At 59.6% G+C, this 57671-nt stretch carries 52 protein-coding genes and 1 pseudogene (1 of these 53 running past the window's edge); 24 read left to right on the top strand and 29 right to left on the bottom strand.

The window, feature by feature from the left end:
- The first annotated feature begins 462 nt into the window (after window positions 1-462).
- The 4 genes from LB577_RS02675 (at window position 463) to istB (ending at window position 2772) form a co-directional block, all read left to right on the top strand.
- Complete coding sequence (locus LB577_RS02675; RefSeq protein ID WP_224685454.1) at window positions 463-648, top strand: hypothetical protein; 186 nt, start codon at window positions 463-465, stop codon at window positions 646-648.
- A gap of 185 nt (window positions 649-833) precedes the next feature.
- The gene (locus tag LB577_RS33375; RefSeq protein WP_411969188.1) at window positions 834-1079 is read left to right on the top strand and encodes a hypothetical protein; all 246 of its coding nucleotides are present in this window, start codon (window positions 834-836) and stop codon (window positions 1077-1079) included.
- A gap of 148 nt (window positions 1080-1227) precedes the next feature.
- Complete coding sequence (locus tag LB577_RS33380) at window positions 1228-1626, top strand: hypothetical protein (RefSeq protein WP_224685456.1); 399 nt, start codon at window positions 1228-1230, stop codon at window positions 1624-1626.
- Window positions 1627-1968: 342 nt separating this feature from the next.
- A complete protein-coding gene (istB, locus tag LB577_RS02690) occupies window positions 1969-2772 on the top strand; it encodes an IS21-like element helper ATPase IstB (RefSeq protein ID WP_224685457.1) in 804 nt (267 codons plus the stop codon).
- Between the two features lie 18 nt (window positions 2773-2790).
- Here istB and LB577_RS02695 read toward each other — a convergent pair whose 3' ends face one another.
- Complete coding sequence (locus tag LB577_RS02695) at window positions 2791-3009, bottom strand: hypothetical protein (protein WP_224685458.1); 219 nt, start codon at window positions 3007-3009, stop codon at window positions 2791-2793.
- A gap of 125 nt (window positions 3010-3134) precedes the next feature.
- Between LB577_RS02695 and LB577_RS02700 the strand changes: the two genes are divergently transcribed.
- The 4 genes from LB577_RS02700 to LB577_RS02715 all read left to right on the top strand — a co-directional run bounded on the left by LB577_RS02700 (window position 3135) and on the right by LB577_RS02715 (window position 5050).
- A complete protein-coding gene (locus LB577_RS02700) occupies window positions 3135-3698 on the top strand; it encodes a hypothetical protein (protein WP_224685459.1) in 564 nt (187 codons plus the stop codon).
- A complete protein-coding gene (locus LB577_RS02705; RefSeq protein ID WP_224685604.1) occupies window positions 3634-3870 on the top strand; it encodes a hypothetical protein in 237 nt (78 codons plus the stop codon). The genes LB577_RS02700 and LB577_RS02705 overlap by 65 nt, the downstream gene beginning before the upstream one ends.
- A gap of 851 nt (window positions 3871-4721) precedes the next feature.
- The gene (locus LB577_RS33385; protein WP_224685460.1) at window positions 4722-4865 is read left to right on the top strand and encodes a transposase; all 144 of its coding nucleotides are present in this window, start codon (window positions 4722-4724) and stop codon (window positions 4863-4865) included.
- Window positions 4862-5050: a transposase gene (locus LB577_RS02715; RefSeq protein WP_224685461.1), complete on the top strand. Its 189-nt coding sequence runs from the start codon at window positions 4862-4864 to the stop codon at window positions 5048-5050. Before LB577_RS33385 ends, LB577_RS02715 begins: the two co-directional genes overlap by 4 nt.
- 414 nt (window positions 5051-5464) lie before the next feature.
- Here LB577_RS02715 and LB577_RS02720 read toward each other — a convergent pair whose 3' ends face one another.
- The 11 genes from LB577_RS02720 to LB577_RS02770 all read right to left on the bottom strand — a co-directional run bounded on the left by LB577_RS02720 (window position 5465) and on the right by LB577_RS02770 (window position 17937).
- On the bottom strand, window positions 5465-5884 hold the full coding sequence (locus LB577_RS02720; RefSeq protein WP_224685462.1) for a DUF2267 domain-containing protein: 420 nt from the start codon (window positions 5882-5884) through the stop codon (window positions 5465-5467).
- A 187-nt stretch (window positions 5885-6071) separates the two neighbouring features.
- On the bottom strand, window positions 6072-7001 hold the full coding sequence (locus LB577_RS02725) for a 2-oxoglutarate and iron-dependent oxygenase domain-containing protein (protein ID WP_224685463.1): 930 nt from the start codon (window positions 6999-7001) through the stop codon (window positions 6072-6074).
- 961 nt (window positions 7002-7962) lie between these two features.
- Window positions 7963-8802, bottom strand: a complete 840-nt coding sequence (locus LB577_RS02730) for a hypothetical protein (protein WP_224685464.1) — start codon at window positions 8800-8802, stop codon at window positions 7963-7965.
- The gene (ectB, locus tag LB577_RS02735) at window positions 8795-10051 is read right to left on the bottom strand and encodes a diaminobutyrate--2-oxoglutarate transaminase (protein ID WP_224685465.1); all 1257 of its coding nucleotides are present in this window, start codon (window positions 10049-10051) and stop codon (window positions 8795-8797) included. Before ectB ends, LB577_RS02730 begins: the two co-directional genes overlap by 8 nt.
- A gap of 670 nt (window positions 10052-10721) precedes the next feature.
- Window positions 10722-11465, bottom strand: a complete 744-nt coding sequence (locus LB577_RS02740) for a LuxR family transcriptional regulator (RefSeq protein WP_224685466.1) — start codon at window positions 11463-11465, stop codon at window positions 10722-10724.
- 433 nt (window positions 11466-11898) lie between these two features.
- Entirely contained in the window at window positions 11899-12912 is a 1014-nt protein-coding gene (locus tag LB577_RS02745; RefSeq protein WP_224685467.1) for a 1-aminocyclopropane-1-carboxylate deaminase, read from the bottom strand.
- A gap of 411 nt (window positions 12913-13323) precedes the next feature.
- Window positions 13324-13437: an exopolysaccharide production repressor protein gene (locus tag LB577_RS33245; RefSeq protein ID WP_224685605.1), complete on the bottom strand. Its 114-nt coding sequence runs from the start codon at window positions 13435-13437 to the stop codon at window positions 13324-13326.
- 112 nt (window positions 13438-13549) lie between these two features.
- Window positions 13550-13861 (bottom strand): ferredoxin III, nif-specific, encoded by a 312-nt coding sequence (fdxB, locus tag LB577_RS02755; RefSeq protein ID WP_013533478.1) that lies wholly within the window; start codon window positions 13859-13861, stop codon window positions 13550-13552.
- Window positions 13858-14061, bottom strand: coding sequence for a CCE_0567 family metalloprotein (locus LB577_RS02760; RefSeq protein ID WP_013533479.1), 204 nt, complete (start codon window positions 14059-14061; stop codon window positions 13858-13860). Before LB577_RS02760 ends, fdxB begins: the two co-directional genes overlap by 4 nt.
- A gap of 792 nt (window positions 14062-14853) precedes the next feature.
- Complete coding sequence (locus LB577_RS02765; protein ID WP_224685606.1) at window positions 14854-16029, bottom strand: TlpA disulfide reductase family protein; 1176 nt, start codon at window positions 16027-16029, stop codon at window positions 14854-14856.
- Between the two features lie 603 nt (window positions 16030-16632).
- Window positions 16633-17937 (bottom strand): lysine N(6)-hydroxylase/L-ornithine N(5)-oxygenase family protein, encoded by a 1305-nt coding sequence (locus LB577_RS02770; protein WP_224685468.1) that lies wholly within the window; start codon window positions 17935-17937, stop codon window positions 16633-16635.
- A 2477-nt stretch (window positions 17938-20414) separates the two neighbouring features.
- Here LB577_RS02770 and LB577_RS02775 point away from each other — a divergent pair.
- Window positions 20415-22382: an acyltransferase family protein gene (locus LB577_RS02775; RefSeq protein WP_224685469.1), complete on the top strand. Its 1968-nt coding sequence runs from the start codon at window positions 20415-20417 to the stop codon at window positions 22380-22382.
- A 514-nt stretch (window positions 22383-22896) separates the two neighbouring features.
- Here the strand turns inward: LB577_RS02775 and LB577_RS02780 are convergent.
- The 10 genes from LB577_RS02780 to LB577_RS02825 form a co-directional block, all read right to left on the bottom strand.
- Window positions 22897-23589 carry a universal stress protein gene (locus LB577_RS02780; protein WP_224685470.1) on the bottom strand — a complete coding sequence of 231 codons (693 nt, stop codon included), beginning with the start codon at window positions 23587-23589 and terminating at the stop codon, window positions 22897-22899.
- A gap of 292 nt (window positions 23590-23881) precedes the next feature.
- The gene (locus LB577_RS02785; RefSeq protein WP_224685471.1) at window positions 23882-24700 is read right to left on the bottom strand and encodes a response regulator transcription factor; all 819 of its coding nucleotides are present in this window, start codon (window positions 24698-24700) and stop codon (window positions 23882-23884) included.
- Window positions 24693-25172 carry a NifX-associated nitrogen fixation protein gene (locus tag LB577_RS02790; protein WP_224685472.1) on the bottom strand — a complete coding sequence of 160 codons (480 nt, stop codon included), beginning with the start codon at window positions 25170-25172 and terminating at the stop codon, window positions 24693-24695. The genes LB577_RS02785 and LB577_RS02790 overlap by 8 nt, the downstream gene beginning before the upstream one ends.
- A gap of 14 nt (window positions 25173-25186) precedes the next feature.
- Entirely contained in the window at window positions 25187-25675 is a 489-nt protein-coding gene (nifX, locus tag LB577_RS02795) for a nitrogen fixation protein NifX (RefSeq protein WP_084015734.1), read from the bottom strand.
- Complete coding sequence (gene nifN, locus LB577_RS02800) at window positions 25650-27032, bottom strand: nitrogenase iron-molybdenum cofactor biosynthesis protein NifN (RefSeq protein ID WP_224685473.1); 1383 nt, start codon at window positions 27030-27032, stop codon at window positions 25650-25652. The genes nifX and nifN overlap by 26 nt, the downstream gene beginning before the upstream one ends.
- On the bottom strand, window positions 27029-28531 hold the full coding sequence (gene nifE, locus LB577_RS02805; RefSeq protein WP_224685474.1) for a nitrogenase iron-molybdenum cofactor biosynthesis protein NifE: 1503 nt from the start codon (window positions 28529-28531) through the stop codon (window positions 27029-27031). Before nifE ends, nifN begins: the two co-directional genes overlap by 4 nt.
- A gap of 62 nt (window positions 28532-28593) precedes the next feature.
- On the bottom strand, window positions 28594-30135 hold the full coding sequence (gene nifK, locus LB577_RS02810) for a nitrogenase molybdenum-iron protein subunit beta (RefSeq protein WP_224685475.1): 1542 nt from the start codon (window positions 30133-30135) through the stop codon (window positions 28594-28596).
- Window positions 30136-30269: 134 nt separating this feature from the next.
- Window positions 30270-31772 (bottom strand): nitrogenase molybdenum-iron protein alpha chain, encoded by a 1503-nt coding sequence (nifD, locus tag LB577_RS02815; protein WP_013533490.1) that lies wholly within the window; start codon window positions 31770-31772, stop codon window positions 30270-30272.
- Window positions 31773-31863: 91 nt separating this feature from the next.
- Entirely contained in the window at window positions 31864-32757 is an 894-nt protein-coding gene (gene nifH / locus LB577_RS02820; protein WP_013533491.1) for a nitrogenase iron protein, read from the bottom strand.
- Window positions 32758-33056: 299 nt separating this feature from the next.
- Window positions 33057-33221 (bottom strand): hypothetical protein, encoded by a 165-nt coding sequence (locus LB577_RS02825; protein WP_224685476.1) that lies wholly within the window; start codon window positions 33219-33221, stop codon window positions 33057-33059.
- A gap of 115 nt (window positions 33222-33336) precedes the next feature.
- Between LB577_RS02825 and LB577_RS02830 the strand changes: the two genes are divergently transcribed.
- From LB577_RS02830 to rpoN, 3 genes are all read left to right on the top strand, one after another.
- On the top strand, window positions 33337-34557 hold the full coding sequence (locus LB577_RS02830) for an MFS transporter (protein ID WP_224685477.1): 1221 nt from the start codon (window positions 33337-33339) through the stop codon (window positions 34555-34557).
- 1881 nt (window positions 34558-36438) lie between these two features.
- Window positions 36439-36972 carry a peroxiredoxin gene (locus LB577_RS02835; RefSeq protein ID WP_013533494.1) on the top strand — a complete coding sequence of 178 codons (534 nt, stop codon included), beginning with the start codon at window positions 36439-36441 and terminating at the stop codon, window positions 36970-36972.
- A gap of 169 nt (window positions 36973-37141) precedes the next feature.
- Entirely contained in the window at window positions 37142-38488 is a 1347-nt protein-coding gene (rpoN, locus tag LB577_RS02840; protein ID WP_224685478.1) for an RNA polymerase factor sigma-54, read from the top strand.
- Window positions 38489-38501: 13 nt separating this feature from the next.
- Here rpoN and LB577_RS02845 read toward each other — a convergent pair whose 3' ends face one another.
- From LB577_RS02845 to LB577_RS02875, 7 genes and pseudogenes are all read right to left on the bottom strand, one after another.
- Window positions 38502-39104 (bottom strand): nitrogen fixation protein NifQ, encoded by a 603-nt coding sequence (locus tag LB577_RS02845; protein ID WP_224685479.1) that lies wholly within the window; start codon window positions 39102-39104, stop codon window positions 38502-38504.
- A gap of 422 nt (window positions 39105-39526) precedes the next feature.
- A complete protein-coding gene (locus LB577_RS02850) occupies window positions 39527-40579 on the bottom strand; it encodes an LLM class flavin-dependent oxidoreductase (protein WP_224685480.1) in 1053 nt (350 codons plus the stop codon).
- Between the two features lie 267 nt (window positions 40580-40846).
- Window positions 40847-42448, bottom strand: a complete 1602-nt coding sequence (locus tag LB577_RS02855) for an SDR family oxidoreductase (RefSeq protein ID WP_224685481.1) — start codon at window positions 42446-42448, stop codon at window positions 40847-40849.
- A 376-nt stretch (window positions 42449-42824) separates the two neighbouring features.
- Window positions 42825-43409 carry a nuclear transport factor 2 family protein gene (locus tag LB577_RS02860; RefSeq protein ID WP_318013403.1) on the bottom strand — a complete coding sequence of 195 codons (585 nt, stop codon included), beginning with the start codon at window positions 43407-43409 and terminating at the stop codon, window positions 42825-42827.
- Window positions 43410-43562: 153 nt separating this feature from the next.
- A pseudogene (locus tag LB577_RS02865) lies at window positions 43563-43685 on the bottom strand (ferredoxin); the annotation flags it as partial.
- A 2-nt stretch (window positions 43686-43687) separates the two neighbouring features.
- A complete protein-coding gene (locus LB577_RS02870; RefSeq protein ID WP_224685482.1) occupies window positions 43688-44944 on the bottom strand; it encodes a cytochrome P450 in 1257 nt (418 codons plus the stop codon).
- 1255 nt (window positions 44945-46199) lie between these two features.
- On the bottom strand, window positions 46200-47261 hold the full coding sequence (locus LB577_RS02875) for a hemin-degrading factor (RefSeq protein WP_224685483.1): 1062 nt from the start codon (window positions 47259-47261) through the stop codon (window positions 46200-46202).
- A 318-nt stretch (window positions 47262-47579) separates the two neighbouring features.
- Between LB577_RS02875 and LB577_RS02880 the strand changes: the two genes are divergently transcribed.
- The 12 genes from LB577_RS02880 to nifT all read left to right on the top strand — a co-directional run.
- Window positions 47580-47900, top strand: coding sequence for a HesB/IscA family protein (locus LB577_RS02880; RefSeq protein WP_064993574.1), 321 nt, complete (start codon window positions 47580-47582; stop codon window positions 47898-47900).
- Between the two features lie 176 nt (window positions 47901-48076).
- Window positions 48077-49294: a cysteine desulfurase NifS gene (gene nifS / locus LB577_RS02885; RefSeq protein ID WP_224685484.1), complete on the top strand. Its 1218-nt coding sequence runs from the start codon at window positions 48077-48079 to the stop codon at window positions 49292-49294.
- Window positions 49291-50406, top strand: a complete 1116-nt coding sequence (locus LB577_RS02890) for a pyruvate carboxyltransferase (protein WP_224685485.1) — start codon at window positions 49291-49293, stop codon at window positions 50404-50406. Before nifS ends, LB577_RS02890 begins: the two co-directional genes overlap by 4 nt.
- Before the next feature lie 51 nt (window positions 50407-50457).
- On the top strand, window positions 50458-50841 hold the full coding sequence (gene nifW / locus LB577_RS02895) for a nitrogenase stabilizing/protective protein NifW (RefSeq protein WP_224685486.1): 384 nt from the start codon (window positions 50458-50460) through the stop codon (window positions 50839-50841).
- Between the two features lie 181 nt (window positions 50842-51022).
- Window positions 51023-51871: an electron transfer flavoprotein subunit beta/FixA family protein gene (locus LB577_RS02900; protein WP_224685487.1), complete on the top strand. Its 849-nt coding sequence runs from the start codon at window positions 51023-51025 to the stop codon at window positions 51869-51871.
- An 18-nt stretch (window positions 51872-51889) separates the two neighbouring features.
- Window positions 51890-52999: an electron transfer flavoprotein subunit alpha/FixB family protein gene (locus LB577_RS02905; RefSeq protein WP_224685488.1), complete on the top strand. Its 1110-nt coding sequence runs from the start codon at window positions 51890-51892 to the stop codon at window positions 52997-52999.
- An 11-nt stretch (window positions 53000-53010) separates the two neighbouring features.
- Window positions 53011-54318, top strand: coding sequence for an FAD-binding protein (locus tag LB577_RS02910; RefSeq protein ID WP_224685489.1), 1308 nt, complete (start codon window positions 53011-53013; stop codon window positions 54316-54318).
- A gap of 12 nt (window positions 54319-54330) precedes the next feature.
- Window positions 54331-54630: a ferredoxin family protein gene (locus tag LB577_RS02915; RefSeq protein WP_224685490.1), complete on the top strand. Its 300-nt coding sequence runs from the start codon at window positions 54331-54333 to the stop codon at window positions 54628-54630.
- 759 nt (window positions 54631-55389) lie between these two features.
- Window positions 55390-56871 carry a nitrogenase cofactor biosynthesis protein NifB gene (nifB, locus tag LB577_RS02920; RefSeq protein WP_224685491.1) on the top strand — a complete coding sequence of 494 codons (1482 nt, stop codon included), beginning with the start codon at window positions 55390-55392 and terminating at the stop codon, window positions 56869-56871.
- A 31-nt stretch (window positions 56872-56902) separates the two neighbouring features.
- Entirely contained in the window at window positions 56903-57097 is a 195-nt protein-coding gene (locus LB577_RS02925; protein WP_013533512.1) for a 4Fe-4S dicluster domain-containing protein, read from the top strand.
- A gap of 76 nt (window positions 57098-57173) precedes the next feature.
- Complete coding sequence (locus LB577_RS02930) at window positions 57174-57491, top strand: nitrogen fixation protein NifZ (protein WP_064993543.1); 318 nt, start codon at window positions 57174-57176, stop codon at window positions 57489-57491.
- Window positions 57491-57671: the 5' portion of a putative nitrogen fixation protein NifT gene (nifT, locus tag LB577_RS02935; RefSeq protein WP_224685492.1), read on the top strand. The gene runs 26 nt beyond the window's last position; the window shows 181 of its 207 coding nt (coding positions 1-181); the start codon lies at window positions 57491-57493; its stop codon lies off the right edge, out of view. The genes LB577_RS02930 and nifT overlap by 1 nt, the downstream gene beginning before the upstream one ends.

Genomic DNA, 57671 nt, shown 5'->3' on the forward strand with positions numbered 1-57671 from the left:
GCCCCCAAGCACCCCAAGCACCCCAAGCACCCCAAGCACCCCCGAAAACTGCGCAACTCCCGCGCTAAAACCAGCACATCATCGTTAAATCGGCAGTGTCCAGTAAAAAAGCACCAATTTCATTTTAGAAAAGTAGCTCGAATACCATTGTCTTTCCAGCATCCTAGCTCGTCTTCCACATTCTGAAACCTACCAACACGGGTGGGTGCGTTATACCTCCTTTCAGATTGTTAGCCAGACGAGCATTCTTGGAGGTTTCCCAGCAGGAGCCTTCGGTGCTTCATAGGAGGCCGGCTTTGTTCGGAGTATTCCCATGGATTGACACTGGCAAACTGATTTGGAGCGTAGAGCGAATTGGCGCACACCGCGGTCGTGGCCTCGCTGCGTAGATGCTATAGGGCGAGCGGCGAGGGTGTGGCATCCTTCGGCGCTGTCAAAACCACCATCAGAAGGAGGCGTCCCATGTCGCAATCTTTTGACGCGAGCCGGTCCCTTGCCCGTCTCGAACAGAATAACACGATCATCGCCGTCATCGAAATGAGCAAGGCGAAGTGGCTCGTCACCGCCCTTGTTCCGGGTCTCAAGCGCCAGCTGTCGATGCCGGCTCAATACTCCCCAGAAGTGCCGTTTGAATCTCCCCCAGTTTAGCGCTGTCGCCGGTCTCCCGGAGCGCGCTCCGGGAGACCGCGGCGCGTGATCGTTGATGCTTCTCCTGATGGTCGGGGGAGGGATTTCGGTGATCAGGTCGGGGAGATGATGATGATACTGGATTTGCATCGGCAGGCCTGTCGGTGTCGGCGATCGCCAGGGAGAGCGGGATCGACCGCAAGACGGTGCGCAAATACATTGCGCGGGCTCGAGGCTCCGGCCTACGGACCGCGCAAGCCGCGTCAGGCGGTGATCGATCCCTTCACAGCCTATCTTCGCGAACGCGTCATGCGATATCCCGGGCTCACCGGCAGCCGGCTTTTCCGCGAACTGAAGGACCTCGGCTATGGCGGCGGCTACACGGCCGTTACCGACTTCCTGCGCGACGTCCGTCCTGCCGCGGCGGAGCGCGGATACGAGGTTCGCATTGAACTGGGAAAGTCGACCTGCGGCTGCTCGCCGGGCGGGGTCTCGAAGGCACGCTTCGTCGTCCACCAGGATCTGCCGACTGTCTTGCGCTGCCATGCTGGGGCTTTCGAGGCGCTGAGCGGCGCTCCTCGCGAAGTGCTTTACGACCGAATGAAGACGGCTGTGATCGGCGAAGGCGATACCAGCGGCATCGTCTATAACGTGCCCTCGTCGATCTTGCCCGCCACTATGGTTTCCATCCCAAGGCGTGTCGGCCTTACCGCGCCGAAACGAAGGCAAGTCGAGCGGCCGTTCCGCTACATTCGGGAGGACTTCTTCCTGGCCCGCTCCTTTCGCAATCTCGAAGACCTGAACGCCCAGTTGCGTCACTGGCTGGACACGGTCGCAAACCCGAGGGTTCACGCCCCCACAAGGCGTATCGTCAACGAAGCTTTCGCCGAGGAGCGGGCCGCGCTGCGGCCGCTGCCTTTGGCTCCGTTCCGATCGGTCCTAAAGCTCGAGCGACGTATCAGCCGGGAGGGCATGGTCAGCGTCGGCGGCAATTTCTAAAGCGTGCCCGAGGCCACGAGGCGACGTGTCGTCGAGGTACACGCTGGCCGAAGAGTTGCGCATCTTCGAGGACGGCGCACTGATTGTCACCCATCCTATTCTCGAAGGCCGGCACCAGCGTCATGTCGAGCCGGGTGATCGCAACATCCACGTCCACAAGCGCCCACAAAGACTGCGGAACGACGAGGTCATTCTTCATGGCTCGGGCGACCAGGGTCGCTCAGCGCCCGCTGGCCTTCTACGACGCCGTCGCCCGGGTGATGGCGAAGGAGCAACGTCCATGACGAACGACACACGCCATCCACCATCGATCGGATCCGCCGCGACCTCGTCGGCCTGAAGATGCCGCGGGCGCTCGAAGCGCTCGATCATGTCGTGCGCCGGCTCGAGAAAGGCGAGATCGCCGCCCTCGAAGCCATGGACATCCTCCTCTCGGAAGAGTTGACCCTGCGCGAGAACAGCCGGATCAAGACGGCACTGCGCATGGGGCGCCTGGCCACGATCAAGACCCTCGCCGGCTTCGACTTCTCTTTCCAGCCCTCGCTCGACCGCGATCGAATCTTCACGCTGGCCCAACTCGGCTTCGTCGCCCGCTGCGAGGTCGTCCACTTCCTCGGCCCGCCCGGCACAGGCAAGAGCCATCTGGCCATTGCGCTTGCAGTCGAGGCTGTGAAGGCTGGAAAGAGCGTCTATTTCTGCACGCTCGCCGAACTCATCGCCGCGCTGGCAAGGGCCGAACGCGAAGACCGCCTGCAGGAACGCATCCGCTTCCTCTGCCGGCCTGCTCTGCTCGTTGTCGATGAGATCGGCTACTTGCCCGTCGTCCACGGTGGCGGCAATCTGTTCTTCCAACTCGTCAACGCCCGCTACGAGAAGGGCGCAATGATTCTCACCTCAAATCGCGGCTTCGCCGAATGGGGCGAGGTCTTCGGCGACCCTGTCGTCGCAACCGCACTTCTCGATCGCCTGCTTCACCGTGCGGTCGTCGTCCAGATCGAAGGATCGAGTTATCGGCTCCGCCAGCACGCCGAGCTCATGCCCGAACACTTGCGATCAAAAGCCTCCATCACGCCGCCGACATTAAATCCACCATCGCGGCCGCGCGGCCGGCCTCGGAAAAATGGACACCCCTCCGCGACAGCCTGAGCGGCGAAACTGGGAATTTTACTTCGGCACTTTTGGGGAAAATTCGAGCGGCTTTGACACCAGCCGCTGAAGAAGATCGGTGCCGACGCGCCAGCACTGTTGAAGCTGCTGCAGCGCTGGCGCGACGAAGCCAGCCGGGCCGGGCATACGATCAAGCGGATCGCCGTCGCCTATGAGGCTGCGGGCGACGGCTTCTGGCTGGCGCGCTGGTTGCGGGCGCACGGCATCGAGGCCCATGCCATCCATCCCTCGAGCGTTCCAGTGTCGCGCGAGCACCGCCGCGCCAAGACCGATCCTCGACACCGAGCTTTTGATGCGTGCTTTTCTCGGCTGGCTGCGCGGCGAGAAACGTTATTTGCTCCATGGCTGCGATCCAGACACTCGAAGAGGAGGACGCGCGGCGGCCGAACCGCGAGCGGGGGACTCTGGCCGGCGAGCAGACGCGAATCATCAACTGCGTCAAGGCGATCCTCGCCCGCTTCGGGGTCCGCAGCTTCCGGCTGAGCCTGCGCCAGGCGGCGGACAGGCTGGAGGGCATCCGAACGGCGGAGGGAACGCCGCTGCCGGACAACAGCCGCGCCGAGCTCTACCGCTTCCTTGAGCGCCTCAACCTCGTGCGCGCGCAGATCCGCGCCATCGAACAGGAGCGCCTGCGCCGGCTGGCGGCGGCTCCGGCTGCGGCGAACGGTCACGCGATGGTTCGCCTGCTGGCGCGGATCATCGGCATTGGCGTCGAGACCGCCGACATGCTGGTCCACGAGATCCTGTCGCGCCCGTTGCGCGACCTCCGCGCCGTGGCGCGCTATGCCGGGCTGGACAGGGTCGCCAGACGAGAGCGGCCAACGCCGCCGCGAGAAAGGGCTGGCGCGCGCCGGCAATGCCCGCGTGCGCCGCCGCATGATCCAGTTGGCGTGGCGCTTTCTTAGGTTCCAGAAGGACAGCGACCTGGCCCAATGGTTCCAGGCGCGCACGAGCGACGGCCGCAAAACCAGGCGCAAGACGATGATCGTGGCGCTGCCACGCAAGCTGCTGATTGCGCTGTGGCGTTTCGTCACCGCGGGCGAGGTGCCGCAGGGCGTCACCGTGCGTGCGGCGTGATGGAGGCACGTGGGAAGAGGGGAGAACAAAGCCCACCCCAATTGGCGGGCCCGCAGCAGGGTCTGCCGATGACGATCCGAGGTGGCGGCAACCCGAAGCTACACATGGTCCTTTTGGACCGCCGGCGTAGAATGGGCCCCGCCGCCCCGGAGCTTCGCCACCGATGCGCATGCTGCATCACGGTCAGATCCCACAGCGATCTACCGCATACAAGTCTGCCGCGCGACCTTCGCGCCTGGCTCGGCGAGCTCGCCTCGGAAATCTGTCGTCGGCATTTGGCCCCACTGGAAACGGCTCACCCGATCCGGCAAAGCCTGCCGCCCGTGCTCGTGACCGTCAAGGACAAGTCGCTTCGCGATGGGGACCTGCGGCCCACCCTTGACCGTCACTGCGCGCGGCGGCCAGTTCGAAGCCAGGTCGGCACGAGGAGATGGTCACCAATCGACCCGAACGAGAAGATGAGGAAACGAGCCAGGAGCAAGCTTGACAATCATCGCCCCACACAGGTGTAGCTCGGCCTCGAGGAAAGACTTTTGCCCTGATGCCATCCCTGTTGGTATCCTCGATGGTGAATTCGATCTGGATTTTCCGGCCCGGTAGTCTTCTGCTCTGACAAATTGCGGGGAGTGTTGCTAAACCTGCAATGTGTCGGGCAAGCTGCAATCCTCCCTATCAGCATTTGAATCAGGATTGGAGGAGATGGATGACCTGAAGCTTCGTACGCCTCTGGTGAAGCTTCAGATTACCCCATGTAATCGGAAGCCGGCGAACTTCGGCGCTTGCGAGAAGATGGCACGGTAGCGAGGCTGCGCTCTTGAGGTCGTCCTTACGAGCGAAGTTAACAGCACAGCATGAGCCATGTGACGTTATTGACCGGGCCGGAGCGGCGGCGTCGTTGGAGTGAAGCGGATCAGTGCCGGATACTGGCCGCGGCATTCGCGCCCGGGGCCACAGTGACGGCGGTGGCGCGTCAGTACGATGTCGCCGCACGGTGAGAGCCCGCGAGACGGGCTTTGCCGAAGTTGTCGTGGCTCCCGACGAGCCTGTCGCCGTTTCGCGGCCGGCGGCATCCCCGGCGGTGATCGAGCTGGAGGTGGCCGGCAAGGTGCGGCTGCGGATTCCGCTGACCACGCCGCCAACACTGGCGGCGGCGATGATGAAGGCGCTAGGCGTTTCATGATCCCGATCCCGAGCCAGTGCGGATCTGGTTGGCGGTCCGCCGGACCGATATGCGTCGCGGGAAGACTCTGCAGGTTCAGGAGGCGCTGGGCCGGGATCCGCATGCCGGCGATATCTATGAAGCTTAGCAGAATTGGGGGTGTCACCAATTCGTCGGTCTGCCGATCCGCGAATATGGAAGGATCCCAAAGGGCTCAGGTTCAATAAACAAGAGGCACCCGCAATCCGTCAGCCCTGAATGAATAGAGGTGATCGGATTGGAGGTTAGCCCGCTGCCACAATCATTGGTCGGCCACTGCGAGTTCGTGCTTTTAGAACTCTGACAGGTGAAAGAAGCGCTCAAGGCGATACCGGTCAGACGGCTCGCCAGAATGCACAGGTACGTTGTCCCCGCCTGCCCATGGGCACAGGTCTCTCAGGCTGGCCAAAGGTCACGCAGAACTCTGGGAGTTGCAGCCTTGGCCTCTTCCATCTCTGCCGCAGACAAACGGTCCGCCAATTGGCTTAGGACCGAGCGGGCGACCTCTTCCGGATCCACTGCCGGATCGCGGTGGACGCCGTCGTGGATCCGATCTAGAAACGTATTCCGGTTCCTGGCTATGGCGCGGCGGCCGGGATGCCAACCCTCGTAGTAAAAGCCGCGCAGTAAGGCTGGCAGCTGCGCACCCATGTACACGGCTTCGTCGAGACGCAGGCAGTCGCGTAGCGCGTGCAGCGTCGCAATCAACGCTAGGAAAACCCGCTCGCGATCATGCCAACGAAGTCTCCACGCCAGATCGCTGACCCAATTCTGCGTCGCCTGCGACGCATAGGTGAGATCATGACTCACGAGCATGTGAGTATTTTTCTGCTCTTGAAGATTGTCTAAGCGCGGCAAGGAACATGGCTACAAACGGCCTTCCGTCCGCCTGCCGCCGCGCTATACGCGCGACGCGGAATGTACAAAATTGCGTGAGTTCTCCCAGCGTATCGCCCGAGATGGTCGTCGCCATGAGTTCACGCAGCCTGAGAACACCGGACACTTACTGCAATTCTCGGGCACGCCCGGCGCCATTCCCGGTTTCGACTGACTCGTAATTGCGCAGCATCATTTCCGCGACATTGAAGGCGTGGCGCCCTCCCTGCGAAGTCAGGCGCGCGTCGACCTCGGGATAGATAAAGAAGGGAAGCGAAATCCGGTCGGTCAGGCCATTGTGCGCGACTTGATGCGGCGTACTCTTGAAGCTGTCGTCGCTCAACGCCTGAAGCATATCGCCCAAATTGACTACGAGACTGTCGGGCAGGCTCGGCACTGGCATCCAACGCCCGCGCAACCATACCTGCAACGACCGGGTGGGGAGTTCCTCCTGCAGCAGCAGCGTGAAGAAGCCACCATCCGTGTGCTTGGCGCATGTGCCGCCGCGAGCTGGATACCGAATTACGCGTTGCTCGAGTGTCGGCGGGCTGAAATACCGTTGGAACCAGCCCTGTTCCAAACCGATCACGTCGGCAAGCGCGGTTCCGAGCTGCGGGACGACGTCGCGGAGCACGGTGGCCTGCAAGGCAAGCAGGCTTCGCGCGAAACCAGGAGCCAAAGCCTCATCCGGGAACAGCGTGCTCCCGCCAAACGGACGGCGGTCGCCTTCGTTGTCGATTCCGAGATCGAACACTTCCTTCGGATCGCGGCCGGCATCGGGATGTAGGATTTCGCCGTGCAATGGACTGTATCCACGAGCGTTGGTGGGATAGATGCCTTGAGCCGCGTGACCGAAACGTTCCTTAACCGACTGTGGCAAAGCGAAGAACCGTCGGGAAGCCTCGATAGCTTTCCCGATCTGTTCCTTCGGGATGCCGTGCTCAACAAGATAGAAGAACCCGTACTCCTGGCAGGCAATCTGTAGGCGACGTTGCTCTTCACGCTGCGTTGCATCCGCGACCAGTTTCGCCAGTGAAATTAGTGGTAGCGCGTCCATATTTGTACTTCCCTTGGTGCTTTGCCTTGTGAGGCTCCTGAAAAACTTAGACGTCCACGTCCTGGCCCGTTATGCATCTCCCGTCGTGGCGGCTGGACATAGGTACTTTCTAGCATGTCTCAGGCGGCAATGCATCACAAGTATAATAAAATCCCGAATCCAGTTGTAACGTTTACGTAATTATCATTTATCGTTATTGGCATGGACTTTCGCTTTCTTGTCATAACCTCTGTAGACAATAACCGATACGGTCCGACGATGCGCCTAAATCAGTCGGAAGTCGTTCGACTTTGGCGCCGGCCGCGCTTCAATGGCCGTTTGCCCGAAGGCGAATCCAGCTGCGCTCCGTCGATGAGGCTTCTGATTACCTCTTTGGTAGGTATTCGCGCCAGGGTTCCGAAAGGAGCGATGGCTGGAGCGGATCTTCTACTCTGGAGTCACACGCCTCCGGTAGAGGATCCCTAGTCGCCGGAGCGGTGTCCCAGGATACTTACTTGCATGGCGCAGAATCGCCACCTAGTCACGGCGTTGCAATTGCTGGATCCTGGGAGGGCTTTAGACGCGCAATTTATCTGCGAAGAAGGAGACGTTTGCCTTCACCTCTAGGCTTGCTTGTTCCTTTGCTTAACGTCACCTCCGGTATGTGTTCGGCCTGCGTTCCGTAAACAGTGGACCGCTGCGAGCTCCCAACTTTCAGGAAGGTCCGGCAACATCAGCCTGTTTCTTACAGTGTCGTGCCCATATGGGTTCTGTGATCAAAGCACCAAGCGCCACCCCTTCTAGATCACCCGCGCACCAGGCAGGGAACGCGACGATAATTGGTAATTGAGTCGGCGACTGGCAGCATTGAAGCGCGAAGCGCTTTTATGAGACTGCCGGTCCTTGGATCAACCCGACGACTGTGCCCGAAGGGTCCTCAGCGTTGCGATCGGATGTACGCATCGGCAGCGGTCAGTCGACTTCAGGTCCACCAGAGAACAAGATCCGGTCGCGCAAATCCGAAAAAGCTGTTCAGCACTAGGCGAGGCTTTCCCTTGCCTGATTGACCGGTGACCCCGTGAACAAAGCCGCCGTCGATCAGGGCAATGTCCCCTGCCTTGAGCTGGAACTCCCGACAGGGAACGCCCTCCAGATAGGCTGCCGAATAGGGATAACCAGTGGTCTCCACACCCTGCGAAATGCGGTCCGCAACTGTCGGCTTGTGGCTCCAGAGGCGCAGATTGCCACCTTCCTCGGGCATGCTGGGATAAAAGTTGAGTGCTGCGACAGTGTTGTGCGCCACCGATGAGAGCTCATAACCGCTCTCAGCACATAGAACTTGAGCGACATCGTCGTGGGGGTCCAATGAAAATGTGCCGCTGCCAGACCAGCTGATAGCACGACAAACATTGGCCTGACCGTGTTCTGAACGGGCCAGTCGCAATTCAATTCCCTGGTTGTGAAGCTCGCGCTTCAATGCGCTGAATATTGCTCGGACCGGGTCAACCAAATTCTTAAACAGGGCCTCGACGTACGGTCGTGCATTTTCGGCCTCGGCGAAATAGGTGGCCGCATCCTTCCTGTAGTGGGATGCGCCGACATACTCTCCTGGCACTCCATCTTTTCGCTGCTTGAGACCGGTACTGGCACTGAAGTTCGCGCTGATCTCCTCGGCTACTTCAGTACTGAAACCCTGCTTAACGTGCAGAGCGGTCGTCTCGCCTTTCAGGACTGAGATGATGTCCGCAGTGCTGATCGAGCGGATCCGCTCTATGATGGAAACAGGCGAGATGGCCGGCGCTTGAGGTGTCTTATTACGCATTCTCTTGCTCCTGTAGTGCATGATCAAGAATGGCGATGCCGTTATCGAGTTCGACTTCGGTGATGGTTATCGGCGGGAGAATTTTGATGACGTCGCGACCTGGCCCTGAAGATTCGATAAGCAGACCATTTTCGAACGCGACATCGTGCACACGGCCAACAACGGCCGGTGAACGGCACTTGAGGCCAGCCATCAGACCGCGGCCGCGTTTTTGTTCGATGTATCTGGGAAATTTCGCGACGAGGCCGTCAAGGTGGCCCTGCAGTTTGGCCGCTGTCTGCTCCACGCCTGCAGTAAACCGCCTGTCCGACCACATTTTGGACATGGCCCCTGCCGTCACGAAGGCGAAATTATTGCCTCTGAAGGTCCCGCTATGTTCTCCGGGTTTCCATATGTCCATGTCGGGGCGAATAAGGACAATGGAGAACGGACTACCTGAACCGCTCAGTGACTTGGAAAGGCACACGATATCGGGTTCAATTTTCGCAAACTCGAAGGAGAAGAAATCGCCTGTTCGGCCCGCACCCGCCTGGATATCGTCAACGATAAAAACAATGCCATGCTTGCGGCAAATGCGCTGAATTTCTATGAGCCAAGCCGCGGATGCGGCGTTCATGCCCCCTTCTGCCTGGATGGTCTCCAGAATGATTGCGGCTGGCTTTTCTATGCCGCTCCCTGGGTCGCTCAAAACGCAATCAATGTAATTGGCGGAATCGAACGCTTGGCTCGGATAGCCGTCATAAGGGATACGGATCACATCGTGGCGCGCAACGCCTCCCAGCTCTCTGGTGGACGCCGACCCCGAGATCGCCAGGGAGCCGAGCGACATACCGTGGAACGCATTCGTGAATGCCATGACGCTCGAGCGGCCGGTATACTTTCGCGCAAGGGCCAGCGCCGCTTCGTTGGCGTTTGTGCCGGTCGGCCCAGGAAACTGTATCTTGTAGGAAAGCCCCCTGGGTTTCAGGATCGAATCCACAAAGGCTTCAATGAAGTCACGCTTTGCCACCGTATGCATATCAAGCGACAGGACAATGTTCTCACCGATAAGATATTCAATTGCTGGTGCCATAATATTCGGGTTGTTGTGTCCGTAGTTGAGTGCGCCGGAACCCACAAGGAAATCGATGTGAGGCTTGCCGGTCTCGTCCCAGATCGTCGCCCCCAGGGCCTTCGTAAAGACTGTAGGAAAGGCCCGGCAATATCGGCGAACATTGGATTCATGAGCCGTGAAAGCGTTGATGTTCATCTTTAGGTCCTCTGCACGTAGATCATTCACGGGGGAGTGATAAAACTTGCTGCTCGTGGCAGATGTTCTTCATGCCACATTGACACCAGAATCGCTGGGCGGCACTTTTTTGGGTCTGTACTTCGCGGGAATTCTAAATGGGTATGCCTATATCCTCTTCAAGATACCCCAATCATTACGTTGGTCTCCAGAGCTGATACTGGGGGAATGCGATGGACAACTATTAGAATTTCCGGGCAGGCACCGATACTACGGCATCGGGTAGTTGACGGATCAGCCCGATCGCCCCTGCGAGAATTCGGCCGACCAAATCATAGGAGTCGTGCGATCCGCTGGAGCACGTCACCACAGGCTGTGTAGCGCCGCGGTTGCGGAAGCCGCTCGCGAGCGCGCCCTCAACAGTGCCGCAGCGAGCGAGCGGCATTGCGGCAGTCATCGATGTTCCCCGGCAAAGCTCAGTTGCGGGTACCAACCTGATTTAAAGGAATCACCGATGACCGATGACATGACGAACCTGCGTGCGCTCTTGGAGAGGAATGTGATTCCGGTCTCTTGCGGGACATGATAGGCCTAGTGATGGATTTGGAGGTTGGGGCAGCCATCGGCGCCGCGTATGACGAGGCTCGAGCTCCACGACAGGCCGCGCACCGAGCTCTCCGAATCTTCCTTTCTATGGTTCGATAATCCCAAGTTCCACAGCTTTCGCAGCAAGTGCCGTTCTGCGGGTCGTGTCCAACTTCCGCATCACGTTTTTCACATGGAAATCAACCGTGTTTTGGGACCGTCCTAATATCGTCCCTATTTCCCCTGACGTTTTTCCTTTCGATATCCAATGAATGCACTCTCTTTCCCTATCAGAGATCTTATAGGCGTGCTCCGATGACCTCTGCGTTCCGAGCTTCGCAACCCTCATATGAAACTGTACCGCGGCAATTTGCAGATAGGTGATCGCTCTATTTTCCAATTCGCAGTCCGAGGATTTAGAAAAACATATAAGCTTAAAGCTGCCAGCGGGGCCATGTAATGGAACGGTGACGCCTGACTTCAAGCCGAACGTCCCCGCCTCGTCCAGGACGCGGCGTTCATTTTCAGTTGTGCTTTCGTGGGTATAAACCTCACTCCACCGGAAGGGCCCTACCCCCTTTCGAGCTTTCTTGATGAGCGGGTCTATTTTGGCATAACCCATCTTTAAGTAGCGCACCTGCCATTCATCAGGGTAATTCCACATCATCGCAGAGTCCGGTCGGGTCGGCTTCAAAACCTTTTGTTCTGGTGCAAGCGGGCCATAGGCTATCCACGGGCAATCGAAATTCAGCGCAAACGCGGCCAACAATTCGAACAACTGTGATTCAGCGACATCATTAGTCGCATCGAGGAATAAGCCCAACTCGACCGCAATCCGCGAGAATTCCATGCTCTCTCCTTCAGTTGCGTTCTCATTGGTGCGAGCTGCTCCAGCCCAGCATCCCAATTGCGTGGTGGAATCTGAGTCCTGGCTCCTCCACTGTCGACAGAGCTTCAAGAGTCGTGCCAACTTGGGCGCAAAGCTTTTCTTCAGATTGCAACGGGCTGGGTAAGGTACCCAGGAGATGAACCGAACGCACTTTGTCGCGGAGTGAACAATCGTTGGGTCGCAGAATGGCAGCGGAGCACGAACTCAACGGCCTCGTGTCTCTCGACGGCCCAACCGCCCAGGGAGGAATTTGGTCTCGAGCCCTCTGCGCGGAACGCGTTGAACGTTATTGCCAGATCATCGACCGTCCGCGAAATTGGCTCCGGCCTTTCCGGTTCGGCACTGTCGTGGACACGTCCGGCACGGCACGGCGGCATACGCGAGCTGTCGCTCGTCAGCCGTTACGGAAGGTGTAGCCGTAACCATTGATTGCGGGCGCGCCACCCAGATGGGTGTAAAGGACCCTCGACCCCTCTGGAAAGACGCCTTTCTGGACGAGGTCGATCATCCCTTGCATCGATTTGCCCTCATAGACCGGATCAGTAATCATACCCTCGAGACGCGCGCACAGACGGATCGCTTGCTTGGTTTCCTCAGACGGAACGCCATAGCGCGGGTACGCGTAGTCCTCGAGCAACACGATGTCAGCCTCGACAAGATCGGTTCCGAGGTTGACGAGCATCGCTGTATGTTGGGCAATGCTAAGCACCTGCGCCTTGCTCTTTGCTGGAGTGGCGGATGCATCGATACCGATCACGTTGCGCTGTCGACCGTCCTTCGCGAACCCGACGATCATGCCGGCATGCGTTGAACCTGTGACAGTGCAGACCACAATGTAGTCGAAGGCAAACCCAAGCTGTTTCTCCTGGGCGCGTACCTCGTAAGCGAACCCCACATAGCCAAGGCCACCGTATTTGTGGACAGAGGCCCCGGCCGGTATCGCATAAGGTCTGCCGCCCCGTGCCTTGACGTCATATAGCGCTTTTTCCCAACTGTGGCGGACACCTATGTCAAAGCCCTCGTCGACCAGGCGCACCTCTGCGCCCAAGATGCGGCTCAAAAGAATGTTGCCGACCCGGTCGTAGACGACGTCGTCATGTGGAACCCAGCTCTCCTGAACCAGAAGACATTTCATGCCGATCCTGGCGGCGACCGCTGCGACTATCCGGGTGTGATTGGACTGCACGCCCCCTACGGTGACCAGCGTATCGGCATCTGACGCGATCGCATCCGGAACAATGTATTCGAGCTTACGCAGCTTGCTTCCACCGAAAGCAAGACCTGAATTGCAGTCCTCACGTTTGGCATAGATCTCTACCTTGCCGCCCAGATGTTTGCCGAGGCGATCGAGCTTCTCGATCGGCGTTGGGCCAAAGGTGAGCGGATAGCGTGGGAACCTTTTCAGCATGTTTTCTCCCGCAGAGGTGACCAAGCTGAACTACCTCTAGCCTAGGTCATGGGCGTTCTTGCTGAGCCAGCTGTGTTCTGGGATGTTGCAGAAGTGCCCCCAACATCATAGCCGGCGTCTCCGTTCGATCGACCCGTGCCGGCGTGCTGCGACGCCTCCTATGCGCGTGGCGAACGCAACAGCTTCACCGAGCATGTTGCCACCTCTGGCCAGTTCAAGCCCACCTGTATTCTTAACCGACAATTCGACTTCCCTTGTTGGTTCAAAGTAGCGTGAACGTGAGTTCCGCTCTGTCACTACGCCTCAACACAGCGTCAACACTCAGCCCAGTCAGAACTAGCTGAGATACATCTCAACATTCATTCCTCAACTCGTCTTATGGCGGCTGGTTCCAACTGCGTTGGCTTACCCTTACCTCTGCTCGACAAGCACACTGGACTGCCAGAGCAGAAAGAGCATGCTGCCGAAATAAACCATCTGGAGCAGTAGCGAACAGGCCAGCGTAGCGACGACGGCTAGACGGATCGCGTGCTAAGCGGAGAGAACGGACACAGCGTTGCCGCTCCAAACCACTGCCGCGAGTCGACTAAAGATGATGAGGTCCAAAGCCGTTCTCCTATCCCGTCATTGATGCTGCTCATGCTGCAATCTGGTCGGCCGCGACATGCGTCTGGCAGTTCTTTGGGCAGACACGGCCACAGGCTCCGCAGCCAATGCAGCGGCCGGCATGGTCCACTACCATGACCATACGATTGAGCTCACCGTCGAAGTCGTCGTCTTCCCCGTCGCAGATGCCTAGGATTTCACCCGCGTCATCCACGCCGTGAAGATGCATGACCCCGCGCGAGCAGACCTTGAAACAGCGACCGCAGCCGATACAGATTTTCTCGTCTATAGCAGCCAGATATTCCGGCACCCATTTGGAGCCGTCGCGGGTGATGCTCTTCATCGTAAGGTCCTCATTTTGGCGAGCTCTCTCCGGGCACTATTCAACTCGGCATAAACAGCGTGCGCTGTCTCGGCGACTTCCGCTATCTCAGTCCATTTGTTCGGGAGGCCCTCGGCAAGGTCGCGCAAGTTCGTCTTGGCAATCGCCGCGCGCAGTTGCAGCTTTCGGACTTTCTTCACCATCTCATCCAGATTTGACATGAGCCTTCCTCGAAAATTCTGTTTCATCCTCGCAACGTCGGACAGGCAATGAACGCAGTCGAATCGTCGCCCAGTTTCGTACCGGTGCGGGCAAGTTTCCGGAAAGTCTCGGAGACGACGCGGTGGACGTCTCAAACGATTAACTGCCCGACCTTGAAAACCACGAAACCCCGATCGATTTCATCATTGTTGGCGATGTAGTGACGCAAGAGCGCTCCTCGATCACAATCCCCGCTGCTGTGTGAAATATGTCGAGCCTACACAGCAGAATCGCCAATGATCGGGATCTGAAGGACGCAGTTTTTTGTGATGATGAAGTCGTCGACCAGCAGCTCGGTCCGATTTGCCCTGGCATCGCCTGTCCTGAGCAGGGATCAGCGCCAGGAGCCGTTCGATGGTCTGTCGGGTAAGGGCATTGCTGCCTTGTTGACGGGCAGGATCAAGCGCGGTGTGAGACATATCGTTTCCTCAATTCAGTGTCGTCTCAGAGGGCGAGCTCTGCGTTCGGCTGCGCTAACTTCGGACCCGCTTACGCGGCCGCCCTCCGGCTTGGCCGGGCCGGGTTCCAGGTAATGCTGTGCTTGGGCCGACCTTGAACATGTCCTGGACTGTGACGTCCTCCGCGACAGCTAAATTCTCGTCGAACATCGCGTCCGCGGCGATCCGTCTTTGGAGGTCGTTCACGCCCCAGCCTTGACCCACAGCAAACGATCCCCTCGGTGCTGCATGGGAATACTTACTGCGAGCGGGCCGCATGCATTGGGCGAATTGACCAGGGTTCAACTCCACTTGTCATGCCCTTTGCAATCTCTGCTCATGAGGCCACTCCGCTTTAGTGTTCAGGAGCCTTGATTGCGGTGCCACACAGAAGTCCCCGCAACAGGCGTTCTCACCCGTGTAGTCGGCCAGGGCTTGGAGCAAGGGGCTAAGGTGTGTCTGTTTGATGTGATCAGGCATTGGCTCCGGAATATCCAGCGATTCCAGTGCCGCTTCGATCAACTCGATCGCGCGAGCGTTGTTGCCGCTCTCGTGGTAATACTGAGCTACCGGGAGGTAGCAACGGAATTTAAGGCGCCCGTCGCCATCCGGGGGATTCAGTGTCAGGATTTGTTCCGAGAGCGTGTTGCCTATCGCAAAGCGCTCAGCACGGGGAAGATGGGCGTTGTCTATCGCGGGATCGAAGAGCTGATTCAGGGCCATGACCATCCAAGACACGGCCTCGTTTTTTTTGTTGATCGCGTCCTCGACTAACTGGCGCATGACTGGCAAGCCGCTCTGCATGTCCCGCAGCTTGTGAAGCAGAAGATTCGCTTGAGTTTGCCGAAACCCGATATAGTCCGGCATCAATGCCAGGCCTTCTTCAACTGCCGAGAGTGCGGCCGGCCAATCCTCGGCCTGTGTCGCGGGCTTAAGTTTGGCGTATATCGGTTTGGTCCGGGCCCGTTCGCGCGCTGTGCGTTGGCTAGTAGCGATCCGCCTTATGTCGGCGGCCCTCGCTTCATTGCTGCTGCGCCAGCTGCCGTTCAGAACTTTGGGTAGAACCTCATTGAGTTCCGCCGGGTGTCCGATGAAAGCGATGCGGCCGTCGCCATCAACCAGGAACGACTCAGGGATTCCGGGAGAAGAACTCGCCTGCATCCATAGTCTGTTCATTTCACCAGTAAAATCGAACGCAATCCGGTAATTCAGATTCGGGAACCTCTCGGTCAGCCACGCATCCAACTTGGTCCGCGCCTCGTCTGCGGTTGAAGCCTGTTCGCTAGCTGCGATTCCGACGACCTCGAATCCACTGTCTTGATATTTCTCTTGCAGCTGCATCAGATGGGGTATAGCCGCCACACAAGGTCCGCACCAACTCGCCCAAAATTCAACAAGACAGACCTTGCCGGGCTGAAAGTTCGTGATGGGCTCGCCACGCAGCCAAGTGTCCACTTTGATTGGCGGAGCGGGGGACTCGATACGCAACACCGTTTCGTTCTCCAAATTCCCACACCTTTCCTGGCGCTTATGCGTTAGCTGGTCGTTCTCTCTCTCAGGAGCGAAACACACGAGTTGGTAGCGACCAATCCGGCTTGCGTGTTCTCATGCGGTCAGCCCTCACGAGTATTGCCGCAAAGGCCGTGCCAGCACGCTTAGTGCCCGTTAACTCCATGGTTACCCCTTTGAAAACCTCATAGGCCCGTTGGCCAGCTGTCTTCGACCCGACAAGTTTCTGGCAGCTGTAAGTTTTTGGACACCGCAACCACTCCTGCGTAAGAAACCGAACAGCTTGGCTCTCTTCTGCGGTCAGATGGCCTCGGCTCCTCCAGCAGCAGCATTTCGGCGCCGTTCGAAAGAGCGGGGCTAGCTCCGCGACTGGCTCCCGCGTGCAACGACTGAGTGCCGCCCGGTTACGGTTGAGCTCTTCTCCTAAAGCCGTTGTCGATGAGGCCCAGCGTCGAGGGCGAGCTGCCGACGGCCAGCGCGAATGCTGTTTCGCGGGGACCCGGATGCCGCATCCACCTTGCCCTTCGCTGCAGCGAAGGCGGACAGCATTCCTCGCCCCCCCCGCCGATGATCAGTAGCCGTAGGTCATATCCCGCTGCCCATTTCTTCCGCGACGGGGTAGGGCCAGTTGTCGACGGGGGCAGGTCTGATGAAGCCGGCATGCTCGCGGTTCGCCTGCGGCACGCGTCCCAGAAGGCTGTCGAGGATGCGATGCGCTCGCCAGGCCAGCAGGCCTAGATTTGGATCAGCCAGCCCGTGCTGCCCGAGGGTCGCGTTCTGTACGAAGATGCGACTTTCGGTCGGTCCGTCCCAGCACACCGAAAAATCTTCGCGGATAGCCAATTCGTTGTCGTTTTTTTCCAGCCGGCCCGCCATCGGCTCCAAGAAGTCTGGCAACGCGTTCTCGTAACCAGTGGCCAGGATGACGATGTCGACCGTGACTTCTTCGAGCTCACTCCTGCCGCGGCGCAGGGTCAGCCTGTGACCCGCGCCGGCGTTGACGCAGTGCGAGACGGTGCAGCCCGGCCGCAGTGTGATTTCGCAGCGGCTTGGCTCCAAAAACGCGTGCCGGTATAGCGATTGATAAATCGCGCGCAACGTCTCTTCCGAAATGCCGTCGGAAGCAAGTACGAAACGCCTCAGGTACAGTTTGCGCTGCGACTCGCTCATTGCCGCCAAGCGATCCGAAGAGCACGCTATGAACAACTCGTTTGTAAACGGGCTGTTGTCGATGGGCTGATAGTTTTCGCCCTCCGAGACCCAAGTGATCGATCGAGGCCGCCGCTCTTTTGGCAGGCCGACAAGGTGTAATAGCACCTCCGCTCCCAACTGGCCTCCACCAACCACGCAAACGTCCTTTTTCCAAACCTCAGGATGGATGCGCGGTAAATCCGATAAATGGAACAGGTTGCGCCCGGTCCAGCCCTGAAACTGAGACGGAATCCGCGGCTGCTTGCCGATGCCGATCACCAGGTCTCTAGCGCCACGAACTGCGTCGTCCGTCCACACCCGAAATTCGCCCTCGAAGCGGATTTCGCGCACAGTCTCGCCGCCGCAGACAAGCGGGTTCCGGTGGAAGGCCCAGTTCAGGTATTGCTCAAACTCAGCTCTGAGCACGGCCTCGAACTGTGCATTCAGGAAGTGGAATAGACGCCCGTTCTCGTATAGGTAGTTTACGAAAGTGTAGGCTGATCGCGGGTTCACCAGCGTGACCAGATCCTTGAGGTGGTTGACCTGGAGTTCCGGCGAATCCAATGCGCTGCCGGGGTGCCAGCGGAAGTCGAGCTGCCGATCCAAGAACAGTGCCCCTCGACCGATCTGCTCGTGTATCTGACACGCAAGGCTGAGATTAGACGGTCCAGCACCCACTCCAATGCAAGAGAGCTCCACTTGTCCTGCTCCTATAAGTGTTTCCCAAACAGGCGATGCTCGCGGCGAACATCGGCCTGGTCATTCGGCTTCCGCACTACGCGGCCATTCTCGACCCCGGTGCGGCTGGATTCGCTAGCGTTTGTCCCGGCGTTCGTGTGGTCGGCTGTGTGAGGCCCAGGGATCCAGCCAACTGATGAGATCGACACTCATGTCGGTGACGTGGGGGCCGTGCGCGGGATCGACGTTTCCACCCCGCTTCGATGATAGCGTCTCGCTCAGCGGATGCTTACCGACCTTATTCGGCGTATGAATCGGGCGCAGTCGCTCGCCTCCAAGGTGATGCGCCCACTTCTGACCGGTTGTGGATCAGCCGAAGCGCGGTCCCAGTGCGGCAACAGCATTCTTCAGTGACCCCTGACCCTAGGAGGACATCCCTGATGTGTTCAGAAGATTCCCCGCATCGAACGTGCCAGAAGGAAAATTGATCAAAACAACTGGCAGCAGGTTTGTGATCGTGTCGGCTATCCGACGTTGAGGAGGGAAACCTTGCACCGGCGGCAGATTTGTCCCGGTGCTCTTGCCGGTAAGCTAGCAGGGTAGCTCCGATCCCGAAAAATGCTCTTGGGTGGGGCTAGCTTGTTCGCTTAGCCTGATCATGGCAGGACGTGCGCTGATGTGTTCGGAATGTCCCTCAATCGACGTGCCAGGAGGAAACTTTGATGGAACCAACTGACAGCGGGTTTGTGATCGTGTCGAGTATCCGACGTTGAACGGCAGGCCCTGAAGGTTTGCACTTCGTCGCCCTTCGGAACAGCACCAGCTTGACCAACTCTAGCGTTTTTTCAGATGGGCGCCGTCGCGGGAATCCGGTAATGTCGCATGTGTCATGCGACGTGGATCTCTCCCATGATCTGAGCATAGCATTCTTACGGCGCATGACGCTCCCATTAGCACTCGACTAAGGTGCGCGCGGCAGCTTCTTCGCGCGCCAGCACAAGCTCGCTTCATCGAGGTCAATGCCGATGACGTGGGCCATTAGTCCGACCGCTGCGCTCGAGCTTACATCTCCGCCGGCGCAGCCGCCGTCGATTACGGTGGAAGCCGACAGCGGCTCGAAGCGATCAGCAGCGATTGCGTTGAAGACGCCAGCACGCGCCAAATCGAGGCAAGGAGCGCGCGGCCACCAGGTCGGGACGTTGTTCCTGGCCAGACAATCCTCGTCGCGCGATTGGTTCAGTAAGGTATCGTCATCGAGATAACGTCTGCAGCTTTTTCATGCATCTCATACGCCAAGACCGCTTTGCACCCTCGGGTCCAACCCACGATCCGGCTTCGGGCGACATCCATTGCGCCGTTAAGTCCGGAGCGAAGCGGACGCCATACCGTTTGAGATAGCTCACCTTCGCCGAAAATCCCTTCGGAGTGTTGAGAAGCTCGCACGGCATCGGATTTAGAGGAATGTAGATCGTCTGCTGGTCGCGCCGGACGGGTCCGCCGGTCGCGAGCACAAATGATTAGGCTCGTGACGCTGCAGGATGGCTCCAGGAAGCGAGCGACTAAATTGAGTGATGTACCCAGGCATCAGAAGGAGGACGCCGCTCCACCTTCCGCCTTGCGCATGACCTGGAGAGATTTCCGGTGGGCGTCGCCTCCCGAGCGACGCTTTTTCATGTTCGTTACTCTCCGTAAAATAGATTGTTTCGATGGAGCCCATCTACGATGTGAATGCGGGCGCCTCGCATGCGATCAAGAACCGAACCCCAGAGCTCCATACCGATGCCTGCGCAACTCGCCTGCAAGCTCGACGCCCGATCTACTTATGAGAAACCGTACGATCGGCGATGCCGATCATCCCAATCGGAACCGCACCACGTGGCACGGGCGAGCTAGGCGATTGTCGACGAGGAGAGCAGATCGGGCTTGAGAGATGACTGGCCTGCTTCGCAGCTGCGGTAGGTGGCCAATTCGGCAGCGTGCTGTTTCTGACCGGCCGTCCAGCCGCGCTTATAGGTTTCGTCTGTTCAACGGACGCGCGGCAATCGCCGATCGACATCACGGGCGCGGTGAAGGTGGATACTGCGCACATGCGCTAGGTGGGCACAAGGACCGCGGAAGAGATGAGCAAGAGCCACATCAATTCAGGTCAAGCTGACGCAAGGCAGCAGCTGATCGATCCGACTGATGATCTCAAGCTCATGTGCGCTGGAGTGGCGATCTTTGCCTTGGCGCCCCGTACCATCGGCGCACCACTGCGCACACTGACAAGCCGGAGTGGCCGGTGACCGGACGGGTTCGCCCTCTAGTGAAAAGCCGTCTTTCACTTTAATCGAGCGTGATTGTGCGTTGCGCGATTTGTGTCCGGTCTGGTTCGGTTCTTAGTCGCACGCGATGGCCCGCATTCATACCGTAGATGCACTTCATCGAAACTATCGATTTTACGATGCGTAACGACCATGAAAAACGCTGCTCGGAACCTTCTGAGGACGATCAGCTGCATGAAGTACCGAGCGGATATCAGCGGTCTGCGGGCCGTCGCCGTTGTTCCGGTTGTCCTATATCACGCTGGTTTTTCAGCGGTCAGCGGCGGGTTCGTTGGGGTCGACATCTTCTTTGTGATCTCCGGCTTCCTCATCACCTCCGACATCATCGAGCGCACCGACAGGGGCGAATTCTCGCTGCTGGACTTCTATCACCGCCGTGTCCGACGGATTTTTCCTGCCCTGTTTGCGATGCTGGCCGCATGTTTTGCGATGGGGTGGTTTGTGCTGCCGCCGGGAGAGTTCATCGGCTTCGGCAACAGCGCCATCGCCGCTGCGATTTCCGCCAGCAACTTCTTTTTTTACGTCAACACCAACTATTTCACTGAAGCCGCGACCTCGCTCCCGCTCCTGCATACATGGTCCCTGGCCGTCGAGGAGCAGTTTTATTTGCTGTGGCCTTTGGCAGTCGTGCTCATGATGCGATGGCTGAGACCATGGGCGTCAATGATCGTCGCGGCGCTGGGCATCATCTCCATCACCGCCGCTCAGCACTGGCTCCAGAGCGATCCGGCCTTTGTATTCTACATGCTTCCGACGCGCGCCTGGGAACTGCTCGCGGGCGGGCTGATCGCGCTGCCTGTGGCTAAGGCAATGAAGCCAAACCAAACGATTGCGGAACTCCTCGCTGCCTCGGGTCTGACGCTCATCACCGCTTCACTTTTCCTGATCGATCAAGATACGCCATTTCCTGGCCTCCATGCGCTTGCTCCCTGTAGTGGAGCGGCGCTCATCATCGCCGCCGGCTTTCACCGCGAAACAATGGTCTCGAAAGCGCTGTCGATCGGCCCTGTCGGCTTCATCGGCCTGACCTCCTACTCGCTTTACCTCTGGCACTGGCCGTTGCTGGTCTTTGCTGGCATCTGTCAAAATCGCGAATTGCTCGTCTCTGAACGTGTCGTCGTTCTGATGGCCGCTCTGGTTGTTTCCGCACTCTCATGGCGCTTTGTCGAGCGCCCGTTCCGCCGGAGGGCCACAGGCTGGAAGTGGATGGTACCGACCGCCGGCGCAACGGCTGCGGTGTGCTGTCTGTCCCTGGTGATCATCAACAGCTCCGGCTTCCCCAGTCGGGGCCCTGATGGCGGCCCGTCTGTTCAAGCGCTTAGAGCGGAAAGGGCCAAGTTCGAATCCTCTTCCTGCCTCAAACGTGGTGGGCTCATCCCCAAAACGGGCGAATGCCTCCTCGGCTCCGGCAATATCGCTCCGACGATCGTTTTGTGGGGCGATTCTCAGGCTGCCCATCTTGCCTCTGCTTTAGACGAGGCCGCCCGAACGACAGGCGTGCGCGTCAGACAGATCACAAAGGCGGGGTGCGCTCCTTTTCCCGACATGATGATGCTTCCCGCCAGTCCCTTGAGAGCGGATTGCCCGGCCTTCAATGCGTCCGCGCTCCAATCGGTGCTTGCTGATCCCAACATCACACTCGTGATCCTGGCAGGCCGCTGGAACACCTACTCGGGGCGTGGAGGCAGCTTCCTTTCGAAGGATGGAAGCTGGCCTTCGCAGGAGGCTTCCAAAGCGAACTTCACGTCTGCCATTAAAGAGACCGCGGCCGCACTGGCGACCCGTGGCATCAAGACCGCAGTGGTTGGACCAGCCCCAGAACCGCCCACTGATGTGCTGACTTGCCTCATCCGTGCGGACTTCATGAATGGCGATGCGCCGTGCTCCACCATGCGGGCCGAGAGGTCTTGGCAGAACAATCAAATCCTCGCGGATCTGCTGCCACGAACCGTACAATTCGTCCCCATAGTTCCAGCTTTGTGTGGGCAGGATAAGTGCCCGCTGAAATCAGGTGAAGACATCTACTACCTTGATGCGATCCATCTTTCGCGCGCGAGCCAGCATATGCTTGCCCCTATTTTCGCCAAGCTCATCTCTTCGTCAGCCATGAATTCGGCTAAGGCAGGCTTTCCGGGGCAGTGAGGATCGCACACTGCTTCCGTCCGGCGCCAGCTAAAGGTCATCACGAGCTGCGGCGAAGCCCTACCTTAAGCTGCCTGAGGGCACTCGTCTTGAGTTCTATGAAGCTGCAATTTCCCTCGACATGGAGCAGCCGGGAACAATGGCAGCCTATGGTCCGGCGCTGCAAAGACCATTGCCTTGAGCGAACGGCTGTGCTGGCCGGAGCATAGGTCTAACCCGTCCACCAAGCTAACGACTGTCTTTCTCAACTGAATTAAGCCAAGCTACCATTCTCGACTTAGGCCAACCTGCCGCGGCCGTGCTTCGATAGCGTCGAGCAGCGCCGCTGCACGGCCTTTGGAGCCGTCTCGGGCGAGAGTTCGACAAGCAACTCAAGACCGGAGCATATGATCGGTCAGGCCTCGTGCACTGCCTTCGAGGAGCGTCGCGCCGCCGCGATCTTTTTCCCGATATCTGAATAGTTCACCCAAGTGGACTAAAGCTTCGAGCGGCATCGGTGCAACGCCCGAGCCGGTCAGCGCGCCAAAAACAGCGGCAATGTCGGCTTGTCAACAATCCATTTCGTCACGCCGCCGAAGAGCCGCTCACGCAGGCGACGGCTGCCATAAGCGCCCATGACTATCATGTCGGCAGATGTGTCGATTGCGTGCTGCGCAAGCACCTTGGCCGCCGATTTGCCAGCACTTGGCAACAGGTCAACCGACACCCGAGCACCGTGGCGCTTGAGATAGGCAGCAATATCGGCTCCAGGTTTCGCGCCGTACCCTTTGTGGTTCGCCTTCGGACCCACCAGGACAACACGAACTTCCTCAGCAGCGCATAGGAGACCCAGCGCTTCCCGAACGGCACGGGATGCCTCGAGACGCGAATCCCAACCGACCAGGACGCGCCTTGGCCACAGGGTCGCCTCAGCGCCCTTGGGCACAATAAACACCGGTTTTCCCGTATCAAATAAGCTGCCGTTGATGACGACTGGTCCGACAATACTGTCGTTGAGAAGTGCGGGGCCGACAATTGTCAGGTCGGCGCAGAGTGCCCGCTGTCGCACCACCTCCCCCACGCCAGTCAAATTGCAATAATCCGTATCCACATCATAGGAAAGGCACATTGCCCTCAGCAGTTCCTGGATCTTCTCGGAGCGTCTTTCCAGTCTGGGCACGTCCAGTGTAAATCTGTCTTGCCGAAACTGATTGTTCAATGTGGCCATTGCCTGTCCACGCCCCGTGGGCCACTCGGGGACACCATCTCTGATCGGCCGATATGACAAAACGAGCATCAGAGCCGGTATTATCCGTACGGAAAGATGCGCACCGACTTCAGCACACAAGCCGGCAGCAGTTTCGACGTCATGATCGGAATGGTCTGCGTCCGTCACACAGAGTACGCTTTTAAAACCCATTTGCCTGCTTCTTCCTGAGTATTTCGTTTAGTCTAGGGGGCAGGCCGCAACACCGACTCACAGCGCGAGGGAAAGGGAGTGGCACTACACCTCAACTGATTCAGCCGTCCGGCATCTGGAGCGAGTAGCCGGCCGACCTGACAGTGAGAATGCCGCCGCCGGGCCAAGCCTTCTTGAGGGCTGTTCTGATCCGGCTGACATGGACATCGACGGTGCGTGGTTCGACATGGATGTTTTTCTCCCAAGCCGCGCCGATAAGCTCCTTCCGGCTGAAGACCTTGCCGGGAGCTTCCATCATAAGCAGCAGCACGTTGAACTCGATGACTCCGAGGTGAATGTCGTGGCCATTGCCGCGAATCCGGCGGGCATCCACCTTCATCTCGAGGTCACCAAAGGTGAGCCAGCCGCCGTTTTCAACACCATTTGCGCCCCGCTTCGGCAGCGCCAGCCTCGCCCGTAGAAAGTCGAGCAGGTTGGCCGGGACGATCGGCCGCGCAAAAATCTCGTCAATGCCGGCCTTCAGGAGATCAAGGTGCTGGTTCTCGGCGCCGGGCGCGATCAGGGCAATAACGGTAAGGTCGGCGGTCCGGGGCTCACCCTTGAGCCGGGCGCAGATTGGGGCCCCGGTTATGCTCGCCGGACCGCAGTCCAGCACTACGGCCTGGAATTCGCGTTCGTCGGCCAATGCAAGCACTTCCTTGGCGCTCCTTACCGGCTCAGTGGCGAAGCCGTCCACCTCCAGTATGTGGCTGAGCAACAGATAAAGCTCGGCATCTTGCGAACAGATCAGGACGAGTGGTTTCATCGGTGTTACTTCAGGAGCTTGATCCGCCTGGACGGCGTCGGCTGCGACGGCTGGCCATCGCGGCTGCTGAAGATTGTCATGGCCCCTGGGCTCGAAACCTGCTTCATCACGCACGCGCCACCTCGGGATAGGTTTCGATGGCTGCGATTGCGTCGCTGACCAGCTTCGTGCCGGCCCCGGCGAGCTTCCGCAACGTCTCGAAGCCGAACCGGTGGACGTCGCGCAGCGTCTTCGACAGAGCGACCAGCCGCCCAGTCGTGAAAAGCACGCGCCCAAAGCCTTCACGGCTCAGCTCCATGATCGGCGATGCCATCAGGCCGCAGCGCTCCTCGATCGCAAGCCCAATGGCGGTATAAAACATATCTAGCCTCCACAGGACGTCCGGGTCGGGATCGCCTATGATGGGGATCGCACGGCGCTGTTCCTTGGTGATGATGAAGGCGGCCAGCAGTTCGCGGTCCGCTTTGCCTTCCCACGCGCCGTAGGAGTCCTGAGCACGTATTAGCCGCACGAGGCATTTGAGAAACGGGCTGGCAAGCGCCACCTCATCCTCATCGACAGCAGGGCTAAGCATAGGGTCGAACATTTCGCCTCCTCATTTCAGTCCTCGTCTTCAAAGGACGGCTTCTGTTTCGCGACGCCTGCCTCAGCCAGGACCTTGCGCAGCCAAGGTGGAGGGCAGGTCCTGAGCATCAGCTGCGTGCGAACCAGCACCTCTTGGATGCTCTGAGTATGCCGCACCTTGATCGGATGGATTTTTGCCGAAACAAGCTTGGCTGCCGAAGGTCCACCGATCGCCAGGCAAAACAGGAGGTGGCAGCCCTTCAGCGCTTTTATCTTCGGTGTGATGCGGTCATCCCTCTCGGAGTGATGTTTCCCACTTTCGTCAGAGACGTCGTCGAACTCGATGACTTCCACAAGCTCCCACTCCTCGCGCGTCATATCGTAGATGACAAAGCGCTTGGCCGACCCGAAATGGGCGTTGAGTTGCTTGACGTCCTGGGTAGCGATTGCCACCCGCAAAGCGCCTGCTTGTCGTTCACGCATCGGACGGTGAACCTCGTCAGTGACGAGTGAGAAGCGACGCATCGGGCTCACCTGGCGTTTGGCGCTTGCGGAATGGATCGAGCTCATCAGGCGTCGGCGCACGCCGGTCGGCTTGGAACAGGTTGGCAACCTCGAAGACCAGATCACGGGTGCCTTGATAGAGGATCGAGAGCCTGTGCTGGCTGCCAAGCCGGTCGAAGACGGGGAAGCCGATGCGCATAAGCGGAATGCCAAGGCGTTTCGAGGCCTGGCGTCCATGTGAATGGGTGACCAGAAGATCAGCGCCGCTTGCAAGTGATTCCAGATCGCCGAGATCGCCGACCTGAATCGACTCCGCCGGTACCTTTTCCAGAATTTTCGACATATCGGTCGTCGTGACGGCCGCCGTGATTGCGGAGCCCATGTCGACGAAGAACGCTCCGAATTGATAGAGTTGGTCTGGTTCAGCAGCGATCGCAATTTTCTTGCCTCCGAAGTGGAAATGTCCGTCGAGCAACGCATCTTGCAGTTGCGCCCGCCGACGGCGGACGCTTGCCGGCACAGGCTGGCCAGAAATAGCCGACAGCAGCGAAACGAACTGATCGGCGCCCTTCAATCCGGTCAGCGACTGAAACAGCACGTAAGGCACGCCGGTCGCCTTGGAGAGAACCTCGGCCGGGCGGCGCATATGCTCGCCGATCGCGATGCAGTGCTCGGCCGTGCCGAGCTCGCGGATATCCTCGATGCTCGTTCCGCCATAGGTGGTGGGGACCCAGTGGTCTGGCACGGTACCGTCGAGCGAGCCTGAAAGGTCTGGCAAGATCACCGATTGCAGGCCAAAGCTTTCGACCATCTCGCGCAAATGCTCGAGGTCAGCCACGGTGAGGTTCCAGCCAGGAAGGATCGCGATCTTCTTTGACTGCCGCGCCCGCTCCCCAGGCTTTGTAATGCCTTCGATCATGGCGGTGACAGCCTTGGCCCAGCCCTCTTCGAGGACGCCGGCGAAATCCGGCGTGTTGGCCAGCACGATCTCGGTACCCGCGAGTTCTTCCGCCCGTCTCAGCCTGATGTCCGAAATGTCGCCTGCGCAATCTTCGCCTCGGGTTTCCACCAGGGCCGTCGTGCAGACCCCAATCAGCTTTGGCGTCGTGCGGGTCTTGAGGTTGAGGATCGCCTCTTCCAGATTGTCCGACCCGCCGAGGATGGTTGTTATTTCGTCCATCGCGGTCGTCTGTAGGGGAATCGTTTCCTTGAAATGCCGCACGAACAGCACGAGGGCGAAGCTGGTGCAGCCTTGGGCGCCGTGGAACAGCGGCACTGCGCCGTCAATGCCGAGAAACGCCAAGGCGGCACCAAGCGGCTGTGACGATTTCAGTGGATTGACCGAGGCTGATTTGGTCTGGGGAAGGATGCGGGTCATAGGATTTCCTCAGCACTCACGCAAATCATCGGCGCCTTGCCGGCGGTTTCCTGGACAGCGTGCAGGTTCTCGGCGTCGTTGCTTGGGCCCGGCAGTGCGTCGTCCCCATGGGTCGGACCATCCCACGGAGCGCGCTCGCGCACTTGGCGCCAGATCGGGTTGTGAATGGCAAGGTCGATCTGCCGTACGAGCTCCACCATGCCGTCATAACCTGCATACGGATGCTGGCGCTCCTGATTGATGTCGAGCCAGGGCGTCTTGGCCTTGAGCGCGACGAATTGCGTGCGCCCGCCAGACAGCATGATATCGGCCTTGCCTGCAGCGAGCATGACGTAAAGGTCCCGCGCTGACATCTGCTCGAACATATGGTTGTCGTCCTTGAGCATCTGTTTGATGCGCACCTTGTCTTCGAGCGTGGATTTCTTGACCGAGGTGCCCACGATCTCCATGCCGATCTCCATCAGCGCATGGACGACCGACCAGGACTTCACACCGCCTGTGTTGAGCAGCACGCGCTTGCCTTGGAGCCGCGGCCGGTAGGCTTCAAGCTTCTTCCATGCAACCGCCTCCTGCTCGGCAATCAGCGTCTCTGCGCGGTCCAGGATCTCCGGATCGGCACCTTTCCTCACCAGCAGCTGAGCCATGTTGCGGAGGGCATCCGAGGTGTCCGAGATGCCGTAGAAAGAGCCCTCGAAGAACGGGATGTCCCAGCGCTCGTCCATCTTGCGGGCTAGAGTGATGAGGGCTGTCGAGCACACCACCATGGCCGCCCGGGCGCTGTGCGCGGAAGCTACGTCGCGATAGCGCGCGTCGCCCGGAATGCAGGCGCGCACCCGGATCCCGAGCCGATCCAGGAGCGGCTTGACCAGCCAGAATTCGCCGCAAAGGTTGAATTCACCAAGGATGTTGATGTCATACGGGCCGGCGTCGTCGGGTTCCACCGTGCCGATGACATGGTCGAGCAACGCCTCCGCGGCAAGCTTGTTGCCGAGGTTCTTGGAGCCAGCCAAGCCCGGCGCGTTGACGGGAACCACGGCCAGGCCGAACTTTTCGGCGGCGCGTTTGCAGACGGCCTCGATATCGTCGCCGATGAGCGCCGTCACGCAGGTCGAATAGACAAAGACTGCCGGCGGCGCATAGGTCTCCGTGATTTGGCGGATCGCCTTGAAGAGCTTCCGCTCCCCCCGCCCCATCACCAGATCGAGTTCGGTAAGATCGGTCGTGAAGCTTGTGCGCCACAAGGTTGGCCCGGACGAAGCTGCACCGCGGTTGTCCCAGGAATTTCCCTCGCAGGCGAGCGGCGCATGGACCAGGTGGGCAACGTCAGTGATCGGGTGCAGGACGATCTTGGCCCCGTCGAAGGCGCAACCGCCCGCTGCCGCTCCCGGCGTCAGCGGCCGTGCGCAGCCTTCCTTGCGCGCCCTGGCGTCCTTGCCACGATTCTTGTCGCAGGCGGGCTCGTCGAAAACGTCCTGGATCTTGGCACTGAGCGCGGTCATCGCGTCAGCCCCCCAACCCAATTCGGCGACGAACCGCCTGCGCGAAAGGCTGGCCGTATGTTTCAGCGGGTGAGATCATAGGAATAGTCCGTCACGCCCGTCTGGCTCGTCTCGCGATCGAGCTTGTCGAAGATCTTGTCGAGGATCGTGGTCAGCACGCGTAACCCGCCCTGGTAGCCCATGAGCGCAAAGCGATGGTGATGGTGCCGGTCGAAGATCGGAAACGTCAGGCGGATCAGCGGCGTGCCGGTGTCACGCTCCAGATACTTGCCATAGGAATTGCCGATCAGCAGGTCGACCGGCTCGGTGAAGAGCAGCGACCGCATCGCCCACAGGTCCTTGCCGGCCCAGACCTGGGCATCCGCGCCGAAGGGCGAGGCGTCAAGCAGCTCCTGCAACTCGGCTTGCCAGGCCGAGGAGCCGTTGGTGGCCAGGCAATGTGTCGGCTCGCCGCCGGTCTCCATGACGAAGCGGGCCATGGTGTACACGAAGTCCGGGTCGCCGTAGATCGCGTACTTCTTGCCGTGCAGCCAGGATTGGCTGTCGGCCATGGCATCAACCAGACGGCCGCGCTCCAGTCGGATTGCCTCGGGGATTTCCTTGCCGGAAAGCGCCGACACCTTCATCAGCAATTCGTCGGTCGCCTGGACGCCGAGCGGATAGTGGAACGAAGCCGTGGCCTGCCCGACTTGCCCGCAATAGTCGAGCGTCTTTCGGGTGTTGTAGTGCTGGAGCGAAAGCGTTGCCTCGGCGTCGAGTGCCCCCTTCACCTCTTCGATCTTCGTGCCGCCGTCATACATGCGGTATTCCCCGTCCGATGGCGTGTCGAACTGGTCAGAGGCGTCCTGGATGAAGGTGTAGGACACACCCATCATATCGAGCAGGCGTTTGAGTTCCCGGTTGTTGCCGACGCAGAAGCCGTCGAAGCCCGGAATGACGTTGATGGTTCCCTTGGCCTCCGTGCGCTCCTGGCCTTTCCAGAAGTGCTCTAGAATGCCCTTCAGCATGCCGTCATAGCCGTCGATATGGCTGCCGACGAAGGCCGGCGTGTGGGCGAAGGGCACGTCAAAGTCGCGCGGCACCGACTTTTCGTCTTTGGCGTTCTCGATGAAGCTGTGCAAGTCGTCGCCAATGACTTCCGCCATACAAGTCGTCGACACTGCGATCATCTTGGGGTCGTAAAGCTGGTAGGTGTTGGCGAGCCCGTCGACCAGGTTCTTCAGGCCCCCGAACACTGCCGCGTCCTCCGTCATCGAGGAGGAAACCGCCGAAGCAGGCTCCTTGAAATGGCGCGATAGATGAGAGCGGTAGTAGGCCACGCAGCCCTGGCTACCGTGGACGAAGGACATGGTCCGCTCGAAGCCCGCGGCCGCGAACACCGCGCCGAGCGGCTGGCAGGCCTTGGCGGGATTTATCACAAGCGCTTGTCGGGCGAGGTTCTTTTCGCGGTACGCCCAGGTCTTGGTGAATTCACCCTGATCGGCAACGATCTGATCCGGGTGCGGACATTCGAAATTCAGCTTCTTCTCGGCGAGCATCTGCCTGTATTCCGGCTCGCGGAACAGCGGAGCGTGGTCGAGAATCTTTTCGGCCGACTGCGGCATTGGTATTACCTCTTTTCCATCTGGCCGCGCCATACGGCAGCTCAGGTACGTCGAGACGTTTGCGGTTTCCCGAGGCTCACAAGCCGCGGGGGTTCATCGTCTCTCTGGGGGAGACTAGGCCTTGGACAGGGCGTCTATTCGGCAGCCATCGCCTGCCCGCGGGACGGGCCTTGTTTCCAAGGTGCCTGGTAGAGGTCCCAGACCGGATTGTTGATCGCAAGATCCACGTCGCGCGCGAAAATGGCGAAGCCGTCATAGCCATGATAAGGTCCCGAATAGTCCCAGGAGTGCATTTGACGGAACGGGATACCCATCTTCTGCACGGGGTATTTTTCCTTGATGCCAGAGCCAACCAGGTTGGGGCGAACTCCCTCGATGAACTTCTCCAACTCATAGCCGGTAACGTCGTCATAGATCAGGGTGCCATTCTTTGCGTAATGGCCCGTGCGTTGATAGTCATCGTTGTGAGCGAACTCGTAGCCGGTGCCAACGATGACCATGCCGAGGTCCTCGTAAGCTGTGATGACGTGGCGGGGGCGCAGGCCGCCGACGTAGAGCATGACGGTATTGCCTTCGAGGCGCGGCCGGTACTTTGAGATGACGGCGTCGACAAGCGGTCTGTACTTGGCGATGACCTTCTCGACTTTCTCCTCGATTTCGGAGCCGAAATGCTTGGCTATTTTACGCAGGGAGGTCTCGATCTGGGACGGTCCGAAGAAATTGTACTCCATCCAGGCGACGCCATACTTTTCCTCCATATGCCGGCAGATGTAGTTCATCGACCGGTAGCAGTGGATGAGATTGAGCTTGGCCTTCGGGGCGCGCTCGATCTCGGCCAGTGTCGCGTCACCGGACCAGTTGCCGACCACGCGCAATCCTATCTCCTCAAGCAGGATGCGCGAGGCCCACGCGTCGCCGCCAATATTGTAGTCGCCGATCACGTTGACGTCGTAAGCACCGGCCTCGAAATCGACGTCCTTCTTGTCGAAGACCCAGTCGCGGATGGAGTCATTGGCGATATGGTGGCCGAGTGATTGCGAGACGCCGCGGAAGCCCTCGCAGCGCACCGGCACGATAGTCTTTTCGTACTCCTTGGCCTTCTTGCGAGAAACTGCCTCGGTGTCATCGCCAATGAGACCGATCGGGCATTCGGATTGCACCGTGATGCCGTTATTCAGCGGAAACAGTAGCTCGATCTCATCGATGATCTGTTCCAGTTTCTTGTCACCGCCGAAGACAATGTCTTTCTCCTGGAAATCGGATGTGAACTGCATTGTCCCGAACGTGTCGATGCCCGTTGTTCCGACGTAGTAGTTGCGGCGCTGTGACCAGGAATATTGGCCGCAACCGACGGGGCCGTGCGAGATATGGACCATATCCTTGACCGGACCCCAGACCACGCCCTTTGAACCGGCATAGGCGCAGCCGCGTATGGTCATCACTCCCGGAATGGACTTGATGTTCGATTTGACGTCGCATTCGGAAAGGATCTCGCTTTCCCCGCCGGCCTGGTCCCCGCTCTTTGCGACGCTGAGATGCTTTTTGCGGCGCTTCGCCGCTTTGTCCGGATATTGCGATAGCACCTCCTCAATAAGCTTCGCATGGAGAGCACCATCATTCTCGTATTCCAGGCTCATGGGACCCCTTTCAAGGTGTCTGGTGACGCCTCACCGACGAGGCGCCGTTCTTTGCAAGGCGTGCCACCTCAAGGAGGGCGCCCAATATCGGTTACTGGGCTGCCGCCTTTGCCGCTTCCTTGGCCTGGAGCTCGGCAAGCATCTGCTCGTCGGTTTTCATGATGCCGAAATCGAGCAGCATGTCCTCGAGCTCCTCCATGGTAATCGGGGTCGGGATGGTACCCTGGCCAGAATTCGCATGGATCTTCTCAGCCAGCGCGCGGTATTCTCCGGCCTGCTTGGAGTCGGGCGCATATTGGATCACTGACATCTTTCTGAGCTCGGCGTGCTGGACGATGTTGTCGCGCGGCACGAAGTGGATGAGCTTGGAGTTGAGCCTGGAAGCCAGTGCTTCGGCCAGGTCAAGCTCACGGTCGGTCTGACGCTCGTTACAGATCAGTCCGCCGAGCCGAACGCCGCCCGAATGTGCATATTTCAGGATGCCCTTGGCGATATTATTGGCGGCATAGAGCGCCATCATCTCCCCGGACATGACGATATAGATTTCCTGCGCCTTGCCCTCGCGGATCGGCATCGCGAAACCGCCGCAAACCACGTCCCCGAGCACGTCGTAGGAGACATAGTCGACATCGTCGTAGGCGCCGTTCTCCTCAAGGAAATTGATTGAGGTGATGACGCCGCGGCCGGCGCAGCCTACACCCGGCTCCGGGCCGCCGGACTCCACGCACTTGATGCCTCTGTAGCCTACCTTGAGCACGTCCTGAAGCTCGAGGTCTTCCACCGAACCTTCCTGTGCCGCGAGATGCAGGACAGTATCCTGAGCCTTCGAGTTCAGGATCAGGCGGGTGGAATCCGCTTTGGGGTCGCAGCCGACGATGAGGATTCGCTGCCCGAGGTCGACGAGGGCGGCGAGCGTATTTTGGGAGGTGGTGGACTTGCCGATGCCGCCCTTGCCGTAAAAGGCGATCTGACGCAGACCTGACATTAATAGGTTTCCTTCCTTGGTTTTATCCGTCGCGGCTGCCCGGGACACAAATGCCGATGGGCAGCTCTTGCCGCCTCACAACGAGGTCTCAAGATTCGTGCCAACTTTTCCGAAGGACAGCCAAAGCGGGATTTTTCCTTTTGGCTCTAGCTAGTTAGCTTGTGCGCTAACAAGTGCTCGCTGGCAGATAGATTATTGTTGGAACGAGCCGTGTAGCGGACCCGACAATGCCCGACACAAAACGTCAGGTTCGAGCCACCGGAAATGGTCCTTTGAGTCAGAGCCGGTTTTTTGGCTGCTTAAAGGCGGCTGTCATAGCGACCAGCTCGCGTCGTCCCGTCACGGAACATCAGACGTCCGTGCTCGGAACTGCTGGCGCGCATGGCTGGTTCGAGACGGACGCCGAGGTCGGCATAGAACAGCCTGATGAGACGTTTGCCGACGATGACACCCCCGTCGGACACGGAGAACCGGCACCGAAATTGCACGCCCTACTATCACAAGATGTCGGGCAGCGATGGCGCGCTTTTGCCTTTAGTTCGGATCATCGCAGCCAACCCATGTTGGGCGAGAATGTTCATGACCGAATCGGCGACGGGTCTTATCGAAACTGTTCTGCACGGCCCAGAAACGCCGGATCGACTATCTCCTCCCGCATGGGGTGCGGTCATTTCGCTTGCTTTGGGCACCTTCGGGCTGGTGGCGGCAGAGTGTCTGCCAGCCAGCGTGCTGACGCTGATAGCGCACGATCTCGGTATCTCAGTGGATGCGGCTGGATATGCGATCACAGCGACGGGCATTGCTGCGGCGATCTCAGCGCCGACGATGGCCATTATTACAAAGCGCCTGGACCGCAGGACCGTCCTGTGGGCAATGATGCTGCTTCAGATCCTGTCCAACCTCCTGGTGGCAGTCGGGTCGTCGCTGCCGGTTTTGCTGGCAGCACGCGTTATGCTCGGCATTGCGCTCGGAGGCTTCTGGTCGATTTCGGCATCGCTGGCGATACGGCTCGTTCCAAATCATCTTCTGCCGCGCGCCATGTCAATCATCCTCGCCGGCGTTTCGGTCGCTCTCGTATGCGTGCCTGCATTCGGCGCCGTCGTCGGCGGCAGCTTGGGATGGCGAGTGGCCTTCACGCTCACCGCAGTGCTTAATGCTGTTACGCTGCTGGTGCTGCTTGTAACGATGCCGACGCTGCCTCCGGTTGAAATGGCTGGATTCCGCAGTCTGCTGGATGCGGCCAAAGATCCGACCATCAAGGTCGCACTTTTGGTCGTACTGCTGGTCGCTTCTGGGCACTTCACCAGCTTCAGCTATATTCGGGTCTTCCTCGAGACGACTCCCAAGCTCGGTACCAACGGGATCTGGATATTGTTGCTCCTTTCTGGCATAAGCGGCTTCTTCGGCAGTTTTGCCGGAGCATTCCTGGCCAAACACAGTCTCAAGGCAGTCGCGGCCCTGCCATCCTTCCTTATGGCGATAGCCGCTGTCTCGTTGCTGAAGTTTGGAGCATCGACCTATGCCTCGGCGATTGCGGTTTCCGTATGGGGCTTTGCCTTCGGCGCGGTGCCGGTGGGGTTGCAGACTTGGATACTGCTGCGTGCCGTCCCCGAGCAGGCCGAAAGCGCCGCCGTGCTGATGACCTCAACGTTCCAGGTAGCCATCGCAGCCGGCGCGATTTTCGGCGGACTGCTGCTGAATGATCCCGACCACGTCACGGGTGTCTTTGCCTACACCGCAATTGCCACATTGCTCGCGGCACTCACAGTGTTCGTATTCGACCCGAAACACGCAACCTAACCGCCTGGTGGGAGAGAAGCTCGCCGTCGAGGTGGACTCGCACCAGCCGCGCGACGCGGTCTGCCCACGATACTTTTTCGATCCAGGCCTTCGTCTCGCCTAGGACGGCCGCCTAATTCGCGGTACTGCCTCTTCCACGTCGGCTCTTCAACGGGCATGGACCAGCGCCGGTGCCTTGCCGGCCTGCACCGAGACTACAGCGAGCGATCAGCGCTCGGCCGGGCGGACTTGGTCAGGTTGCGCAGCCCATCTTCGCCGACATCGATGTCCTGATATTGCAAGGGTGTCAGCGCAACGACGGTCTCACCTCTCGAATGACTATGTCCGACAACTTCATGGCAACGAACTCGTCCCGCTGGTGGACGCCGACGAGCTTGGGAGATAAGGGCGCAATCTGCTCTTCAATGAGCGTTTGAACGTCGGGCACAAATGGGCAGCAAACTTTTTCGGCGCGAGCTAGCGAGACCCGTCAAATCATCGGTTTCGAAATGCCGATTTAGTGCCTGCCAGGCATAGCGATCGAATGGGTCACAGAAATCCCTTCAGTTGAGTTGGAGCGGAAGATCAATGTGCTCCTGCATCAAGCGTCGTTAGGGCAGCCGAGGCTCTCCTAGAATTTGCAGACGTCCCACTGACAAGATTGTCTGGCTATTTGCGTGCCCGGTTGGCGCCCCGTTGCGTTCTGCCGGTTCCCGCAAACAGCGGACGCTTCTTGGCGACCTTTGGGTCGGCTTTGCGACAATTCTAGTCCAGTTTCCGACACAATAGATTTCGATAGGGACGCTCGGCGAGAGGAACACCAAGCGTGTAAAGATCGTAGCCGAGTCGAAAGCGATCCTTATCGAATCCGGATCGTGGCGCTGCCGGCCTGCGTTCACGTTAGTCGCACGTAAAAACACGCCAGGGCAAACACACTGTGCAATCGCTGTGCCGGCCGATGCGGGGTATTGCCTGGGCTTGCCCTGTCTGGCCCGTCCTTTGCTAGCCGGCGCCGGACGCGTGAATACCCTCTCTACACAGGACTTTTGTTCGGTGTGATGACGTGACGGCTCTGGCGCGCACCTCCGGGTTGGCGAAGACGTCGTCCCGAAGCGATAGCGCTGGTGCAGGAGCAGCTTCATTGGAAATGGCATGCCGCTTGCAGCCTTCAGCTTAGAGCCCATCAAACCAGGAAGAAGGTGACTACCATGGCTGACGCGCCAAGCTCCAAACGATGGACAAAGGCGACGGTGGCCGTCCCCGCTGAAGATCGGGACATCGTCCGGTTCGGAGATTCGTCCTCCGAAGCGGCTTTGCAACCGGGGTCCGAAGCCGAGACGCCAGATGATGCTCGCGCATTTGCCAGAAATCGGTTTGCATCAGCATGTCAGTGGCCAAGCGGGTCCTCACAGTTTCGGCGGAGCCCACGTCGGCCGGAAACAGGCAAGTCCAGCCAATACGCTGAACCAGTTCAGCCACGCCGCTCTGCGGCGCGGAGAATCACTTTTGCGACGCATATGCTCATCCCGCTCCTGGTCATGTCCGGTTGCCAGCATTTTGACCCCGGGTATGAGGAGTGGGTGATCCATGCCGGCTCCGGCGCCCTAGTCGCGGCAAGACCAATCGCGGCGCTAGAAGGTGCCCTCATCCCTCATATCGATGGCTTTCGGGTGAGAAAGGTCTGGAGCCGGGCCGTTGCCATGAATCGGGAGCCGCGTCCCCCAATCGCTCACGTCGATGCGGTTCGGGTGAAGAACACCTGGAGCCGGGCCGTTCCCATACACCCGAATGGAGAAAGCATCGGGAGCGCCGTCGGCATCATGCCATGCACGAGACCCGCAGCTCGGTATTGCGCCAGCCCCTGCAAGAATCCAGTGCCACCTCCCTTCAAGGAGAAAATTGATGACCGGTAAAAAGAAGGTTCCCTTCGTCACGTTTCTTACGCGTGTCCGCGATGATTCAGTCCAGGGGCCAAATCCATACCGCTGGGAAAAAAGAACATCCGACGACTACTTTGCCGGCAAACGGGTCATCCTGTTCTCTCTGCCCGGTGCTTTCACACCGACCTGTTCGACCTACCAACTGCCGAATTTCGAAGATCTCTACGCGGAATTCAAGAAGGAAGGAATTGACGCGATCTACTGCCTCTCCGTCAACGATGCCTTTGTCATGAATGCATGGGGGAAGTCCTTGGGGTTGCAGAAAGTCGAGCTGATCCCCGATGGTTCAGGCGAGTTCACTCGCAAAATGGGCATGCTGGTTGCCAAGGACAATCTCGGCTTCGGTATGCGCTCCTGGCGCTACGCGGCTCTGGTCAATAATGGCGTGGTGGAGCAGTGGTTTGAGGAGGAAGGTTTCTCCGACAACTGCGGGACCGACCCCTATGGCGTCTCATCCCCGCAGAACGTCCTTCAAACATTGAAGGACGCTGCATGACCTGGTGCCGAAGATGTGCAGCTGCGTTTGGACGCCACTTGCACAAGGGCAAAGCTCTGAAGCGGCGCGTCCGGGAAGGTCATTCAAAGGTGACGCGCATGAGAGGCGTCGACCTGTGAGAGATCGAAACCAGCCGCGGTCAGAGCTTCTTAGACAGGAATAAGTGACCATGCAACCGTCATTGAGCCTACTTCAGAAACAGTCTCTTGGATTATCGCCTCAACTCATCCAGTCGATTCGCCTGCTTCAAATGAACATTCCCGAACTGAATCAGTTCGTGGCCCAGGAGCTCGAGAGAAATCCCCTTCTGGAGTATGCGAAGAGACGGGATCTGCCCAGGCAAGGGAAATCGAGCACCGCGCCTGGCGATCATCGTGCCTTCGAGGAGTTTGTCGCCTTACCAGAAACGTTGCACGACCATGTCGCTTCTCAGATTTCCTTCACCGCCTTCACGCCGCACGAGCGGCTGATTGCTAATGTGCTTGCGGGACATCTGGATGACACTGGTTGGCTTGGGGCAAGTGCTTCGGAGCTGGCCGGGAAGCTAAACATCCCGCTGTCCGATGTGGAACGAGTTTTGGGTATCTTGCAGCACCTCGATCCGCCGGGGATTTTCGCACGATCTCTCGGCGAATGTCTTGAGATACAGTTGCGCCAGCGAGACCGGTTCGACCCGGCCATGGCGGCTTTGATTGCCAACCTTGACGTGCTTGCGCGGTGCGATTATCGGACCTTGAAGGTGCGTTGCGGCGTCGACGACGAAGATCTTTTCGACATGCTGCAGGAAATCCGTGCGCTCGACCCCAAGCCCGGAAACGCATTCCACTCGGGCGCGCCGGAATGCATCGTGCCGGATGTCTGGGCCACTCCCTCGCCCGGAGGTGGATGGCAGATCGAGCCTGATCCGAACACGCAGCCCAAGGTGTTGATCAAACACACTTATCTCAAGGAAGTTTCACGCCGCGTCGCCAAAAAATCGAAAGAGATGACATTTCTGAACGAATGCCTACAGAATGCGCTCTGGTTAATCAGCAGCCTCGATCAGCGCGCCAAGACGATCGTCAAAGTTTCGAACGAAATCGTGCGCCAGCAGCATGCCTTTCTGGAATATGGCGTCGCCCACCTACGGCCCCTCAATCTCAAGGCGGTCGCTGACGTGATCAACATGCACGAGTCGACTGTAAGCCGGGTAACGTCGAACAAGTACATGCACACCCCACGTGGAGTGTTCGAGCTCAAGTACTTTTTCACTGTCGCGATCGCTTCTTCCGAAGGCGGTGACGCGCACTCCGCCGAAGCTGTCCGCCATAGGATCAAAGCAATGGTCGCCGAAGAATCGTTTGAGAACGTGCTTTCGGACGATGAAATCGCTGACCGGCTCAAGGAAGACGGTATCGATCTCGCTCGCCGCACCGTCGCAAAATATCGCGAGGCGATGAATGTCCCCTCCTCCATACAGCGGCGCCGGGAAAAACGCTTGTGGCACAACGGCAATCAAGGCCTCAAGGCCTCGTGACGAAAAGCGGCGTTTAAACCGGTGTGACGCGTTCTTCACATTCGCCTCTCTCGGGGCCGAAGCAATCTTCGAAATCACTGCATTCCCGACAATTGGGCGCAGTGCACAGCGAAAACCCTTCGGCCTCGCAGAGTTTGCGGTAAAAGTACTTCTTCCATTTCATATTTTGGGTGTTGCCGGCCGCCAGCGTCGGAAAGTGTGTGGCAAGAAGGCGGTTGAGCTCGGCCCGGTCGGGAAGCCCAAGGTCCTGCCACAGATGGCCATCATGCATGGCGCGTCGGGCGAGGATCTTAGCGAAGCGGGCGCTCGCCGGATGGCTCGCCCGGGCATGTGCCAGTAGCAGGCCGCGCAGAAGTTCTTCCTCTATACCCGGCTCAGCATCGCTGACGTCTGCCGAGGCGAATGCTGCCATCGCGGTACCGGGGAAACTGCGGGGCAAGACCTCGCGCAGCTCGGCAAGCGAAAGGCCTGTTGACTCCGCCACTGTCGTGCCGCCCTCGATCTCCTTGAGCGCACAGGAGAAGACGCAGGCAAGCACATGTTCGTCGAACTCCTTCTGCGGCTGGATCGTCGGCCATTGGCCGGTGCCGATATGCGCATCGTTTTGACCGGACATGGTTCCGTTCTCCTGGTCTGTGCCTTCACGCAGCATTCTGCCGAGCGCAACGCGGGTCAGTCAGTCTTTCGGGCACACGTGTGCGCAGGCTCGTGCCTCATGGAGCGGTCGGCAAAATCGACCGCCTTGATCATGCAATTGAGCCTCGCCTTGAAACGCGTCCTGCAGCAGTCGGGCAGGCGAGAATTTCACCCAGGACACGACGCCGTGAAACTGGCTGACGGCGCGAGCAGGTCCTGAAGCGACGGGTTAGCCGTGACGGCTCGCCCGTCGGCAGGCGAGATAGTGGGGAACCCCATCTGGGGCCGTCCTGGTGACGGCAGCGCCACTCATCGAAACCACGCCAAGTTCTGTTCATAAACGTGCTTATGCCGAGTGGAACGAAAAAGAAGCTGCGGCACGAAGTTGGACCCCTTATGAATTCAAACGCGCGCATAACCCAGCGCCTTGTTGATTGCGGGAATGATCTTGTCTCCCCAGAGTTCGATCTGGCGCAGCATTAGCTTTTGGTCGAAATCCCCCAACTGGGTCTGGATAGCGATCTGATCCGGTTTCAGAATGTCGATCTCTTCCAGCAAGCGATCAATCACGCGATTCACACTGCCGATCGGCAGGTTGTTGCGCATTGCCCCGAAGGACAGATCCTGCTGGGTGGGCGTTTCCTGCAGCAGATAGCCGTCGTGGCTCTGCTGCCGGCGCTGATGCAGCGCCTCGGACAGGCGGCGCTGGAAACGGGCGTTGTCGAGATAGCTGTTGATCTCCTCCTCGTCATCGCTGGCGTAGCAGCAACGCAACAGCGATATCCTGGCGTCCGTCACATTCTTGTCCTCGGAAGCCGCCGCCTGCTTGATTGCTCCGCGCAACGTGCTCAAGCTCGCCAAGCCGTCGTGGAATGCGGTGACAAAGAAATTGTGACCCTCTCGGTAGGCCCGTTTCATGCGGGCCGGCCCGCCGGCCATCCAGATGGGCGGTGCCGGCCTTTGGACGGTGGATACTGAAATCGCTGTCGGGGGTATTTTCTCATAGTGGCCATCGTGCTCGAAGATGTTCTGGTTGAGACCCTTCAAAAGGATATCGAGGTGTTCCGAAAAGATGGCCGGCGCCTCATCGATACTGACGCCGAAGCGCTCGAACTCGAACTGTTGGTATCCAGAGCCGACGCCGAGTTCCAGGCGACCGTTCGCAAGGATATCGGCGAAGCCGATCTCGGAGAGCAGACGCTGCGGTTTGTAGAGCGGTAGCACACAGACGGCAGTACCGAGGCGAATGGTGCTCGTCACTCCGGCGCAGTGGGCCACCATCATCAACGGCGATGGGATCAGGCTGTAGTTGTTGAAGTGGTGTTCTGCGAACCAGGCTGTGCCGAAGCCGGCCTGTTCCGAAACGATGGCCTGTTCGATCGAGTTTCGGATAACGATCTCGGGGGATTGATGATACCCACGTTGGGCGGCCAGGATGAAGGTGGCGAATTCCACTATGTTTCCTTGTTTGCTGATGGTGGCGAATTTGGAACTGCGCTCATCCGAGACACGCGATTGCCTCGGATCGGGCGCCTGGCAGGGGCATGATGGTGCGATAAGCAGTTTTGCGATCCGCGGTTGCAGGCACGCGCGAGAGCTTGTCCCCATGCCGAGGGACGTTGCCCCGCCGACATCTTGGAGCGGGGCAGCGCCGCGGGCGCGTCCCAAGCCAGGGTCTCCGCTTTCATGGACGGCGCCCGGTTGCGTAGCGATGGTCGAGGTTCAAACACCCGCCTCCGCAAAGCATTCGTCGTAGAGTTCGCTGGCGTTTCCTGCGTCACCGAACGCGGTCCAGCCGCCGTCCACATAGAGGATCGAGCCGCTGATGTATGAGGCGTCGGAGGAAGCCAGGAAAAACGCTGCATCTGCAACGTCTTCCGGCCTTCCCATCCTGCCCAAAGGGATCCGTCGGCCGATCGTTGCCAAGTCGATGTGGCCGGTTTTCGCCAACTCGCTAATGGCGGGAGTGCGGATATAGCCAGGAGCGACGGTGGCTGTGCGAATGCCGGCGGGCCCCAGTTCGGCCGCCATGCATCGGGTCAGCATGTCCATCGCCGCCTTCGAGGCACCGTAGGCGTGACGCGGCGCGAAGGGCAGAAAACTGTTGATCGATCCGAGGTTGAGGATCACACCGCCAGGGCGCATTGCTTTGATCGCTTCACGCGCGCAAATGAAGGCGCCGGTGAGATTGACATGCAGGACACGTTCGATGTCTGCAGGCATTTGTTCGATCCCAGCCACAAAAGTGTCGACGACAGAAGCACCGTTGACGAGGATATCGACGCCCCCGAAGCGCTCCCTCAGTTCCTCAAACAGCGCCACCACCTCAGCCTCTACGGCCACATCTACCGATTTCGCGATGTTCTTTCCGCCAAGCAGTGCGGCCAGGAGCGTCGCTGCGGTGCGGTCTTTATCGGCGATCACGACGGTATCACCATTCGCGGCAAAACGGCGAGCAACGGCGGCGCCTATACCGTTCGCACCACCCGTGACGAGCACCACTCGCGCGTCGGCGCGTTGGGCCGGACAGGAGAGTTCGCTTAGGGGAACGCCTTCCACCTCAGGGGAGGCATCCCCAGGTTGATTGAATGACATCCAGCCGCCGTCGACCGCCAGCACGGATCCCGTGACGTAGTGCGCCTGTGCGCTTGCCAGAAAACGCACAGCCCGGGCGATCTCGTCGGGCCGAGCCATGCGCCCCATTGGCACGCGACGGCGCATCGCCGAGAGGTCCATTTTGCCTGCTCGTTCCAGCCCTGCAGTCATAGGCGTGCGCACGCAGCCCGGCGCTACCGCCGTCACGCGGATGCCGCGAGAAGCCCATTCGCATGCAAGCGACTTTGTCAACGAGATCAGGCCTGCTTTCGAGGCTGCGTAGGCATGGCGTCTGGGATTGCTGGCCACGCCCGACATCGAAGCGACGTCGACGATGGCACCTCCCGGCCTCATGCGCCTCGCCGCCTCGCGCGCCATGAGGAACGGCCCAATCAGGTTTACTGCCAGGCGGCGTCGGAAGGCGTCGACATCGGTGTCGACAGTGGCAGCCACATTGGGTCCCACCGCGGCGTTGTTGATGAGGACGTCGATCTGCCCGAACTGTGCTTCGACCCGGCCATAGAACGCGAGGATATCTCCCTCTCGCGAGACATCGCACTCGAGGCCAAGGTGCTGCTCGCCGAGATCGCGGGCCAGTTCAAACACGCCGCTCCCAGGAAGGTCCACCGCAACGATAGTGTCTTGATCTGCGGCAAGAACATCGACCAGGGCACGGCCGATTCCGCCCGCGGCGCCTGTTATGATGACGACCCGTCCTGCATACTTCATGGGAACTTTCTCCAGGAGTCTCTGAAATCTCTGCCCTCGACGTGGTGCGGCGGAATGGTGCGCCCCCGTAGAGCACCCTGTGCTGGTGCCGGTCTCGTGCGTTCCCAGACAGGCGTCGTCCGCATTGGCTGCGATCCAACTCTCGGTTGGATAGCCGAGTGTGTGTCCGACGCCTCAAGCACAGGTGCTTGCCTCGATGAGCGGCTCTGCCAAAGTCCAGCAAATCGATGTAGACCGGCCTCGGCGCGCTCGTGGCCTCAGACCAGAGCGCTGTCGCGGTCACGCTGTCGCGGGGCAGAAAGGCTACGCTGGCGGCCGCATCTTTACCGTGCAGGGTGTCGCTAAGCTTGCTGTGGCGTAGCAGAGTTGTCATAAATTATCGTCCCACCGATGTGGTTTTCCCGTTCGGAGCTGGGAACGCATTATCGCGAGAAGCAACGCGATGCTTTCCGATCGCGTAGACCGGATCGTTCGGATACGGTGCTCCAATCGGCTGTCGCAGGCCGAACCGTTCGGTCTCAAGCACCGCAGCTGGAACCTGCTCCTCGAGCCAATCGTAGACGACGGTCCGATCGGCAATCCGCCACTCGCCTGCCCTCTTTTGGAACAGATCGCAGTAGCGCCCGCTTAGCAGCATCTGGCGCATTTCTCCGTCTTTGTCCGGTCCGCGTTGCAGCGCGGTGAAATAGCTCTCGACTGCGGCCTGAGCCGGTTTGATGAATTCGACAAGGACGTTCGTGATCTGATGGATGTTGCGCGGTCCGGTCTTGAATACACCGAGCGCAAACCGAATGAAGCCCTCGGCCGAGCCGCGATAGGCCCCGTGATTGTCATGTGCATCAGGCCAGTAGGCGCTGCGCAGCGCTGCCTCATCGGCGCGGTCTATCCCGCGGCAGTACCGATACAGGCAGTCGCGGATCGCCTCACGGTCGAGTAGTTCGGTAGTTTTTGCGTGGTCCATAGTCGCAAATTCCGGGGTTTTGAGTTGTTCCGGGAGCAGAGTCTTCCGTTTGCGCGTGGCCTCGGCTACTAGGCGCGCAGCAGGCGGATCGTCTATTTCCAGCGCTAGTTCGGGGCAGGATCGCACCCCATCTGCCGCAAGCAGTTGCTCCCCATCCGCAACATCAATGTCGCCAGGTAGGATGTAGCCCGCCTCATCCAGCTTGAAGACTGCCGGTGCTCGCGCCGAGCATTGCGCATGACCCTGGCACCTGGCTTTGTGAACGATAATGCGCACGGCTACTTCCCGCGTCTTTGCCCAGTTCCGGGCGGCCTTGGTCGAGCCCAATCCAGGACCAGATTTTCGATCCCGAACACATGGCCGCCATGGGTGATGGGTGCTGTTGCCTCCTTGATCCGAAAGGGCGGTATGCGCGCCATCCACTCCTCCAGCCCAATGACAATTTCCCGCCGGGCGAGATGAGAGCCAAGGCAGCGGTGGGGACCATAGCCAAAGGCGGCGTGGCGGTTGCCCTCTCGCGTCAGATCGACCGTGTTGGGGGCCTCAAATTCCGCGGGGTCACGATTTGCAATCATCGTGGCGCAGGAAACAAAGTCTCCCTTGCGGATCGGCGCGCCTTTGAAATCGATATCTTTCCGTGCCACACGGATCATCTGAACGCTCGGATAGGCGCGCAGCAACTCTTCGGCTGCGAGCACAATCCGGTCCGGTTCGTTCCGCAGCAATTCCTGATCTTCGAGGTTGCGCGCGAGATAGGCCAAGTCGAAGCCAATGGCTGCAGCGACGGTGTCGAGCCCCGCAACGAAGGTAAGCACGCCAATGCCACGGACCTCCTGGTCCGTCAGCCCGCGACCCTCGACCTGTGCATGCACGATGAAGCTCATGAAATCGTCGACGGGCTCTTTGCGGCGCATGGCTGCCAGTTCGTCGATGAACGCCACAATAGTCCGAGCAGCCGCCGGCCGTCTCACATCGTCGCCGTGGAGCAGATCTTTCGCCCAGCCGACAAATGTATCGAGACGGTGATCCGGCAGTCCGAGAAAGCGAAGGAAGATGTTGACCGCGAAGGGAAAGGCGAAATCCTTCATCACGTCGCAGCTCGTGCCCCGCGAGGCGATGCTGTCGATGAGCGTTATCGCTCGCTCGCGGATAGTTGGTTCAAATTCCGCTACACGCTGTGGCGAAAGCAGCGGATTGAGCAGTGAGCGAAAGACTCCATGGTACGGTGGATCGAGTTCGAGCGGGATCATCGGCCAGTCTTCGCCCAATGCAGATGCGAAGATGCTGCGATGACTGGAAAAGACTTCGGTCTCCTGCAGCACCCGGCGCTGATCTGCCGCGCGAGTGATGACCCAAGTACCCTGTCCGGCCCGCGTGTTCCAAGGCGAATAAAAGATCGGCGGCCCGGCATGCACGCAAGCGACTGCTGCGTGCGGATCGCCGTTGGGCGTCGGGGACATGCCTGGCGAGGTAAAAAGACTGAAGTCGCCCACCATTTCCGGGGGGACATGATCTGGAACCGGGTTGGCTACCATTTGGTTCTCCTGCGTTCAGGCGTTTACGCGCTCGACTGAGATACCGCTGAGCTGCGTGACGCACTGCCGACATCGCCTCAGATGACATTGAGCAAATCGCGTGCCGAATAGGGGCACCATTGGCGCCCGCTCATATATCGTAATGGCGCCCGGTATGGGGCTACGCCTGGTAGGGCTTTCGACATTCTTGTCCGTTCCAGACATGACAACGTTGCGCATAGAAGCTAACGAGGAGCCTGGTGGAAGCTGCCTAAGGATCGAACGAGGTCCCTCCCAGACCGGGTGTGGCTCGGCGGTAGCGAAGCCGCTCGCGAGCGCGCTCTCCACAAGCGCGCGAGCGGCTTTGCGGTGGTAATCGACGGTTCGCAGGCAAGGTTGGATTTGCTGACAGCGATCAGTTCGCAGGAACGATCGCTGACCATGATGAGCCTGCGCGCTCATGGAGAAGGCTCCGGCCCCGATCCCTTGCTGGTTTGCCGCCAAGCGGCGGAGCTGGAGGTTGGGGCCGCCTGGCGCTGCCAACGGCGAGAAGAAGGCCTACGTCCGCCGAGGCTGCAAATGGCTGAGCTCTGAAGGATGCGCCCCGACATTCTTCTGCGTCAGGATCACCTCGCCTGGCGGTGACGATCGCCTCGTCGGACAGCTGCTGCTCGCCGGAGAAATCCTCGACCGCACTCGTCGTACCGGCAACCAGGCCGTCGACTGCTGCGTCGCCGCCCCGGGCCGAGAATCTAACCGCCCTGCTCCGATAGCACGAACAGGATGCGCCGGCGTTCTTTGATGATACGGTCTGCTTCGGGCGGCGTTCAGCTTTGCATCCATCTCGCACGCTACCCTTGCGGACTTGGCATTAGACGCCGACGGGCTTGCCGACCTTATGGATCATTCGAGCACGCCTTTGTGGAGCCATCCCTCTGGAAACTGGACGAGGGGACCGATCGATTTCACCTCGACCACTTGATGCCACCCGGCGCCGTACAGGGCCGGGATGTTGGACGTTCGATCGACGTACAGCTGACGCATTAGACCAGGGGCAGCTTCCGGTTCTGGGACATCGCAACGGAACCATTGAGGGCTAGCTCGCCACGGGTGTAGCGCTCTGGGGCTGGAGACTACGGTCGAGGCGATCCGCGACGGGTCGCAAAAGACAGCTGTGCTCTCGTTGGCCTCGGCAGGCGGAGAGGTGGTCAGCAGAATCCAGAGTAGCGGCGCGGACGCCGAGCGAAAACGGAAATCAATATGCATCGGTCCTACCTCAAGCGGCGGTTGAATTGGGAAAGCGCGGCAGGTTCTCGGTCAGTAACCGCCAGTCGTCGCGCTCGGGCTCGCCTTCCCTGCGCGTCCCGAAAAACTGGATGATCATATTGCCGTCGGCGCCATAGGCTTCGAGTGACGTGACGTGGCCGTCCCTGGTCGGCTTGCGCACGGCCCAAACCTCGCGGATGTGCTGGGTCCTGAGATGCAGGTGGAAAGTGGCGTCGAGTACGTTGATGCAAGGCCCGATCTGCCTGACCAACTTGATCGGGCCGGAATGGATCTGGATGCAGCCAGGATTGCCGACAAAGCACATGATCGGCATCTCGTCCTCGGCGACACGATGGAACATGCCGCCAATTGCAGCATTGTCAAGCAGCCAGGCGTAGTCCTGGCCGACCATGCGGACCGCCCGGCGGCGCCTGAGGTTCAGCGTCTTGAGCATGCCGAAGAACTGGTGTACGTCGGTCAGCTGGCTCCAGTGCTCCCGCAGGTCGTCGATGGTAGCGGCTTGGTCCGGAATCTTTGCCTCGTTTTCGGCTGACCTCGTCTTAACCGATACAATCGGCTCCTGGTTCGAGGATTGGAGCTCGTCTGTCAGTCTTTGATAGGCATAGAGGTTTGAGGACGGCCTCAGATGCACCTTGTGCACTGCCTCGCCTGCGGCGTCGAAAAATTGCAGGCTGCGGCGGATCTCCCCGCCTTCGCGTGTCTCGACGGCAAAGCCATGCGCCCACACCTTCGGGAAGATGCGCAGATCAATGTCATTGCCGAGCACCATGGCGTGATGGTTGCCGGTGAGCACCTTGTCGTAGATGCCTATCTTCTCATGCACGGCACTATCATTGCTGGTCAGCGCCATTACCTCGCCGACCGCCTCGAGAGCGGTTAGAACAACATTGACGCGTGGCTCGATGCGCACAGTGCCAAAACCGCAATGTGCCGCGGAGAGCTCCGCTTCCGAGATGCCCAATTGGCCAGCGAGATCGCGGTCGCGGATTTTGGGGCTGTCTTCGCGTGCCCGCCGGATTCTCTCTGGCGAAGGTTTCTCGCGCTGGTGCATGTCTTACCTCTGCTTGCCCATACTGTCGGTCAGGAGCGTTAGTCCTCGCCAAAAGGGAGCCTCAAAACTCGTGCCAATTTGCCGAAAGCATCTCGGAAACTGGCTTACGTGCCAGCTCGGCGGGAACTCGGGCCCAGCCCCTGTGGCGGACGCGACAAATTCGACAATACGTGTCGATTGCCGGACGCCTTCGCAGCAATTCCGAACCGGAATCGCGGCAGTGTTAGCGATGTCGCACTGTTCCAGCGCCGCTTTTCCCATTGGCACGGACCATGCATGGTGATCCGCAAAATCGTCACGCACGAGGATAAGCGAGCCATGATTACGCTCACCGACAAGGCCGTTGCCGCCGTCAAGACCGCTCTTTCCGCCGCTACTGACCCCGCAGAAGGCTTTCGCATCATGGTTCAGCCCGGCGGCTGCTCCGGCTTCAAATACTCAATCGGTTTGGAGAGCGTCCCGCGCGAGGGCGACGCGATCCTCGAGACAGATGGGATCAAGGTGTTCTTAGACGCCGGCTCCCAACCGCATGTCGCCGGCATGACCGTCGACTTCGTCACGGGGCTCGAATCCTCCGGCTTTGTCTTCGATAACCCTAACGCGCGAGCGAAGTGCTCATGCGGCAAGTCCTTCAGCTGATCGTCGAAGCAGGAGAGAGGGCCCGGAGGTGAGCTCGTCGATCGCGACGGCGGCGCCTGTCTAAATCAATTTGTGGGTGCTGCACCGGCTCTGGATCGTCTCGACTATCAACGGCGGGTGCAAGCGCGATGAGTCCTTGCGCTTAACGTCATTCCGCTCGATTGGAGACCACACCCATGACAGTTCTCTATCTCGACAACAACGCAACGACACGGGTCGATCCCGAGGTCGTTCAAGCGATGTTGCCCTTCCTTACGGATCAATTCGGCAACCCTTCGTCGGCGCACGGTCTTGGCACCCTTGCCAGCGCGGCGTTGAGAAACGCGCGGCGGCAGCTGCAGGCGCTGATCGGCGCGGCGTTTGATGACGAGATCACCTTCACCTCGGGTGGGACGGAAAGCGACAACGCGGCCATTCTTTCGGCGCTCGAGGTGATGCCTGACCGAACAGAGATCGTGACGTCCGCCGTTGAACATCCCGCAGTGCTGGCGCTCTGCGCACATCTTGAGCAGACGCGCCGGGTCAAGGTGCACAGGATCCCGGTGGATCACCATGGCCGGCTCGACATTGACGCTTACCGGGCAGCCCTCAGCTCAAACGTGGCAATCGTCTCGATCATGTGGGCCAACAACGAAACTGGTACGATCTTCCCCGTCGCAAAGCTCGCCAAGTTGGCGAAGGAAGTCGGCGCCCTTTTCCACACCGATGCCGTGCAGGCGGTCGGCAAGCTCCCTATGGACCTGAAATCGACCGCTATCGACATGCTATCGCTCTCCAGCCATAAATTGCATGGACCGAAAGGCGTCGGCGCACTTTTCCTCAAGCGCGGTGTGCGCTTCCACTCGCTGATCAAAGGCGGTCACCAAGAGAGAGACCGGCGTGCGGGAACCGAAAACACGCCCGGTATAGTCGGGCTCGGCAGGGCAGCCGAACTCGCCCTGAAATTCATGGATGATGAGACCACACGGATAAAGTGGCTACGCGACCGGCTGGAGAACGGGATTCTTCAGCGTATACCAAACACCTTCGTCAACGGCGATCCCTTCGAGCGCTTGCCGAACACCGCAAACATCGCCTTCGAACGTATCGAAGGTGATGGAATCCTGCATCTCCTCAACCGCGTGGGTATCGCCTGTTCCTCAGGCTCCGCCTGCACCTCTGGCTGTGCACAGCCGAGCCATGTGCTGAGGGCGATGAACATCCCACATGGGGCGGTCCGTTTCTCGTTCTCGCGTGACAACGACCAAGACGACGTGGACCGGGTGCTCGAGGTCTTGCCTGCCATCGTGGAGAAGCTGCGCGCGTCCCTCAGTTCTGCGCCGGAAGGGCGGAGTGCCGAAGACCTTCAATGCGGTCCCTGTCTCAGCGCCGGAAGCTCCGGCGACCATTCATGAGCAGTCAGGTCTTTCTCAAGAATACGACTCTGCGCGACGGCGAGCAGGCACCCGGCGTTGCCTTCACCGTGGCGGAAAAACTTGAGATCGCTGAGTCGCTTGCAGCAGCCGGCGTCCCTGAGATCGAGATCGGCACGCCGGCAATGGGCGCCGACGAGATCGACGCAATTCGCGCCGTGGTCGCGCGCAGCCTCTCGGTGCGGCTCACGGCCTGGTGCCGGATGATCTCACCGGATCTCGAATCAGCGATCGAGAGCGGGGTCCGGGCCGTCAATCTGTCGTTTTCTGCATCGAACATACTTGCCACCAAGCTCGGCCTCGATCGGGCGGGAGCGCTCCAGCTTATCGAACATATGGTCGGGCGCGCGGCCGCCAGCGGCTCCTCCGTCGCCGTTGGCTGCGAGGGTGCTTCACGGGCCGACCGGGATCATCTCGGGCGCGTTATCATGACGGCGGCGCGCGCCGGCGCAAGGCGCGTGAGGCTGGCTGACACAGCCGGCGTTCTCGACCCCTTTTCCACCTTCGAGCTTGTCGCCCAGCTCTCCGCGGAGTCTCCCGTCGACCTCGAATACCATGCGCACAACGATCTCAGCCTCGCTATGGCCAACACCCTGGCGGCGATCCGCGCCGGGGCGCGCCATGCCTCGGTCACCCTCCTTGGACTCAGCGAGCGCGCGGGCAATGCCGCGCTGGAAGAGGTGGCCGCCGCGTTAGCTGTCCTCCAGCACGCAGATGCTGGCATCGACCTGACCGCATTGCCCGCCCTGGCAGCCAAGGTGGCGCAGGCGTCACGCCGACCGACAGCCGCCACCAGGCCGATCGTCGGGGCTGTGACCTCCAAAACCCTCCGGAGATCAAGGCGCATGATCCGGCCGCGTCTGGCCGATCTCCTCATAGATGCCAGCAACAAGACCTCGGTCCCACCCAGGTCGGAGTCCGGGCAGATCGAGAGCCAATGCGGCAATCATCGAGCCCATCTCGCACTGCTCGGCGCTGCGCATGGCGCCTGTTCGCCACGCCCGGGCACCGGGGTGCCCAGCCTTGCGACCAACCGATTGCCTCGCTGGCTCAGCCCACCTCGTGCATCATACTGCGGATTTTCGCGGCTGTAGATCAGAGTTTTTCGTATTTGACCCAACAGTTTTCCGACAAGGGAGAATGTAATGACCTGTTCCGCTGACGGCCGTCCCATCACCGATGTCACCGATATCGTTACGCGACTGAAAGGAGTGTCGGCCGCGGAGGAGTTCTTCTCTGTCCTTGGCGTCTCCTATGATCCGAAGGTGCTCAACGTTTCACGGCTCCATATCATGAAGCGTGTGGGACAATACCTTGCTGAGGAAGATTTCTCCGGTCTGCCCGATCAGGTGATCGCCGCGCGCGTGCGCGCCCTGCTGGAGCGGGCTTACGGGGACTTCGCGGTTTCCTCGCCGCTCACGCACCGGGTCTTCAAGGTGCTCAAAGATCACGATCCGGATAGAGCTTGCACGACACGCCGCGCCTTCGTTCCTTTCGATTCCGTCCTGAAGCCGTTCGGCAGGGAATGATCGCGACATAGACGCGACGCGACAATGTCAAGAAGTCGACAAATTCGGGATCGCAACGGCGCCATTCGCAATGAGCAGCCCGAACTTAGGGGAACAGGGCCGCAAAGCACTTGGCACGAATGATGCAGCCAAGAACTCGCACCGCCAGCCCGCATCCGGATAACAGCGTAGAGAAACGCCAATGCACATCGTCGTCAGCATTAAGCAGGTGCCGGACTCGGCACAGATACGGGTCCATCCGGTGACGAACACCATCATGCGCCAGGGTGTGCCGACCATCATTAACCCCTATGACCTATTCGCCCTCGAAGAAGCTCTCAGGCTACGCGACGCTTATGGCGGCGAGGTCACCGTGCTCACCATGGGTCCACCCATGGCAGAGGACTCCCTGCGCAAAGCGCTTGGCTACGGCGCCGATCGCGCGGTGCTTTTGACCGACCGCTATTTTGCCGGTTCCGACACACTGGCGACATCACTTGCTCTCTCCCAGGCAATCGCGAAGATCGGCGAAACCTTCGGCACGCCGGACGTGGTCTTCACGGGCAAGCAGACGATCGACGGCGACACCGCGCAAGTCGGGCCCGGCATCGCCAAGCGTCTCGATCTCAGCCAACTCACCTATGTCGCGAGAATCGCTACCATCGATCTTGCTGCGCGCGAGATCACGGTGGAGCGTCGTTGCGAGGGCGGGACGCAGACGCTGAAGAGCAAGCTGCCTTGCCTCATCACCATGCTGGAAGGCACCAACGAGATGCGTCGGGGCTCGATCGAAGACGCATTGAGCGCTGCGCGGAGGCAGGTTGTGAAATGGAGTGCGGCCGAGGCGGGCATTGAGGACCTCACCAAGTGCGGCTTGCGTGGCTCGCCGACGGTCGTCAGACGCGTTTTCGCCCCTACCGCGCGGTCGGAAAAGGCAGCGCAAATTGACACGGCCGAGAAGACGCTGCGCGATCTCGCCGACGAACTGATTATTGCAATTTTCACCCGCCAGCCCGCACTGGAACCGGAACTCGCCTTCGACGGCGCCTGACGGCAAGGAGCAGACCATATGTCGAGCGCGAACCCAGACACTCCCCGCCCGCCCGCCGGCCGTGCCGGGATGACGAAGGAGCTGCCCGAGCGTTTCAGGGCCTATCGGCACGTTTGGGTTTTCATCGAGCTTGAACGCGGCCAGGTCCACTCCGTGTCCTTCGAATTGCTTGGTGAGGGTCGCAAGCTGGCAGACAAACTTGGCGTCCAGCTCGGGGGCGTTGTGCTCGGACCGCCTGAAGAAGCCACCCAGAACGCGGTCGCCGAAGCCTTCGCCTATGGCGCCGACCTTGTCTACTTCGTCGAGTCGCCGCTGCTCGCCGACTATCGGAATGAGCCTTTCACCAAGGCGATGACCGATCTGGTTGATACTTACAAACCCGAGATTCTGCTTCTTGGAGCGACCACGCTCGGCAGGGATCTCGCCGGGTCCGTCGCGACGACCTTGCTAACAGGGCTCACGGCCGACTGCACCGAACTCGATGTGGATGCCGACGGTTCGCTTGCCGCGACCCGTCCGACTTTCGGGGGCTCGTTGCTATGCACGATATACACGCTGAACTACAGGCCGCAGATGGCGACGGTGCGACCGAGGGTCATGCCCATGCCGCAGCGGGCGGACAGAGCGATCGGGCGCGTCATCGCGCACAAGCTGTCACTGGCCGAGGATGAAATCGTCACCAAAATCCTCGGCTTCCTGCCGGATAGCCAGTCAGGCACAGCCAATCTCGCCTATGCCGATGTGGTGGTTGCGGGAGGGCTCGGCCTCGGCGGGGCGGAGAACCTGCAGCTTGTGAAGAGTCTCGCGCGAGCGATTGGCGCCGAATTTGGCTGTTCGCGGCCGCTGGTCCAAAAGGGCTGGATGCCGGCGGATCGGCAGATCGGCCAGACTGGCAAGACAATCCGGCCGAAGCTTTACATAGCGGCTGGTATTTCTGGCGCGATCCAGCACCGCGTTGGGGTTGAGGCAGCCGATCTCATCGTGGCCATCAACACCGACCCGAACGCTCCGATTTTCGATTTCGCTCACCTCGGGATCGTCACCGATGCGGTCCGCTTCCTCCCCGCGCTCACCGAGGCCTTCACCCGGCGGCTGTCACCTCACAGCCGAGACAAGCTTGCGAGCTAAGGGAGATGGAGATGATCAACGAAAAATTCGACGCCATTGTCATCGGAGCCGGCATGTCCGGGAACGCAGCTGCTTACACCATGGCAAGCGACGGCTTGAAGGTGCTCCAGTTGGAGCGAGGTGAATATCCGGGCTCCAAGAATGTTCAGGGCGCCATCATGTACGCGAACATGCTGGAGAAGATCATCCCGGATTTCCGCGATGATGCACCTCTGGAGCGGCATCTGGTCGAACAGCGGCTATGGGTCATGGACGAGACCTCCCACACCGGGATTCACTATCGGTCGGAGGACTTCAACGAGGTGAGCCCCAATCGCTATACCATCATCCGTGCCCAGTTCGACAAGTGGTTTTCGCGCAGGGTGCGTCAGGCCGGCGCGACGCTTCTGTGCGAGACGACCGTGACGGAACTCGTGCGTGACGACAAGGGCAAGGTGATCGGGGTCCGGACAGATCGGACTGGCGGAGCGATCTACGCGGACGTCGTTGTTCTTGCAGAAGGTGTCTGCGGGCTGCTTGGTACGCGAGGCGGCCTGCGCAAGATGCTGACGCCGGAAGCCGTGGCGCTGGCCGTCAAGGAAATGCATTTCTTGCCCGAAGAGGTCATTGAGCAGCGGTTCGGCGTCAAAGGGAGTGAAGGCTGCGTGATCGAGGCAGTCGGCACGATATCCCACGACATGGCCGGGCTCGGGTTCCTCTACACCAACAAGGAATCGATCTCACTGGGCATCGGCTGCCTCGTCTCGGATTTCACCGCGAAGATGGAGAGCCCTTACGCCCTCCTGGACGCGCTAAAAAACCATCCTTCGATCCGGCCGCTGATCGCCGGCTCGGAGGTGAAGGAATACGCGGCGCATCTCATTCCTGAAGGTGGCTACAAGGCAATTCCGCAGCTCTTTGGCGACGGTTGGGTCGTTGTTGGCGATGCTGCGCAATTGAACAACGCCATTCACCGCGAGGGTTCGAACCTCGCCATGACCTCCGGTCGCATTGCGGCTGAAGCTATCATCCAAGTCAAGAGACGCAACGATCCCATGACCAAACGGAACCTCGCGCTTTACAAGACGATGCTGGACGAATCCTTCGTGGTGAAGGACCTGCGGAAATACAAAGACATGCCAGCCTTACTCCATAATAACGCCGGTAATTTCTTCACGACCTACCCGCGGCTAATGTCGCAAGCCGCGCAGAACTTCATGCGGGTCGACGGCACGCCAAAGATCGAGAAGGAAAGGGCTACTACCGCAGCCTTCATCAAGGCGCGATCGCGGTTGGGTCTGGTCAGGGACGCTATCCGCCTGGCACTGGCGTGGCGGTGAGGCACTGACCACATGACAAACCCAGTGACGAACTTGCGTGTAGAGGACAAGCTTTACCAGAACCGCTATCTAGTGGACTCCGGCCGTCCGCATATTAAGGTGCGACCGCACGAGCAACCAAGCGCGAATCTGCTCGCGCTGACCCGCGTCTGTCCAGCGAAATGCTATGAGTCGAACGACAAAGGTCAGGTTGAGATCACCGCTGATGGCTGCATGGAGTGCGGCACCTGCCGCATCTTGTGCGAGGCCAGCGGCGAGATCGAATGGAACTATCCGCGCGGTGGCTTCGGTGTCCTCTTCAAGTTTGGATGATCCGCGTTTGCATAGGGCACGTGTGTACTCCTGAAGTTACCACAAGCGCCAACCGCTTCTGGCACCATCCTCGCAAAGGGGGGCGGGTGAACAGTGTACTTCCAGAATTGAATGAATGCTACTTGGGAGGAGCATTGGACCACAACTCCTGAGGTGTTTCCAGGGCTCACATACCGCCGGACCGGTTAACGAACGCGGCAGGTCGGATACGCTTTGCGCCGACATGACATCGAGGTGAAGAAATTCCAGCGTTCTCACGATGTCGAGAACAAGACCATACCCCTGCGCCAGGTGCGCGGGAACTGTCCGTGCCAGGGCCAAGCTGCTCGGTCTCTGACGATGATCACGCTCTTGATCGCGATTATGAGGAGCCCATGCGGGCGTCTGGACGAGAGTAAAGGGGAGGCACGCACTCTCCTAGCTGGAACCATGCCGACACAGTATGCGGCGACAACTTCACCGCCGATGAGTTCACAGTCGCCGAGATCGACATCTTCGTCGGAGACCGGTCGAGAACGTTGTGCCGAGGCGCTCACGGGTGAAGGGATCGACACGGGATTTCTGTCTCTCAATGATGTCCGGCCGTAGTCGCCTTCCTCACCTTATGCGGCTGCCGCTGTCCGAGGTCCGACAAATTTATGTCGGAGCAGCCTCATGATATCCGACGCGAAAGCCAATTGCCGATCATAGTGCCGCCTTTTGAGTTGGCATTGCGCTTGCGCTTTGAACTGCGACGTCAACCCGCAACGGAGCCGTTCAATGTCCGCACCGGCAATTTCGGTTGAGAGCCTGACCGAGACGAAGCTCTCCGACCAGTTGCTGGCGAGCGCGAATTCGGGTGGCTGCGTATCTACCTCCTGCGGGTCGTCGACAAGACCGGACGATCTGGATCCGGCTGTCTGGGACAAGATCAAGGATCATCCGTGCTTTTCTGAAGAGGCGCATCACTATTTCGCGCGCATGCACGTCGCTGTCGCGCCTGCGTGCAATGTCCAATGCAACTATTGCAATCGCAAATATGACTGCTCCAACGAAAGCCGGCCTGGGGTTGTCTCGGAAAAGCTGACGCCCGACCAGGCGGTACGCAAGGTTATCGCGGTCGCAAACGAAGTGCCGCAGCTTTCCGTGCTGGGCATCGCCGGACCGGGCGATGCCTGCTACGACTGGGAGAAGACAAAGGCGACGTTCGAACGCGTCGTCAGGGAAATCCCCGACATCAAGCTTTGCATCTCTACCAATGGGCTCGCGCTGCCGGACCATGTCGCCGAGCTTGCCGACATGAATGTCGATCACGTGACGATCACCATCAACATGGTCGATCCGGAAGTCGGAGCAAAGATCTATCCCTGGATCTTTTACGACCACCGCCGCTACGTCGGCATCGAAGCCGCCAGGATCCTGCACGAGCGACAGATGCTGAGCTTGGAGATGCTGAGCGCGCGCGGCATCCTCACCAAAATCAATTCGGTGATGATCCCCGGGGTGAATGACCAGCACCTGGTTGAGGTGAACAAGCAGGTCAAGCAGCGCGGCGCGTTCCTGCACAACGTCATGCCCCTGATTTCAGACCCGGCTCACGGCACGTACTACGGACTGACCGGGCAGCGCGGCCCAAATGCACTGGAGATGACGGCTCTTCAGGATCGTCTTCAAGGCGGCGCCAAGCTGATGCGCCACTGCCGGCAGTGCCGGGCAGATGCCGTCGGCCTGCTCGGCGAGGATCGTGGCCAGGAATTCACGATCGACCAGATTCCTGGCGAGCTCACCTATGATGCCGGCAAGCGCGAAGCCTATCGGGAGCTGGTCGCGGACGAGCGCCGTGATCACCTGGCGGCCAGGAGCGAAGCGATTGGAATGGTCAAGGCAGCCGGCTCCGGCAAGTCCCTGGTCGTCGCGGTGGCGACTAGGGGCGGCGGCCGCGTCAACGAACACTTCGGCCATGCCAAGGAGTTCCAGGTGTATGAAGCCTCGCCGATAGGTATCAACTTTGTCGGGCACCGCAAGGTTGAGCAGTATTGCCTCGGCGGTTGGGGCGAGAACGACACTCTCGAGTGCGTCATCGCCGCGCTGGAAGGCGTAGACATCGTGCTTTGCGCCAAAATTGGAAACTGCCCCAAGGATAAGTTGGCGGACGCCGGTATCCGAGCAACCGACGCTTATGGCCATGACTATATCGAAACGGCAATCGGCGCGATTTACGCCGCCGAGTCCGGCGTCCCGGCCCTCGCGGCGAACGCCTGAGCCGTCTCATTCCACTCGAACAGGAGTCAAAATGGCTTTCAAGATCATCGCATCCCAATGCACGCAATGCGGCGCCTGCGAATTCGAATGCCCGTCTGGTGCGATCAAGTTCAAAGGCGAGAGCTACGTGGTCGAGCCGCAGAAGTGCACAGAATGCCAGGGAGAATTCGACACGCAACAATGTGCCTCGGTATGCCCGGTGCCGAAGACCTGCGTTCCTGCCTGACCCGGCATAGGGCTGCTTCCGAGAAAGCCTGCGCGCCTCATCAACAACTCTGGCCTCAAACAAACAAGGAACCGCCATGCGCCTCGCACGCGAACAGGAGGTCGAAATCCGCAGGCCTCCCCAATTCAGGCCGGGGGAGCGGGTCCGTGCCACTCGTCACATAAAGAATGACGGCACCTATCCTGGCAGGGAGATCGGCGAAAATCTCGTGCGCAAGGGTGAAGAGGGTTATGTGCGCGACATCGGCACCTTTCTACAGCAGTTCTTCATCTATGCCGTCGAATGGATCGACCGTGGCACGGTCGTTGGCATGCGAGCGCGCGAATTGATGAGCCTCGACAGGGCCGACCTTGCCGGTAGGGCCGAAGAAAACGCGAAGCAAGGGACGGCCTGATGAAAGTTATGATCCGCAGGACCGATTCCGGGTTGTCGGCGTACATCCCCAAAAAGGATCTCGAAGAGCCGATTATCGAGCTCGAGAAGCAAGACCTCTGGGGCGGCGTCGTAACGCTCAGGAACGGGTGGCGGCTCCTTCTACCCGATCTTCCGCCGCATACGCGCCTGCCGATCACTG

Source organism: Mesorhizobium sp. B283B1A (assembly GCF_020165735.1).
GTDB classification, from domain to species: domain Bacteria; phylum Pseudomonadota; class Alphaproteobacteria; order Rhizobiales; family Rhizobiaceae; genus Mesorhizobium; species Mesorhizobium opportunistum.

Bases quoted from the DNA above. Each gene is read 5' to 3' on its own strand.
- LB577_RS02745 (WP_224685467.1), bottom strand. From the start codon at position 12,912: ATGCTGAAAAGGTTCCCACGCTATCCGCTCACCTTTGGCCCAACGCCG.
- LB577_RS02925 (WP_013533512.1), top strand. From the start codon at position 56,903: ATGGCTTTCAAGATCATCGCATCCCAATGCACGCAATGCGGCGCCTGC.
- LB577_RS02930 (WP_064993543.1), top strand. From the start codon at position 57,174: ATGCGCCTCGCACGCGAACAGGAGGTCGAAATCCGCAGGCCTCCCCAA.
- nifD (WP_013533490.1), bottom strand. From the start codon at position 31,772: ATGAGCCTGGAATACGAGAATGATGGTGCTCTCCATGCGAAGCTTATT.
- LB577_RS02700 (WP_224685459.1), top strand. From the start codon at position 3,135: ATGGCTGCGATCCAGACACTCGAAGAGGAGGACGCGCGGCGGCCGAAC.
- LB577_RS02760 (WP_013533479.1), bottom strand. From the start codon at position 14,061: ATGTCAAATCTGGATGAGATGGTGAAGAAAGTCCGAAAGCTGCAACTG.
- nifH (WP_013533491.1), bottom strand. From the start codon at position 32,757: ATGTCAGGTCTGCGTCAGATCGCCTTTTACGGCAAGGGCGGCATCGGC.
- nifW (WP_224685486.1), top strand. From the start codon at position 50,458: ATGACCTGTTCCGCTGACGGCCGTCCCATCACCGATGTCACCGATATC.
- nifB (WP_224685491.1), top strand. From the start codon at position 55,390: ATGTCCGCACCGGCAATTTCGGTTGAGAGCCTGACCGAGACGAAGCTC.
- nifN (WP_224685473.1), bottom strand. From the start codon at position 27,032: ATGACCCGCATCCTTCCCCAGACCAAATCAGCCTCGGTCAATCCACTG.
- LB577_RS02780 (WP_224685470.1), bottom strand. From the start codon at position 23,589: ATGGCCACATTGAACAATCAGTTTCGGCAAGACAGATTTACACTGGAC.
- LB577_RS02875 (WP_224685483.1), bottom strand. From the start codon at position 47,261: ATGCACCAGCGCGAGAAACCTTCGCCAGAGAGAATCCGGCGGGCACGC.
- fdxB (WP_013533478.1), bottom strand. From the start codon at position 13,861: ATGAAGAGCATCACCCGCGACGGCTCCAAATGGGTGCCGGAATATCTG.
- LB577_RS02860 (WP_318013403.1), bottom strand. From the start codon at position 43,409: ATGGACCACGCAAAAACTACCGAACTACTCGACCGTGAGGCGATCCGC.
- LB577_RS02775 (WP_224685469.1), top strand. From the start codon at position 20,415: ATGAAGTACCGAGCGGATATCAGCGGTCTGCGGGCCGTCGCCGTTGTT.
- LB577_RS02740 (WP_224685466.1), bottom strand. From the start codon at position 11,465: ATGGAATTCTCGCGGATTGCGGTCGAGTTGGGCTTATTCCTCGATGCG.
- LB577_RS33385 (WP_224685460.1), top strand. From the start codon at position 4,722: ATGAGCCATGTGACGTTATTGACCGGGCCGGAGCGGCGGCGTCGTTGG.
- LB577_RS02910 (WP_224685489.1), top strand. From the start codon at position 53,011: ATGATCAACGAAAAATTCGACGCCATTGTCATCGGAGCCGGCATGTCC.
- LB577_RS02695 (WP_224685458.1), bottom strand. From the start codon at position 3,009: ATGGGCCTCGATGCCGTGCGCCCGCAACCAGCGCGCCAGCCAGAAGCC.
- nifK (WP_224685475.1), bottom strand. From the start codon at position 30,135: ATGCCGCAGTCGGCCGAAAAGATTCTCGACCACGCTCCGCTGTTCCGC.
- LB577_RS02870 (WP_224685482.1), bottom strand. From the start codon at position 44,944: ATGGTAGCCAACCCGGTTCCAGATCATGTCCCCCCGGAAATGGTGGGC.
- LB577_RS02880 (WP_064993574.1), top strand. From the start codon at position 47,580: ATGATTACGCTCACCGACAAGGCCGTTGCCGCCGTCAAGACCGCTCTT.
- nifE (WP_224685474.1), bottom strand. From the start codon at position 28,531: ATGACCGCGCTCAGTGCCAAGATCCAGGACGTTTTCGACGAGCCCGCC.
- LB577_RS02720 (WP_224685462.1), bottom strand. From the start codon at position 5,884: ATGCTCGTGAGTCATGATCTCACCTATGCGTCGCAGGCGACGCAGAAT.
- LB577_RS02725 (WP_224685463.1), bottom strand. From the start codon at position 7,001: ATGGACGCGCTACCACTAATTTCACTGGCGAAACTGGTCGCGGATGCA.
- LB577_RS02845 (WP_224685479.1), bottom strand. From the start codon at position 39,104: ATGTCCGGTCAAAACGATGCGCATATCGGCACCGGCCAATGGCCGACG.
- LB577_RS02915 (WP_224685490.1), top strand. From the start codon at position 54,331: ATGACAAACCCAGTGACGAACTTGCGTGTAGAGGACAAGCTTTACCAG.
- LB577_RS02900 (WP_224685487.1), top strand. From the start codon at position 51,023: ATGCACATCGTCGTCAGCATTAAGCAGGTGCCGGACTCGGCACAGATA.
- rpoN (WP_224685478.1), top strand. From the start codon at position 37,142: ATGCAACCGTCATTGAGCCTACTTCAGAAACAGTCTCTTGGATTATCG.
- LB577_RS02790 (WP_224685472.1), bottom strand. From the start codon at position 25,172: ATGTTCGACCCTATGCTTAGCCCTGCTGTCGATGAGGATGAGGTGGCG.
- LB577_RS02675 (WP_224685454.1), top strand. From the start codon at position 463: ATGTCGCAATCTTTTGACGCGAGCCGGTCCCTTGCCCGTCTCGAACAG.
- ectB (WP_224685465.1), bottom strand. From the start codon at position 10,051: ATGAACATCAACGCTTTCACGGCTCATGAATCCAATGTTCGCCGATAT.
- LB577_RS02905 (WP_224685488.1), top strand. From the start codon at position 51,890: ATGTCGAGCGCGAACCCAGACACTCCCCGCCCGCCCGCCGGCCGTGCC.
- LB577_RS02855 (WP_224685481.1), bottom strand. From the start codon at position 42,448: ATGAAGTATGCAGGACGGGTCGTCATCATAACAGGCGCCGCGGGCGGA.
- nifX (WP_084015734.1), bottom strand. From the start codon at position 25,675: ATGCGTCGCTTCTCACTCGTCACTGACGAGGTTCACCGTCCGATGCGT.
- LB577_RS02890 (WP_224685485.1), top strand. From the start codon at position 49,291: ATGAGCAGTCAGGTCTTTCTCAAGAATACGACTCTGCGCGACGGCGAG.
- nifS (WP_224685484.1), top strand. From the start codon at position 48,077: ATGACAGTTCTCTATCTCGACAACAACGCAACGACACGGGTCGATCCC.
- LB577_RS02830 (WP_224685477.1), top strand. From the start codon at position 33,337: ATGACCGAATCGGCGACGGGTCTTATCGAAACTGTTCTGCACGGCCCA.
- istB (WP_224685457.1), top strand. From the start codon at position 1,969: ATGCCGCGGGCGCTCGAAGCGCTCGATCATGTCGTGCGCCGGCTCGAG.
- LB577_RS02730 (WP_224685464.1), bottom strand. From the start codon at position 8,802: ATGCGTAATAAGACACCTCAAGCGCCGGCCATCTCGCCTGTTTCCATC.
- LB577_RS02835 (WP_013533494.1), top strand. From the start codon at position 36,439: ATGACCGGTAAAAAGAAGGTTCCCTTCGTCACGTTTCTTACGCGTGTC.
- LB577_RS33380 (WP_224685456.1), top strand. From the start codon at position 1,228: ATGAAGACGGCTGTGATCGGCGAAGGCGATACCAGCGGCATCGTCTAT.